Raw genomic sequence first — 54,919 nt, forward strand, 5'->3', positions numbered from 1 at the left:
GGATAATTCGAGGTTTATGTCGTCGAGCCAGGTCTCTCCGCGCTGCCGAACGGAGATGCCGTCGAGAATCACCGTCACTGTGCCCGGTCCTCTCTGCTTCCCTCCCTTTTAACATGATCTGTATGGACCTGAAAAGAGTGCTTGTGAGGCGATTGTGACCGGTGTTGTCAGTGTGGTTGACGCCTTTCTGTAGCCCCTGGTCAGGGCAGAATCGCGTCCACGTAGCCGCCGTCCACCCGCACCGCCGCGCCCGTCGTCGCGGAGGCGAACGGAGAGCTCAGGTAGACCACCAGGTTCGCGATCTCCCGCGGCTCGATCAGGCGCTGCAGCAGCGACTGCGGCCGGTGCAGCCGCATGAACTCGCGCTGCGCCTCCTCCCACGGCAGCTCCCTGTCCACGAGCTGGTAGACGAAGTCCTCCACACCCCCGGTGTGCGTCGGCCCCGCGATCACCGAGTTGACCGTGACCCCGCTGCCCGCCGCCTCCTTGGCGAACCCCCTGGAGACCGCCAGCAGCGCCGTCTTCGTCATGCCGTAGTGGATCATCTCCTTCGGCACCACCACCGCCGAGTCGCTGGCGATGTACTGGATCCGGCCCCAGCCGCGCTCCCGCATCCCCGGCAGGTACGCCCGCGTCAGCCGCACCGCCGCCAGCACGTTGACCTCGAAGTAGCGCCGCCACTCGGCGTCGTCGATCTCCAGCGCCGGCTTGGCGCCGAAGATGCCCAGGTTGTTCACCAGGATGTCCACATGCGGAAGCATCCGCAGGACCCGCTCGCAGCCCTCCTCCGTCGAGACGTCGCCGGGCGCCGCCACCAGGTCGTAGCGGAACTGCTCGCCGCTGACCCGCTCCGCCTCGATGCGCTCGTCGTCCATCCGCTCGACGGCCGCCGCCACCGACCCCTCGCCGCGGCCGTTGACGCCCACCCGAGCCCCCGCCCGCGCCAGCCCGGTGGCGATCGCCGCGCCGATTCCCTGAGTCGAGCCCGTGACCAGCGCGGTCTTGCCGCTGAGATCGATTCGCATGATGTCATTCTCCGCGATCAGATCGTGACAGCCTGCGGCGGGGTCGCCGCGTAGGCTGGAGGCCGGGCGTGGAAGGGGCGTGAGTGCACCGGATCCTGTGGCTGGTCGTGGCGGTCGCCTGCGTGGTGGGCATGGTCATCCCCGACGATCCCGGGCCCGAGCCAGAGGAGTGCCCGCCACGTGACACCAGGGTCGCGGCGCCCTACGCCGTCACCGGCTACTGGGTGATCCCGCGCGCCGACCGGTGCGTCACGCAGCGCATGGTCGAGGCCGTCCACGCCATCGGCGGCGACACGCTCATCACCTTCGGGCCCCGCTTCAACGCCCGGCAGGACCCCGACTTCCCCGACTGCCAGGTGGACGGCAGGCCCTGCGCCGAGGTGCCCGGGCAGCGCGTCCGGCAGGTGTACACGTACCTGACCGGCGAGGAGTTCGGGCCAGGCATGCTGCGCTGCCCCGGCATCGACCGGCGCATCGAGAGCGGCGGGCGCACCTTCTTCCGGCTCACCCTCGCCGAGTCCTGCACCGCCGCCGAGCACGACCTCGTGCTCGCCTCCACCGACGGCGACGGGCTGGGCAACCTGATGCGGGAGGCCAGCGCGTACGGGATGACCGTCTACCCCGGCCTGCCCGCCGCCTCGCAGCGTGAGGACAAGCCGTGGGAGCCCGACGCCGCCCACACCGCCGCGCTCAACGCGTTCACCGCCCGCGTGCTCGCCGACTACCGCACCCGCTTCGCGGGGCTCTCCGCGTTCGGCGGGGTGTACCAGTCGTTCGAGCTGGCCATGCGGGCGCGGGCCGACCGCGACCCGATCATCTCCCTGTACGCCGCCCAGCACGCCGTCGTCGCCGCCGCGCTGCCCGGCAAGAAGATCGTCGTCAGCCCTTACATCGACGCCCGCAGAGGCCGCGGCTTCCCGCCCTCGCAGGTCGCGGAGGGGTTCGCCGACATCGCCGGCACCCGGGCCGGCCTGCCCATGGCGGTCGCCGTCCAGGACGGGCGCGGCACGGGCAAGGTGCCGGTGCACGCGCCGGAGGAGGGCGCGGCCAAGGTGGCGCCGCGGCTGGTGCCCGTCGTGGGTGACGTCACCAACGCGCAGGCGTACTACGGGCCCACCAGCGCGTACGTGGAGGCCGCCGCCGCGAAGGTGCCCGGCGGGGTCGAGCTGTGGGTGAACGCCGAGGGCTTCGAACCAGCCCCCGTCGCGGGCGAGTGCGGGCGGGCCGACCCGCTGCCGCCGCGCGGGCGGACCACCAAGGCTCGGCTCGACCAGCAGGTCATGGCGTCGGGGCCGCACCCCGTCAAGATCATCTCGTACGGGTGGGACCCCTTCTTCACCTGCCAGGCCCGCTACGACACCCCGTCACTGGCCGACGACATCGCGGCCGGGTGGCAGCAGCCGATCATCGTCAACGCCGTCCCGCAGACCCAGGACGGGCGGCCCGGCGTGCTCGTCGAGGGATACCACCTCCAGGGCGGGACACTGCGCTTCGAGCCGGGCGGGGCGGTGGTGGCGTTGGAGCGGCACTCGGAGGGGCGGCTCGAATCCGCCTGGGTGCCCTACCCGTGGCCGTGGACCTCCGTCACCGCCACGAACGCGGCCGGATACAGCAGCACCAGCGGCTACGCGAACCGCGAGAAGCGCTGACGCTTTCTGTCGGTGGCCGTCGCTAGCTTTCGATCATCCCCCCGATCGATGGAGGTTGGTCGATGTACCGACAGGGCGACATCCTGATCGTGCCCGTCCCCGAGGAGTCCGTCCCCGGCGGGCTGCGGCCCGAGCCGCGCGACGCGCGCGGGCGGCTGGTGCTGGCGCACGGCGAGGCCACCGGGCACGTACACGCGATCCCCGGGCCCGGCACGCTGGCGCGCGGCTTCCTGCACCTGCCCGAGGGCGGCAGGCTCGTGCACGAGGAGCATGACGCGATCTCGCTGCCGAAGGGCTGGTATCGCGTGGTGCGGCAGCGCGAGTACGTGCCCGGCTCGTACCGGGTGGTGGCCGACTGATGGACACCATGACGTGGGAGCGGGTCGCCCTCGCCACAGGGCCTGGTGCGGGGGCCGAAGAGGCGGTGCGGCAGGCGTACCGGGAGGCGGGGCTGGCCGAGCCCGAGCGGGTGCTCGTGCTGGCGTCGCCGCTGGCCGGGGCGGTCGTGGCGGCTTACCTGACGGGGGACGACGCGATCCGGGCGAGGTTGAGACGGCCCCGGCTTGAGCAGGCGTCGGGGCAGGCTCCGGGTAAGGCTTCAGGGCAGGTCTCAGGGGAGGCTCTGGGCGAGGCTTCGGGGCAGGTTTCGAGGGAGGCTCTGGGCGAGACTTCGGGGCAGGTTCCGGGGGAGGCTCCGGGGCAGGCTTCGGGGCAGGGTGATCGGGTGGTGCGCACCCGGCTGGACTGGGCGGGGCCGGCGGCGCGGGACGTACTGGACGGCGGCGATCCCGGGCGGTCGGTGCGGGATGCGATCCGTACCGTGCCGTGGGAGCGGGCCAGGGCGGCCACGTACGCCGAACTGGGGGCCGCCGGCTGGGCGCAGCTCTGGGGTGAGACGGGCGGCCGGTTGTGGCCGCAGGTCGAACGGCTTGTCACCGACATCCGCCGCGCCATCGCCGACTGGGGCGCGGGGCGCGTCGCGGGCTCCGCCAGGGACGGCGCGGGCTCCCGCTGGGACCAGGCGGGTACGGGGCAGGGCGCGGCGGGGCGCGACCGGGGAGCCGACCAGGAAGGCGAGAGCCTGCGCCGGGTGACGATCGACGCCGTGCTCGGCCAGCACGACGCGCCCTGGCTGTCCGCGTTCGACGGGCTGGACGGGGTCGGCGGGTCGGCCAGGGGCGGCGGGCTGAGCGGCGTCGGCGGGCTCGACGGGGTCGGCAGGTCCGCCGGGGTCGGGGGGCCGGACGGGGGCGGTGGGCTGGGCGGGCTGAAGCGGGTCGCCGAGCAGGCCGGCTGGTGGTGGCCGTACGAGCGGCTCGCCATCATCACCGAACGTCCCGTAGAGCTGCACCTGGACGACCTGGGCCGCCTGCACCGCGCCGACGGCCCCGCCCTGTCCTACGCCGACGGCTTCGCCCTGCACGCCTGGCACGGCATGCCCGTCCCGCCCGACTTCGGCGCCACGATGACCGGCCTCACCCCGGAGCGCATCCGCGAGGAGGCCAACGCCGAGCTGCGCCGCGCCATGCTGGAGCACTTCGGCATGGAACGCTACCTGGCCGAGTCGGGCGCCAAGCCGATGCAGTCCGACGAGACGGGCGTGCTGTGGCGGATCGAGCTGCCCGGCGACGAGCCGCTGGCCATGGTGGAGGTGGTCAACTCCACCCCCGAGCCCGACGGCACCAGCCGCACCTACTTCCTGCGGGTGCCGCCGTGGGTGCAGCGGGCGCGGGAGGGGGTGGCGTGGACGTTCGGGCTCGCCGAGCAGGACTACCGGCCACAGCGCGAGACCTGACGTCACAGCTTCCCCGGCGCGCCGGGCAGGACGATCTGGCGGAAGTCCTGGGCGGTGTACGTGGTGAGCTTCCTGGCCTGGCCGGTCACGACGTTCACCGCGTAGGCGGTCATCGTCCGGTAAGGCGGGTCGTAATCCTCGTCGGGCTCCTGGTCCTCGGCCTTCGTGTTGCACGGGACGGACTCGGTCAGGACCGTCACCTCCTCCGGCCCGAGCCACGCGCGCAGGGAGACACTGGTGACGCCCGCGTCCATGCCCCGCACGCTGAGAGACCTGAGCTTCTCACCGGTGCGGCTGTCCAGCAGGGCCAGGTCGCCCGGCCGGGGGCAGGAGTGGTCGGAGGCGAAGACGTTCTCGATGACCGCGACGCTCCGCCCGTCGGGGGCCAGCGGGCTGAAGTGGTAGTCCTGCGGCAGCTTGACCGAGGTGCCGTCGCCCGGGGTCGTCCACAGGTCGGGGATCGTGCGCAGCATCGACCTGGGCGCGTACTGGGAGAGCGTGAGGGTGCCGCCGTCGGGTGACAGGCCGGCGGGGACCCAGCCGTTGGGCAGCTCGCGGACGGCCCGCGCACGCAGGTCGAAGATCAGCCCAGGGTCCTTGAAGATCGGGTTCTTCATGAAGACGAGGAAGCGGCCGTCGTCGGACAACATCAGGCGCGTCATGCTGTACAACCAGTCCTTGGGCACCTTGGCCGAAGCGGTCGTCCGCGTGCCCGAGGTCAGGTCACGCACCACGAACGTGCCCTCCTTCGCGCCGTAGTAGGCGATCTTGCCGCCGTCCCGGCTGATCGCCACCGGGCTGTCGCGCAGCCCCATCCGCCTGGGCAGGAGGCTGGGCAGCGCGTCCGGCAGGCGGTACGTCTTCCCGCCCCGCGTGACCAGCCGCCACTCCCCGTCCCGGCAGTCCTCGGGCGCGGGCCCGCTCTTGGGCGTGCAGTACGTCTTGACCGCGTGACTCAGCGGCCCCACCCCCTTCGCCGGCAGGTCGGTCACCGAGGCGGCGTCGTCGGGGCCGGGCGGCAGCAGCCGTGCCGCCAGCGTCGCGCCCAGCGCCGTGACCACCACCATGGCCGCCGCGACCAGCGAGATCGCCGTCCGCCGCCGGCGGTTCCTGATCATGATCGTCCGTTCGGCCAGGTCCACCTGCGGAGAGTCCTCGGCCAGGTCGACCAGCACGTCCCGCAACCAGGTCATCGCTGTCCCTCCCGGACGTCGGATTCCAGCTCGGTGAGCTTCGGCGCCAGGTCCGGCGCCAGCTCGCGCAACCGGGCCAGCGCGTAGTGGGCCTGGCTCTTGACCGTCCCGATCGAGCAGTTCAGCAGCTCGGCGGTCTCCCGTTCCGTGCGGTCCTCGTAGTAACGCAGCACGATCACCGCCCGCTGGCGGGGCGGCAGCTTCAGCAGCGCCTGACGCATCACGACCCGGACGAGCGTGGAGTCCTCACTGGAGTACGGCCGCTCCGGCGGTGCGGCGGAGGACAGCTCGGCCGTCGTCCGGCGCATCCGCCGCCACGAGATGTACTGGTTCACCAGCGCCTTGCGCGCGTACGCCTCGGGGTGCCGCACGCGCGACAGTCTCGACCAGCGTCGCAGCACCTTCAGCAGCACGCTCTGCAGCAGGTCCTCGGCCAGGTGCGCGTCGCCGGTGAGCAGGTACGCGGTGCGCATCAGCGCCTGCTGATGCCCCGCGACGAACTCGCGGAAGCTGTCATTGCCATCCAATACGACTCCTCTCGCCCGTTACCGACGCCGATGACGGGCCGAAAGGTTCGGTGCGACCTACGGAACGCGGGGAATACGTTCCAGGACGCCGCCGGCGAAGACGTCGTAGAGACCCAGCGGCTCCAGGTGCACGTAGCCGATGTGGCAGTCGCAGGCCGCCGCAGGGCAGGGCCGGGGCCGCAGGGCGGGCAGGTAGGAGCCGTCGTACAGGTTGCCCAGCACCTCGGGGACGAAGTGGCAGCGGCGGACGGTGCCGTCGCCGTTCACCGAGATGACGCTGTCGCCGGTGCGGCACGGCAGGCCGGCGCTGGCGTGCGGGAGGCGGCTGTGGGCGAAGAGCGGGTCGATGGCCGTCCACTCGGCGGCCTCCGCGTCGGTGTAGAGGCGGCCCTCCTCGGCGTTGACCCACACGTACGTCTCCGGTGGCAGGTCGGCGCGCAGCCGCCGGGCGTGCGGCAGGTGCGCGGGGTCGCCGACGATGCCGACGCTGTGCCGGACGGGCAGCGAGCGCACCTTGGCCAGGAACCGTTCGTAGGGGACCTGCGTCGGGTGGTAGGTCACCCACAGCGCGGCCCGGTCCGTCGCCTGCGCGAGCCAGTCCGTACGGCAGCTCAGGTTCGTCTGTATGGCGACCTTCGCCACGTGCGGCAGCCCGGACAGCTCCACGAGGGCCCGCCGGTACCACGATCTGACCAGCCCTTCGCCCCACGGCGTGAACAGGATGGACACCTCGAAGTCCCGCCCGGCCACCCAGCCGGTGAAGCGTTCCAGCGCGGCCCGGTCGGCGCGGAGCTGTCCGGGCGTGTCGCGGCGCTTGGCGAACGGGCAGTAGGCGCAGTCGTAGTCGCAGCTCGCGAGGGGGCCGCGGTACAGGATGGTCAGCATGCCTGGTATCCGTCCATGAGCGCCCGCACCCGCGGCGAGAACAGGGCCGGGCCGATCGCGTCGGAGTGGGCCAGGCCCTCGGGGGTGAGGGTGACGGTGGTGTCGGTGACCGTGAGCCAGTCGCCGAAGGAGTCCAGGAGGGGGAAGTCGTTCAGCACGTCGGTGCCGAACTGGGCGGCGTACAGGGGGCGTGACAGACCTTCGGCCTGCAGCAGCGACTGGATGAGGTGGCGGCGCCCGCGCTCGGCGGGGGAGAGCGCGAAGCCGACGTTCGCGGTGGTGAAGTCGGTCTGGGCGACGTAGTCGTCGATGATCGAGCGGACGTGGCGGGCGCCGACGGCGTAGTCGAAGGAGTAGTGCAGGCCGCTGGTGTACGACCGGGCGCCGCAGCCCAGGCCCACCATGCCGTCGGTCTGGCAGCAGTAGCCGGTGGAGCCGGACGAACCGGGCAGGCGGAACATGCGCATCGACACCTGCTCGTACCCGGCGGCCAGCAGGTGGTCGCGCCCGGTCCTGTACAGCTCCAGCCGCTGGTCGTCCCACGCCCTGCCTTGCTTGCCGAGCCCGGTCAGCGGCCGGACGTACAGCGGGTAGAGGTAGAGCTCCTCCGGCCGCCAGCCGAGCGCCGTGTCCAGCGAGTACAGCCACGACCTGGGCGTCTGGCCGTCGATGCCGTAGATCAGGTCGATGTTCAGCACGGGCACGCCGGACGCCCTGATCGCGTCGAGCGCCGCGTCCACCTCGGCGCGCTTCTGCGGGCGTACGGCCGAGCGGGCCTCCTCGGGCACGAAGCTCTGCACGCCGATGGAGATCCGCGACGTGCCCCGCCCGGCCAGCACGGACAGGCGGTCGGGGGTGGCGGTGGCGGGCGAGGTCTCCACGGACAGCGGGACGCGCGCCAGGTCCACGCCCATCGTCCGCTCGGTCAGGTCGAACAGGCGGGTCAGCTCGTGGGCGCTGAGGTACGTGGGCGTCCCGCCGCCGAACGCGGCCGTGGCGAAGCCGGTCTCCTGCAACGCCTCGCGGGCCTGCTCGGCCTGGCGTTCGAGGGCGTCGAGGTAGGCCGTGACCAGTTCCTCGGGAGCGCCGGTGCGGGTGAACAGGTTGCAGAAGCCGCAGCGCATCTCGCAGAACGGGATGTGCACGTACAGGGCGCCGGGCCGTTCGCCCGCCCAGACCTCCTTCAGCCGCGGGCGGGGGTCGAGCGGCCGGTACGCCGTCTTGTGCGGGTAGGCGTAGACATAACTCTCATACGGCCGCATGACTCTCCAGGACGAAGTGGGTGTAGGGGACCGTCCAGACCACCTCGTGGCCGATCCGGTGGCCGGCGTGCCCGTCCTCGCCGTACGCCGTGCCGTGGTCGGAGCAGACGATGGCCAGGCAGGGACGGCGGCGGCGCATGAGCGCGTAGAGCCGGCCGATGTGGCCGTCCACGTAGCGCAGGGCGGCGGCGTGGCTGTCCAGCGAGTCGCCGGTGGATCCCGGCAGGTAGAAGTGGTTCGGCTGGTGCAGGGCCGAGACGTTGACGAAGAGCAGGACCGGCCCCGGCACGCGCGCCAGCACCTCGGCGGCCCGGTCGATCTGGCGCTCCAGCGAGGCGGGGTTCGTGACGCCGAACTCCGGCTCCCAGTGGCTCTCGGCGAACAGGCCGGGCAGCGCCGACCCGAGTGGGGTCAGCTTGTTGAAGAAGCCGACGCCGCCGATGCACACCGTGTGGTAGCCCGCCCGCGCGAGCCCCGCGGGCAGGTCGGGCGCGTCGAACACCCATGTGCCCGCCGCCGTGGTCTCGCTGCCGGGGAACGTCGCCGCGAACAGCCGGGGGTGCGGCCCCGGGGTGACGGGGGTGGGCAGGAAACCGGCGAAGAGGGCGGCGTGGGCGGCGTAGGTGAAGCTGCCGGGGCTGTGCCGCCGCTCCCAGCGGACGCCGGGTGGCAGGAGGTTGGGCAGCAGCCCGGCCTCGGCCTGCTCGGCCGCCACGTCGTAGCGCAGGGTGTCGAGCGTGACGAGAAGAATGTCGTGGCTGCCCACGATCGCGTTCATGTCCATGCGCCTGTCAGCACCGCCTCGACCTGTTCGGCGTACGTGTCACGCCCATGTCCCGAAAAATCCCCCAACCCCGGCAGCAGGTCCCCGAACGCGTTGACCTCCGCCACCGCCACCGACCGCCAGTCCGCGCCCACCATCACGTCCACCCCCGTGCTCAGACTCCGCGGAAAGCACCCGGCCGCTCGCGAGGCCGCCTCCAGCACCCGCTCCCACAACCCGGCCCGCCCCCGCACCGTCTCCAGATCGCCGCGCGCCCCGCCCAGGTGCAGGTTCGTCATCGGGCTGCGGCTGGTCCGCACGACGGCGTGCGTGGGCCTGCCCGCCACGGTCACCACCCGCAGGTCGAACGCCCGCCCGCCGGTGGCCGCCTTCGGGAACCACCGCTCGACGTGCAGCCCGTCGGGAGCCAGGTGGTCCACCAGCCGCCGCACCTCCGCCTCGTCCGTCACGGCCCTGACGCGCAGCGCGTTGCACCACGCCCCGCCGACCCAGGTGGCCGACGTGGCGGCGTGGACCCGTCCCGCATGGGCCTGAAAGGCGATCACACCGGACGCGGACGAACCGTGGGCGGGTTTGACGAACACGCGGGCCCACCGGCGGGCGGTCATTTCGTCCCGCAGCTCCTCGTACGAACCGGCCGCGAACCCCTCGGGCACCGGCACCCCGGCCTGGGACAGCACCGCGTGGCAGCGCCGCTTGTCGAACATCACCCCGATCTCGGCCACGTCGCCCAGCAGCCGCACCCCGGGGACGGCCGCGACCCGCGCCAGCCCGGCGGTGAACGCCCGGTACCAGGCGGCGCCCCCGCCGACCCGCGACGGCTCACCAGGCCCGCGCAGCAGCGCGTCGGCCTGCGCGTCCTCACCGGGCGAGTCGACGCGCAGCAGCACACCCTGGGGCGCGGCGAGTTCCCACGCGGCCGACGCGTCCGAGGGCGCGCTCAGCTCCCGTCCGGCCAGCACGTCGCGCCAGGCGATGACGTGCGGCTCGGCGAGGCCGCGGGCGAGCACGGCGTCGCGGAACAGCGTGACCCGCCGATCCCCGGGCGTCCCCACCACGGCGAAACGCACCGTCACTCGCTCACCGCCACGTACATCCAGCCGTCGTCCTCGGGCCGCCACTGCTCGTCCAGATCGACGGCCACCCCGGACAGCGCGTCCCGCACGCGCCGCATCATGTCGTCGCCCAGGAAGTGGTGGCGCAGGTCGAGCACCCGCAGGTGGGTCAGCGGCTGCCCGCTGAGCAGCGCCTCCGCCCCCCGGTCCGTGAGGGTCCCCATGCCGAGGCTGAGCTCCTCCAGCCGCCCGGCCACGGGAGCGACGGCCACGGCCGCGGCCACGTCGTCCATGCGCTCGCCGTCGCGCAGCCCGAGCCGCTTCAGCGCGGGCAGCCCGGCGCCCGACAGGATGCCGTCGAGGTCGGCGGCCGTCGAGTCGCCGCCGTACTGCTCGACGCCGAGCCACAGCTCCAGGTGCTCCAGCGCGGGGAACGCGCAGCCGCCGACCGCCCTGACGACGGAGCCGGGCAGCCCGCCCGACTCGAAGCGCAGCACCCTGAGGTGCTCGTGGGTGACCGGCTCCAACCGCAGCCCCTGCGAGCCGCGCACCTCCAGCCGCTCCAGCCTCGGGTACGCCTCCAGCAGCGGCGTGAGGTCGCCGTGCCTGATCCAGGAGATCTCCCAGTGCTCGGGCTCGATGAACCCGAGGAACACCGAGCGCAGCCGGGTCAGCCGCCGGGCGTGCCGCGCCAGCAGCCGGGGCGCGTTGGCGGCCCCGTGCCCGGTGACGGCGAGGGCGGTCACCTGGGCGGGGTTCACCCGGCGCAGCAGGTGGTCCAGCTCGCCGGCCAGGGCGGTGTCGTCCTTGTCGTCGTCGAAGCCGAAGCCGGTCTCGTCGGTCACCAGCCAGGCGACCTGGTCGGGCCGCGCGGGGACGCCGTCGTCGAGGCTCATGACCGGCAGGCCCGCGAAGCGCTCCCGGTGGTCGCCGGCCATGTCGGAGCGGTAGACAGCCCTCTCGTGGAGGAACGTGTCGCCGGGGTCGCGTGGATCGGCCGGGGTGTCCTCGTACTCCTCGAAGTCGTCCATGTCACTCCGAGACCGCGAGGTAGGGACCGTCGCTGTGGCGCGGCCGGGTCAGGTCGAGGGTGACGCCGGCCAGCGCCGCCCGCAGGCGGGCCTCCATGACCTCGCTCACGTAGTGGTGGTTCAGGTCGAACACGCGCAGGTGGGTCAGCGGCTGGCCGCTGAGCAGCGCCTCGGCGCCTTCGTCCATGAGCACGCCCAGCCCCAGGCTGAGCTCTTCCAGCCCGGCCACCACGGGCGCGAAGGCCACGGCGGCGGCCACCTCGTTCTGCTGCTCGCTGTTGCGCAGGCCGAGCCGCTTCAGCGCGGGCAGGCCCCTGCCGGACAGGATGCCGTCGAGGTCCCCGATCGTGTTGTCGCCGTAGTAGGCCTCGGTGCCGAGCCACAGCTCCAGGTGCTCCAGCGCGGGGAACGTGCTCGCGCTCACCGCCCGCACCACGACGCCGGGCAGGCCGCCGCTCTCGAAGCGCAGCACCTTGAGGTGGTCGTGGGTGACGGGCCGCATGGTCAGCCCGTCGGACCCGCGCACCTCCAGGCGCTCCAGCTTCGGGTACGCCTCCAGCAGCGGCGTGAGGTCGCCGTGCCGGATCCAGGAGATCTCCCACTGCTCGGGGGTGACGAGGCCGAGGAAGACCGAGCGCAGCGCGGGCAGCCGGTCGGCGTACTCGGCGAGCACCCGCGGCGCGTCGGCCGCGCCGTAGCCGGTGACGGCCAGCGCCTGGATGCGGGACGGGTCCAGGTGGTCCAGCAGCTCGTCGAGGTAGCCGGGCAGCAACGTCCCGCCTTCGTCGCGGGGCTTGGCCGCGTCTTGCACCAGCCAGGCGGCGTGGTCGGCCGGCGACTCGACGGACGGCTGGAACGGCATGACCGTCCGGCCGGCCCATTGATCGTCGTTGTAGAGGTCGGGCTCGGCCAGGAAGGTGAGCCCGGGGTCGGTGGCGGTCATTCGCTCACCGTGACGTAACGCCAGTCCTCCTCGCGGCTGCGCCGGTCGTCGAGCCGCACGTCCACGCCGGGCAGCGCGGCGCGCAGGCGTTCGGCCATCGCCTCGCTCAGGTAGTGGTGGTGCAGGTCGAGCCGGCGCAGGTGGGTCAGCGGCTGGCCGCTGAGCAGCGCCTCGGCGCCCTCGTCGCCGATCGAGCCCATCGACAGGCTGAGCGCCTCCAGCCGGGCGACGACGGGCGCGGCGGCCACGGCGGCGGCGAGCTCGTCGGCGAACGGGCAGTTCTGCAGCCCCAGGTAGCGCAGGGCGGGCAGCCGGTCGCCGCTCAGGATGTCGGCGCAGTCGTTCACGGCCGCGTCGCCGCCGTAGTCCTCGACGCCGAACCACAGCTCCAGGTGCTCCAGCGCGGGCAGGTCACTGCGGCCGACGCCGCGGACGACCTCGCCGGGCAGGCCGCCGGTCTCGCACCTGAGCACGCGCAGCGCGTCGTGCCGCACCGGCGGGAACGCCAGGCCCGACCCGCCGCGCACCTCCAGCCGCTCCAGCTTCGGGTAGGCGCGCAGCAGCGGCGTGACGTCGCACTGCTGGATCCAGGAGATCTCCGACTGCTCCCAGGTCATCGCGCCGAGGAACAGCGAGCGCAGCTCGGGCAGCCGGTCGGCGTGCTCGGCCAGGCGGGCGACGATGGGGGCGCTGTCGGTGTCGTAGCAGTCCTCCCATTCGCCGATGACGATGGCCTTGACCTTCTCCGTGTCGACATTGTCGAAGAACCAGTCGAAACTTTCGGAGATCTCCTCGAACTCGTCCCCCTCGTTGGCGCTCAGGCGCCAGGCGACCGCTCCGGCGTCGGGCGGGGGCTCCTCCTCGTCGAGAGGCGTGGACGCCACGGGCAGCCCGGCGTAGGTCTGAAGGTAGTCCTCGCTGTTCACAGGCTGTATGTCGAAGATCACGGGTGGTCCTAGGGGTCGGGGGGTGGAGGCTCCTGTCCTACCAGATCCACCCGACATTTCTGGATCTATGCCGCGAAAAGTCGGCGCCCCCAGTAGTCGCCCGCGTCCCGCACCCCCGGCGGGCAGGCGAACAGGCCGCTGGAGACGTGCCTGATGTACTCGTTCAGCACGTCGGCGCGCGCCAGGCTGAGCTGGATCGGCACGAACTGCCTGCGCGGATCGCGCTGGTAGGCGATGAAGAACAGCCCCGCGTCCAGGCGGCCGAGCCCGTCGGAGCCGTCCACGAAGTTGTAGCCGCGCCGCAGCAGCCGCGCCTGGCCGTGGAAGCTCGGATGCGCCAGCCGCACGTGCGCCACCTCGCCGATGCGCGGCTGCCCGTCCGGCCCACTGGCCGCGAAGTCCAGCTCGTCGAACTCGGCCGCGCGGCCCAGCGGCGCGCCCTCGCCCTTGTTCCTGCCGATGATCTGCTCCTGCTCGGCGAGCGACGTGCGGTCCCAGGTCTCGATCGTCATGCGGATCTTCCTGGTGACCAGGTACGCGCCGCCCGCCATCCAGGGGCTGCCGTCCTGCTCCGCCGCCCAGAGCTGCTCGCGCAGCAGCGCCGAGTCCTCCAGCTTGAGGTTGTTGGTGCCGTCCTTGAAGCCCATGAGGTTGCGCGGGGTGACCTGCTCGCGCGAGGTGGAGGAGGTGCGGCCGAAGCCGAGCTGCGACCACCGTACGGCGACCCGCCCGAAGCCGATCCTGGCCAGGTTGCGGACGGCGTGCACGGCCACCTGGGGATCGTGCGCGCACGACTGCACGCACAGGTCGCCGCCGGAGATGGCCGGGTCGAGCTGCTCGCCGGGGAACTTCGGCAGCGCGGCGAGCTGGGCGGGGAGCCTGCCGGTCAGCCCGAAGCGCTCGTCGAACAGCGACGCCCCGAACCCGATCGTCAGCGTCAGCCCGGAGGCGGGCAGGCCGAGCGCCTCGCCCGTGTCGTCGGGCGCCGCCTCGGGGGCGCCGCCCACCGCGCCGTACGAGCCGGCCTCCTTGCCCTGCGTCAGCCGCGCCGCCGCGGCCGTCCACTCCTGCAGCAGCTCGACCAGCTCGGCCCGGTCGTCCGTGGTGACGTCGAAGGCCGTGAAGTGCAGCCGGTCCTGGGCGGGCGTGACGATGCCGGCTTGGTGCTCGCCGTAGAAGGGGACCGGGTCGGAGGCGGAGGCGGCCCGCGCCCGCGGCGGTTCGTCCAGCATCGACCGCGCGACCACCGCGCCGGTGCCCAGCGCGGCGGCCCCTGCCGCGCCGAGACCGAGCAGCTTCCTCCTGCTGACCATGACAGATCCCCTTACTTCGCCACGATCGGGGCGATCTGGCTGATCGGCTCGCCCAGCGCGTTGATCGCGTCGGAGAGCTTCTTCAGCTCGGCCTCGGACAGCTCGTCGTGCAGCCGCCAGCCGTCGCCCTTCTGATGCGCGGCCAGCGCCTGCTCGGCCGCCGCGAACTTCTCGTCCAGCGTCTTGACCAGGTCGGGCGCGCGCTCCTCCAGCACCGGCCGCAGCGCCTGCACGGCGGCCTTGGAGCCTTCGAGGTTGGCGTCGAAGTCCCACAGGTCCGTGTGCGACCAGATGTCCTCCTCGCCGGTGATCTTCCCGGTGGCCACCTCGTCGAGCAGCTCCTTGGCGCCGTTGGCCAGGTTCAGCGGGGTCAGCTCGGTGGCGTTGGCCTTGGCCACGATGGTCCTGACGTCCGCGATCAGCTTGTCGGCCATGGGGCCGCTGTCGCTGACGTCCTGGTGGATCCACAGGTCCTTCTCGATGCGGTGGAAGCCGGTCCACTCCTCGCCCTCCGCCAGGTCGGCCTCGCGGCCGTCGATGGCCGGGTCGAGGTCGCCGAAGATCTCGGCGACCGGCTCGATGCGCTCCCAGTACGTCCGCGAGATCGGGTACAGCTCCTTGGCCTTGGCGAGGTCGCCCGCCTTGACCGCGTCCACGAACTCCTGCGTCTTGACCAGCAGCGTGTCGGTCTGCGACTTGACGTAGCGCTGGTAGCTCCGCGTGGCCTGGGCGAGCTTGGCGTCGGCGTTGAGCGGCTGGTGCTCGCCGGTGACCTTGAGCGCGTTGCGGATGCCCTTGCCTGCCATGCCGGGCTTACAGGCGGTCTCGTACGTGCCGGCGGGCAGCTCGGCGATGAGCTCCCTGGTCAGGCCCGGCACGATGTTCTCGACCTCGGCCATCACCCGGTCGCCTGGCGCGTACACGTAGAACTCGGTGACCTTGGTGCCGCCGTTGGTGATCGCGAACGTGGTGGTGCCCGCCGCCACCTCGGACGCGGCCACCCTGCACTCGGTGTCGCTCGCGGCCACGGCCACCTTGCCGGGTGCGGCGGTGGGCGCGGGGGCGTTCGAGCTGCAGGCGGCCAGCACCGCGAGGGCCGGCAGGAGGACGATGATGGGACGCATGGCGGCTCCCGTTCAGGCCGCGGCGGGCGCGGAGACCCGCTGGGGGCGCAGGAAGAGGACGAGCGCGGGGACGAGGTAGGCGGCCCACACCACGACCTCGGCCACGCTGGGCTGCGGGGTGAGGTTGAACATCCCGGACAGCACGGTGCCGTACCAGGAGTCGGCGGACAGGACGGCGCCGAGGTCGAAGGCGTGCGCGTTCAGGCCGGGCAGCACGCCGGCCTCCTGGAAGTCGTGCACGGCGTACTTGAGGATGCCCGCCGCCACCAGGATCAGCAGCACCCCCGTCCAGGTGAAGAACTTCGTCAGGTTGATCCGCACGGCGCTGCGGTACAGGCCCCAGCCGATGAGCACGGCGGTGAGCAGGCCGAGGCAGATGCCGATCAGCGGCTGCGCGGTGGCGGTGGCGCCCTGCACGGAGGCGAAGAACAGCAGCGCCGTCTCCAGCCCCTCGCGGGCGACGGCCAGGAACGCCATCACGGCCACCGCGACCGAGCCGACCTCCAGGGCGCCGGCGAGCCTGCCGCGCAGCTCCGTGGAGAGCGCGCGGGCCGCCCGCCGCATCCAGAAGATCATCCAGGTGACGAAGACGACCGCGAGCAGCGAGGTGATCGCCTCGAACAGCTCCTGCCGCGTGTAGTCCAGCCGGGCGGCGGTGAAGGTCAGCAGCGCCCCGAACGCCACCGACAGCGCGACGGCCGCGCCGATCCCGGCCCAGACGTGGGGGAGCCGGTCCGTACGCTCGCTCTTGACGAGGAAGGCGACGAGGACGGAGACGACGAGTGTCGCCTCCAGCCCTTCGCGTAGCCCGATGAGATAACTGGCGAACACCGGCTGTTCACCGCCCTAACCTAGGGGAGGCTCACCTAAATTAGGGCAGGCAAAGCAACCCCGGGCAAGCTCCCGGGACGGGACTGTCACTCCTTGAGATTGCCGGCCAGCAGGTCGAGCAGCGGCTCACGGCGTACGCACCGCTCCAGCAGGAACGAGTCGGCCAGCGCGAGCAGCTCGTCGTCGCCGAGGCCCCTGAACAACCCGGCGTACTCGGGCAGCATCGCCTGCGCCAGCAGGATGTGCCTGATCAGATCGTCGGCCTGGTAACGCGCGCCCCACGGGTACGGCTCCCAGCCGGGGAACTCCGTCTCGACCAGCGCGTGCAGCGGGGCCAGCACGTCCGCCGACTCCTCCATCGTCGAGCCCCAGCGGTCCACGCCGAGCCGCCGCTTCTTGGCGATGAAGCCGCCGAAGCGGTCCAGGTACGGGCCGGCCGCGTGCACCAGGCCCTGCAACCCCACGTCCTTGTACGTCCACAGCGACCAGCCCGCGTCCTGCTCGTCGTAGATCGCGAGCTGGTCGCTCAGGATCTGGAGGCGCTGCCGGTCCACGGCCGGGTCGCCGGTGTAGACGGGCCCGAACTCGCCCACCCACAGCGGCGTGCCCGTCTCGCGCTGGAAGCGGGAGCGCCTGGCGAACGTGCGCTCCAGCTCGGCCCGGTCGCACCACTCGCCGCGGGTGTAGCCCGGGTAGGGGCCGCCGTGGGCGAACCCGGCCAACGCGTAGTCGTGCATGACGAAGACGGTGTTCTCATACACCTCACGAAAAATCGAGAAATCGGTGGAGTAGGTGTTGCCGTCCAGGAACAGGACGTGCCGCGGGTCGGCGGCCCTGATCGCCTTCACCAGCCGGTCGTAGAACGGGCCGATCGCCTTGCCCGTCACGTCGCCGGGCTCGTTGACCGGGTTGTAGCCCGCCACCCAGGGATGGTCGCGGTAGTGGTCGGCGATCACCTCCCACAGGCGGACCGCCCGGTCCTGGAAGTGCCGGTGCTGCCAGAACGCCGCCACGTGCGTGGGGTTGTCGGAGTGCCAGTGCTGGTTCTGCGCGCCCGGCAGCGCGTGCAGGTCGATCACGCTGTAGACGCCGTGCTCGCCCAGCAGGTCGATCACCCGGTCCAGGTGGCGGAAACCGCGCTGGTCGATGTCCATGGGCCGGTCGTCGGACTCCCAGTGGCGGTAGTTCACCGGGACGCGCACGCAGTTCATGCCCAGCCCGGCCAGCAGGGCGGCGTCGCGCTCGGTGAAGAACGAGGTCAGCAGCCGGTCGAAGAACAGCTCGGCCCGGTCGTCGCCGAGCACGGAACGCACCGCGTACCGCATGGAGCTCTCGTTGGCCGGGTAGCCGGTGATGAAGTTCTCCATGTTCATCCAGCCCCCGAGACCCACCCCCCGAAGCCGTACCGGCGTGTCGTCGTCCGTCACGAGATGGGTTCCGGACACGTGCAGCATGGAGTCACCCCTTCGTCGCACCCGCGGTGAGCCCACCGACCAGGTGACGTTCCGCTATGGCGTAGAACCCGAGCGCCGGGACCATGGCCAGGATGAGGTAGGCCAGGATGCGGGCGGTGTCGGAGGCGTACTGGCCCTGGAACTGCTGGATGCCGAGCGGCAGTGTCCAGCTCGTCTCCTCGCTGAACACCACCAGGGGCAGCATGAAGTTGTTCCAGCTCCCCACGATGGCCAGCACCGAGACGGTGGCGATGGCGGGCCTGGCCATCGGCAGCAGGATCCGCCAGAAGAACCCGAACGGCGAGCACCCGTCGATCGTGGCCGCCTCCTCGATCTCGCCAGGGATGCTGCGGAAGAAGCCGCGCAGGATGATGATCGTCAGCGGCAGGCCGAAGGCGGCCTGCGTGAGGATCACGCCGAGCGGGTTGTCCAGCAGGCCCAGCGTGCGCAGCATCACGAAGATGGGCAGGATCGCCACCGCGAACGGGAACATCAGCCCCGCGGTGAACAGCGTGAAGTACAGCTCCCTGCCGCGGAAGGCGAACCGCGCGAACACGAACGCCGCCAGCGCCGACAGCGCGATCGTCACCACCGTCGTGACGACGGCGATGAACGTGCTGTTCCACATCTGCAGCCAGAACGAGCCGGAGCCCAGCACGTCGGTGTAGTTGGCGGTGATCCACTCGCTGGGCAGCCCGAACGGGTTCTCCGACAGCTCGCTGTTGTCCTTGAACCCGCCGAGCAGCGCGTAGAAGACCGGGACGACCATGAACACGCCCACGATGACCGCGATCACGTGCAGGGGCAGCGTGTTGCGCCGCCGCTTGAGCGGCTTCTTGTGGTTCATGGCCGGGCCCCCTGGGAGGTCATCGCGCCCTCCAGGTCGCGGCGCATCACGAACCGCTGGTATACGAGGGCGAACACGAGGCTGAGCGCGAACATCACGACGCTGATCGCGCTGGCGTAGCCGACCTGGGAACGCTTGAAGCCCCAGTCCATCATGGTGACGGCCATCGTCTCCGAGGAGTGCGAGGGCCCGCCGCCCGTCAGGATCCAGACCAGGTCGAAGAGCTGGATGGTGTAGATGACGGATAGGAAGATGCTGATCCGGATCGTCGGGCCGAGCAGCGGCAGCGTGACGTGCCTGAACGTCTTCCAGGCCGTGGCGCCGTCGATCTGGGCCGCCTCGATGAGCTCGTTCGGGATGTTCTGCCGTCCCGCCAGATAGATCATCATGTGGAAGCCGAAGTACTTCCACGTCATGACCAGGAAGAGCGACATCATCACGGTGTCGGGGTCCGCCAGCCACTCCGACTCCCAGCCGATCACCGACAGGACCTGGTTCGCCATGCCCGAGCCGGGCGAGAGGATCAGCGAGAACAGCACGCCCGTGATGACCTCGGACAGCACGTACGGCGCGAAGAACAGCACCCGGTAGAGCGCCCGCCCGCGCATGCGCTGGTTCAGCAGCATCGCGATGGCCAGCGAGAACGGCAGTTGCACGCAGATCGACAGCAGCACCAGCACCGCCAGGTGCCACATGTCCTGGGCGAAGATCTCGCTGCGGAACAGCCGGGTGAAGTTGTCCACCCCGATGAAGTCGGTGGGCAGGCCGCCGAACCCGTTCCACCGGAACACGCTCGCGTACAGGGCCACCAGCATCGGGGCCACGACCAGCATGACGAAGAGCACCAGCGCGGGCAGCAGGAACAGGGCGATCGTCACCCAGCGGCCACGGCGACCGGTGGCAGGCGCGGGGGCCGGAAGCTGAACCGCCTCCGGCCCTTTCGTGAGCGTCGTCATCCGGCTTCGCTCTTGGCCACTTCGCTGATGTCCGCGCCGACCTCTTCAGGCGTCTTCGTCCCGGCGATCAGCTCGGCCACGCTGTCGTTGACCTGCTGGCCGACGGCCGGCGGGTACGCCTGGTCCAGGTAGAGCTGGTAGCCGCTGGCGCCGGCCAGCAGCGTCGCCACCTGCTTGAGGTTCGGGTCCTTGACGGCGCTCTCCTCGCCCTTGAGCACCGGCAGCACGCCGCCGGACTCCACGGCCTTGGAGTGGTTGCCCATCTCCGTCATGAACTTGACGAAGTCGACGGCCTCCTTCGGCGCGTCCGAGCCGACGGTCAGCCCGCCGCCACCGCCGAACGCGTCACCGGCCGAGCCCTTGCCGCCCTCGACCGCGGGGAACGGGAAGAAGCCCAGGTCCTCGCCGAGGCCCTTGCCCGAGTCCGCCTGCACGCTCGGCGCCCACTGGCCCATCAGCTCCATGGCCGCCTTGCCGTTGCTGACCGTGGCGGACTGGCCGTCGGGCGTGGAGTAGGCCGCGCCCAGGAAGCCCTTCTGGAACGGCTGCAGGTCGGCCAGCACCTTCACCTGCTGGCCGGCGGCCACGAAGTCGGGCTTGGTGAAGTCGTGGTCGACCGCCGCCTGCTTGAGCGCGTCCAGACCGGCGATGCGCATCGCGAGGTAGGCCCAGTAGTAGTGGCCGGGCCACTTCTCCTTGCCTGCCAGCGCGATCGGGGTGACGCCCGCGGTCTTCAGCTTCTTGACGTCCTCCAGGAACGCCGACCAGGTGGCCGGCGGCTCCGTGATGCCCGCCTTCTCGAAAAGTTTCTTGTTGTACCAGAAACCCACCAACCCGATGTCGGTCGGCAGGCCGTACGTCTTGCCATCTAGCTGGTACGCGCTGAGCGCCGCCGGGGTGAAGTTCGGCAGCACATCGGCGACGTCGCCGGAGATGTCCTTGACCACGCCGGCGTCGATCTGCTGCTTGAGCACGCCGCCGCCCCACGAGGCGAAGACGTCGGGCGCGTTGCCCGACTGCGTGATCGTGGTCAGCTTGGCCTTGTACGCCTCGTTCTCCAGCACCGTGGCCTTGATCGTGACGTGCGGGTTCTTGGCCTCGAACTCCTTGGCGCGCTGCGCCCAGAGGGACTTGAGCGGCTCGGCGGTCGAGAGGTGCCACCACTCCAGCGTGACCTTCGCGGGCGCGCCACCCGTGCTCTGCTGAGGCGCCGCGTCCCCACCGCCACCACCACCGCAGCCGGCCAGGAGCACCGCGGCCGCGACTAACACCAGACTGCGTTTCATGGGGTTCCTTCCTCAGCTTGGCGAAAGTTTCGTGAACCCCCCGATAGTTTCTTTGGCGCGATCGTAGGTAAACGTCATGTAAAGCGTCAACACCTCGACCGGGAGCGATCCCAAACCGAAACTTTCGGATACACTCCCGATTTGTGTCAGCGAAGAGGCGGGTGACGATCGCACTGATCGCGGAGGAGGCCGGGGTCTCCATACCGACGGTCTCGAAGGTCATCAACGGGCGTCCGGAGGTCGCTCCGGCGACCCGCCACAGGGTCGAACGGCTACTGCAGGAGCACGGCTACCAGCGCCGCATCAGCCAGGACGACACCCCGGCCGGCCTGGTGGACCTGGTCTTCGCGGAGATCGAGTCACCCTGGGCCATGGAAATCGTCCGAGGGGCGGAAAGCGCCGCCCACGAAGCCGGCGCCAGCGTCGTCATCTCGGTCCTTCACACGCACGCGGGGCCGGGCCGTGACTGGCTCGAACGCCTCGCGGCCCGGCGCACGGACGGCGTGGTGATAGTCGCCTCGCGACTCTCCACCGGCATCCAGGCCCAGCTCAGCGCCCGCTCCCTGCCGTTCGCCGTGGTCGACCCCGAAGGCGAGCCCGCACCCGGCGTCATCTCGGTCGGCGCCACCAACTGGAACGGCGGCCTCGCCGCCACCCGGCACCTCCTCGAGCTCGGGCACCGGCGGATCGGCATGATCAGCGGCCCCGCCGACATGCTGTGCAGTCAGGCGCGCATAGACGGATACCGGGCGGCCCTCGAGACCGCCGGCCTTCCCGTCGTGCCTGACCTGATCAGGCGCGGGACCTTCCTGGTCGAATCCGGCCACGATCAGGGGCACGCGCTTCTCTCCCTGCCTGAGCCGCCTACGGCGATCTTCGCTGGGAGCGATCTGATGGCGTTCGGGGTCTTCGAGGCTGCGCGGCAGCGGGGGCTGCGGGTGCCTGAGGACTTGAGCGTGGTCGGGTTCGACGACCTGCCGCTGGCCAAGTCGGCCTGGCCGCCGCTGACCACCGTACGGCAGCCGTTGCAGGAGATGGCGGCGTTGGCTACGCGGACTGTGCTGGCGATGGGGCACGGGGAAGTGCCGGAGACCAAGCGGGTGGAGCTGGCTACGGAGCTCATTGTCCGGGACAGTACGGCTCGGTACGAGTAACCCCGGCTTCGCCCACCCGTTGCCCGGTTACCGGGTGGGCCGTTGGGAGCCCGCCCCGAAAGGGCTTCGCCTGGAGGCGCTTCGCGCCGTGGGGCTCAGGCGTTTTGATTTTGGCGCCTGGCGGCGCACCCCCCGGCGCCTTCGGCGCTTTCGCCCGCTCCGTTGCCCATTTGCCGGATGGGCCGTTGGCTACTTGTCTCGCGCGGATTTCCCTGCACCCAAGAGGATGGAATCAGATAATCTGATTCCATGAAGGTGTTGACTGCTACAGAAGCATCACGGAGCTTCGCTGCGGTCCTCGACGAGGCCGAGCGAGGCGAGACCATCGTGGTCACGCGCGGCGGGAAACAAATTGCGGTGATCACCCCCGCGCCCGCCGCACCAGGCCGAATGGTCAAGGCGTTCCTGGCCAGAAGCGCACGCGACCTGGACAGTGACTTCGAAGCCGATGTCGCTGCGGCCAGGGAAGTCGTCGACGACGAGATGAGGGGCACATGGCCCGACGCCTGATCCTTGACACCGGGGTACTCCTCGCCGCGGAGCGGGCGAAGGCCGCTGCGGGTGATGTCATTGGAGACGCGGATGATGTCGCCATCGCTGCCATTACGGTGGCGGAGCTGCTCGTTGGCGTGGAGTTGGCGGATGGCGCGCGTCGCACGGGTCGGCAGATGTTCGTCGATGAGGTTCTCGCGTTGATCCCAGTCGAGGAGTACACAACGGATGTGGCGAGGGTCCATGCGCGGCTCCTCGCGCATACCCGCCTGGAAGGCAAGAAGAGGGGCGCGTACGACTTGTTGATCGCTGCGACTGCGGCCGCCACGGCAAGAACCGTCATAACGATGGACTCGTCCGCCTCTTTCGGTGACTTGCCTGGCGTGAAGGCCGAGGTTATCCCTCGCTGACCAGCACGTTCGAGATCACCTCCTGGACCGGTGCGTTCCCCGTCGTCGGCCAGCACTCGGTGCGGGCGCGCCCAAGCCCCCCGCACGATCTGCACCACCCTTAGATCCTGTGTGCGCCGTGGCGGCTCACTACCATTCCGCCATGCTCTCCGATCTTGTCTTCTCCGCCATCATGGAACTGCTCATAGCCGCTTTCGTGGGCCTCCCTCTGAGCTTCGCGGCGGCGGCCATCCCTGTCGCGCGGCTCTCCGCCCCGACTAACCGTCACGAGTTCATGAGCCGGGGCGTCGTCGTCCTGGGGCTGTTCGCCTCGTTCGCGGGTGTCTGGCTGATGGGGCTAGGCGCGTGGCTGGCGAGTGAGGATTCGCGTTACGGCACCCTCGAATCCCTCGGAGCGCTCCTGATCACCCTCATCGGCGCGGGCGTGCTCGCCGCCGGTCTCGGCCCGCTGCCCTCGTGGCTGCTGGAAACGCTCGGCCCGGTCGCCGAACGCCTGCCGTCCCCCATCCGCCTGGCAGTCCGTGACCTGACCCAGCGTCGCGCCCGCGCGGTAGTCGCGATCACCCTGGCGATGCTGGCGACGGGCGCCGGCCTCGCGCTGACGATCATCGCGGTCGGCCAGACGGCGCAGAGCAGGGCCGCGTACCTTCCCCAGGGAAGGCCGGGCAGCTTATTGGTCCAGTCGAACCATGCGTTCATGGGGCTTTTCTCGGCCACGGACGCGGCCACCATTCGAGCGGCGATGGAACGGGAACTGCCGGGCGTCCCGATCGCCCAAACCGAGTCCGTTCAAGACAGCTCCTGGTTCTTCGACGCCGAAGCGGAGAACGTCGAGACGCCGGAGGGGGACGTCTACTGGCATCGGGTCATCGGTGACGAGAAGCTGCTGCGGTATCTCACAGGCGACCAATCCACGCCGTACGACGAGAACACGGTCGTAGTGGTCACGTCGGCCGGGGTGAAGGTCGACTCGGTGAACCTTTTCTACGAGCTGCACAAGGACGACGAGACCATACAGACCAAGACCGTCCGGGCGGTCGCCGCCAGAACCTCCGACCCGCACATGGAGACGATCTTCGTACCCTCGAAAGTCGTCCGGGACCTCGGCTACCGGCTCCAGACCAGCGAGCTGATCGTCGACCCCACCCTCCACCGCGTCACACCCGAGGAGCAGCGGCGTCTCGACGACCGGCTGGACGCCGCGATCGCGCAGACCTACGTCGAGCGGGGCTTCCAGGCTTCGACCGGGTGGCTGCCCTTCGCCGCGGCTGCGTTCCTCGCCGCCCTCGGGTGCGCGCTGTCGTCCGGCTTCGGGGTGGCCGCGAACGGGCGCCAGGCCCGCGTCATGCAACGGGCGGGCCATGGGTCGGTCGCGGCCTTCCGGTGGTTCTGCGCCTCACGCGCGGGGCTGAGCGCCCTGTGCGGGACGGTGCTCGGCGCGGTCGCCGGATGTCCGGCCGGGATGTTGCTGCTGTGGCCGCTGACGATGCCTACCACGTGGGAGGCGCCGGTACGGGTGCCGTTCGAGACCCCGTGGACGGCGATCGTGGCGATCGTCGCCGGACTTCCCGTCCTCGCAGCCGCCCTCGGTGCGATCCTCGCCCGCGAGCACCCCCACGGCCCCACACGCGCGGCGTCGCGTCCTGACTCCGGCCCCGCGCCAAGCTCAGCCCTTGGGTGAGGCCGTCCGAAACCCTACCGGCCGATCTTGTCCAGCTCGGCCAGCTCCTCATCGGACAGCGACAGCCCGGCCCCGGCGGCGTTCTCGCGCAGATGCGCCACCGACGACGTCCCAGGAATGAGCAGGATGTTCGGCGACCGGCGCAGCAACCAAGCCAGAGCCACAGACATCGGCGTCGCACCCAACCGCCCGGCGACCGCGGACAGCGCCGACGACTGCAGCGGACTGAAGCCCCCGAGCGGGAAGAACGGCACGTAAGCGACGCCCTGCTCGGCAAGCTCGTCGATCAACTCGTCGTCCTGCCGGAAGGCGAGGTTGTACATGTTCTGCACGCACACGATCGGCGCGATGGCCCGCGCCTCCGCGACCTGCTCCGCCGTCGCGTTGCTCACCCCGAGATGCCGGACGAGCCCCTGCCGCTGAAGCTCGGCGAGCGCCTCGAACGGTTCGGCGAGCGAGCCGGGCTGGGGCCCCTGGGCGTCACCGAGCCGGAGGTTGACCACGTCGAGCACCTCAAGCCCCAGGGACTCGAGGTTCTCGTGCACGGCCCGGCGGATGTCCTCGGGCTCGCGGGCGGGTGGCCAGCCGCCCTGGTCGTCGCGGGTCGCGCCGACCTTGGTCACGATGCGCAGCGACTCGGGGTACGGGTGCAGCGCCTCGCGGATCAACCGGTTGGTGACGCGCGGGCCGTAGGCGTCGCTGGTGTCGATGTGGGTGATGCCGAGGTCTGCGACCTCGCGCAGGACGGCGATCGCGCTGTCGCGGTCGGCCGGGGGACCCATCACCCCGGGGCCGGCGAGCTGCATGGCGCCGTAGCCGAACCGGGTGACGGTCAGGTCGCCGAGGGCCCAGGTGCCGCCGGGAAGAGACGTGCTCATGTTCTGCCTTCTCATGTCGGACTCAAGGGTGGTGCCTGATGGCTCCTTGCTCCAGTATGGATAGGTAACTTCCTCCCAGGAAGTACGCACTTCAGAGTGCGTAAGACACCGGCGGGTCAGAGGAGCGGTCGATGGCGACGACGACGGCGGCGCAGAAGAGGGCGCAGGAGAAGGTGGCGTATGACGCTTTCGTGGCGGCATGCCCGAGCCGCAAGCTGCTCGACCGGATCTCCAACAAGTGGGTCACGCTGATCCTGGCCGCGCTCGGCTCGCAGGAGGTGCGTGAAGGCTGCGCGGGCGGGCCACGGTCGATGCGGTATTCGGAGCTGTCCCGGCTGCTGGCGGGCGTCAGTCAGAAGATGCTCACGCAGACGTTGCGCTCCTTGGAGCGTGACGGTCTTGTCACGCGCACCGTTACGCCGACCGTGCCTGTCACGGTCACGTACGAGCTGACCGAGCTCGGCCTGTCCCTGCACGACATGATGCGCGGGCTCAAGGCCTGGGCGGAGACGCACATGGATGACGTGCTCGCCAACCGCGAGACGTACGACGGGCGCGTCGCCTGAGCCGAGGGCGGAGCTGTTGTCCCACAGCAGGCGCTGGACTGGACACCGTGCCGATCGCGTACTCAACGCCGCCGAGCAGGGCCGCCACCTCCACCGGCTGCCGGTCCGTCGCACGGCGAGGCGTTCGATCAAGTGCTGCTGGCTGGAGGCCGTCAGGTCACCCGATGTGCGGTTCCCGCCGAGCGGAGTCGAGGGCGTGGGTGAGGCGCAGGCGCTGGGTGGGGTGCATGGCCAGTGTGCCGAACTCGTCAGGCGAGACCCACCGCACCTCGCGCGCCTCTTCGGTGGCGTGCGGTGCGCCGCCGGTGGGCCGGGCGCGGAAGCAGATGTTGAACTGCTGGCGCACCTCCCCGTCGCTGTAGGCGATCACGTGGCGCGGATCGCTGTAGATGCCGATCAACCCGGTGATCTTCACGCGGACGCCAGTCTCTTCGAGCACCTCGCGCGCCACCGCCGCGGCGATCGTCTCGCCGACGTCCATCACACCGCCGGGCAGGGCCCACAGACCGCTGTCGGCCCTGCGATGCAGCAGCACGCGACCGGCGTCGTCGATCACCACCGCGGAGCCACCAGGGACGATCGAGTTCGGGGCCGGCGCGTTCGGGTCATCGTAGAAGTCCTGGCGGGCCATGGGGCCGGGCCTACCCGCTCGTACCGTTCTCCAGTCGCGCGGCTGTCCGCCAGATCTGTTCGAACTGGTCGGCGTACCGGTTGAAGATGCCGTGCCCGGAGATCCGCCGGAGGTGCAGCGCGGGATGCTCGTAGCCGCGCGCCCGGTACAAGTAGGGCGTGACGATCATCTGCTGGTCGAACCGGTAGATCGCGCAGTACAGGTGCACCTGGTGCAACCCGATCTGGACGCCGGGGATGTCGCGCAGCTCGCGCAGATGGTTGAGCGCGTTGTGGATCCGGCCGGGCAGCGTGCCGCCGAGCTGCTCCAGGTCGTCACGCTCGCGTACGTGCGCGCAGCCGGGATCGGCCAGCGCGACGCGGACCCGGGCCCCGGCCGCGCACTTGTCGGCGATGACTCGCGGTAGGTGGACGTGCTGCTCCCACATGAAGAGAAAGCTGTAGCCGACGATGTCGATGGTGCTCGTGGCCCCCATCAGGAGGGCCTCCCACAGCTCGGCGGGCACGTCAACGCGATGACTGTAGGCGCTGACCACCTCACCGGTCGCCGGTCCGCCGGGTGCCTGGTCGGGGCGGGCCGCCGGCCACAACGCGGTCTCGCTCTCGCCGAGACGACGGGCCACGGCCAGCCTGTTGCTCCGGTGCGGCAGCCTGCCGTTGACCCACCGGCTCACCGTCTTCGCATCGACGCCCGTGGTCTCGGCGAGCTGAGCGCTGGTCACGCCGGCACGGAGCATCGCTGTGTGCAGGCGCTCGTTCCTGTAGGGCACGGGACGTTTATGGGGTGCGCGGACGTCCCCCAAACGTCCCAGCGGATGTTCAAGCGTCCCTCCGGGCACGGCAGCCTTTGAGCATGCGAGTCGAACCGGCATTCCCGGTCCCCACTGAACCGCGAGCGGGTACGCCGTCGCGTGACTGCCCGTCCCGGTGCGTCGAGCGGCATGACGGCGGCGAGCGGCGGCATCGCGCGCAGGTACGCGACGTACCCGTGACGGTGGACGCCACCGGCGGGGCGAATTCCGGTGCTGTTCCTCGGCCTGCGGCAGGCGCCCGGCGACGACCGGCCGCTGATTCACCTGAGCCGATGAGCAGTCCAGTGTGAGGGCGTGGCCTGAGGGAGGCCGATCGAGACTACCCGGCGTTACACAGTCCGCCGGGTACCGGCCCCATCCCGTGGAGGAGTAGGGATGGGGCCGCCAAAATCGCGGAGGCAGGGTTTGCACCCCGGCCGCCTGCTCAGTGGAAGTAGGACTTGCGTGAGTCCACGCCCGTCCGGCTGGCGATGCAGCGGTAGAACCGCACCCCGTCCTCGAACTGGGACTGCGACGGCGGCATCACGTCCGCCTCCCACCCCGCGGTGAGGGTGCGGGCCGTGCCGGTCCTGCTGGCCAGCAGGACCGTGCGGCTGCAGACCTTCTTCACGGTCGGGTGCCTGGCGAGGTCCTGCTGGACGTACGTCTCCGCGTCCTTCGGGATGGGCGCCACCGCGAACGTCTCCCACGAGTGGGACTCCTCGCAGCCCAGCCGCCTGGCCTTGGTGTCGCCGACGATGATGACCAGGCCGCCCCAGCACTCCGCCTCCCGCACGCACGCCGCGCCCGCGCCTCTGATCTTCGCGGCGGGGCAGTTGTCGGTGTAGGTGTCCAGGCCGGTGAAGACGCTGGGCTTCTTCTTCGGGGGCGTGGTGGTGGCGGTGGTCAGGGCGGCGGGGTCCTGCTCGCCCTCGGGAGGCTGCTGGATGACCTGGGTGTAGACGAACACGCCCGCGCCGGCCACGATCACCAGCGACAGGGCGGCGATGATCGCCACCAGGACCTTGTTGATGCCGTGGGGTGCGGCCGGGGGCCGGGTGGGCTGTTCTTGCGGGGGGTTGGTGGGCTGCTGGGGCGGGCCTGCGGGGGGCGGGCCCGCGAGGGGTGGGGTGAAGGGTGCCGAGTGGCGTCCGGAAGAGGCGGGCGGGATGGGGGCGTGGGGTCCGGAAGAGGCGGGTGGAATGGGGGCGTGGGGTCCGGAAGAGGCGGGTCCCGGGTAGGCGGAGGGGCGGCGGTCTGAGGGGGTGGGCGGGGGGAGCGGGACGGCGGCCAGTTCGTCGCGGAGGAGCGCCGCGTTCGGGGTGCGGAGCCGGGGGTCGGTGGCCAGGGCGCGGCGCAGGACGGCTGTCAGCTCCGGCGGGACGCCCGGGATGTCCGGGACGGGGAGGCGGTGGAGGGCGAGGATCATCGCCAGGTTGGGGACGCCGCTCTCCGGGAAGCGGGGCGGGCGGCCCGACAGCAGCGCGTAGACGGTGGCGGCGAGCGCGTACACGTCCCCGGCGGGCGACGGCTCGGCCAGCTCGAACGCCTCCGGCGGGGCGTAGGACGGGGTGAGCGACTCGCGGGTGACCGAGGCGTCGGGGCCGGAGGCGGGCATGGTGGCCAGGCCGAAGTCCGAGAGGGCCACCTGGCCGTACCGGTTGAGCAGGATGTTGGCCGGTTTCACGTCCCGGTGCAGCACGCCCTGCGCGTGGGCGGCGGCGAGCGCGTCGGCGATGCGCGCGCCGACGTCCCTGGCGTCGGCGGGGGAAAGCCGGCGCCCCGCCAGCGAGCCGCCCGGGCACAGCTCCAGCACCATGTACGGGCGCCCGTCCGGCAGCACGCCCGCGTCGTAGACGGGCACCACGTGCGGGTGGCCGGACAGCGCGCCGGCCGCCGTGACCTCGCGGAGGAAGCGGCGCTGGTCGCGTTCGGACAGCAGCACCCGGTTGTCGACCTTGAGCGCCACCTCACGGCCGACGGCCGACTGCAGGGCGAGGTAGACCACGCCGAAGCCGCCCTGGCCCAGCACGCCCTTGATCTCGTAACCCGGGACCGATAATTCCGACACGCGCGGAAGCGTACACGTGTGCGGTCAGGGGGCAGGCAGGAGTTCGGGGAGAAGATCGCGCAGGCGGGCGGCGTACGCGCGGGGGTGGGTGAGGTTGCCGTTGTGGCCGCCGGGGAGCATCGCGACCTCGGTGCCCAGGAGGGCGGCCAGTTCGTCGGCGCAGCGGCGGTCGAAGACGGCGGGCGGGGTGGTGAGGCCGGCGGCGGGCAGGATGCGGGTGCGGCAGCCGGTCAGGTCGAGGTCGTCGTCGATGACGGCGGTGAAGTCGTGGCGGATGAAGTGGTCGAAGTTGGCCTGGCGCTGGGCGGTCATGGGCTGCGGCGTCAAACCGGGCTCGGCACCGCTACCAGCACCGCCACCAGCCCCGCCACCAGCAGGGCCGCCGGTGATGCCGAGGACGCGGGCCACCTCCTTGATGGCGGGCTCCAGGCCGGCTTCGAGGTAGAGGTCGCGGATCTCGGCCAGCTCCGCCCGGTGCCGGTCGCGTTCGGCGGCGGGCAGGAGCCAGGGCGAGACGGGCTCGTGGGCGATGAGCAGGCTGAGCTGTTCGGGGTGGCGCATGGCCAGGTGCAGCCCGATCGAGGCGCCCAGGCTCAGCCCCAGCATGATCACGGGCTGGTCGGTGAGGTGGGCCAGCAGGCGGTGCGCGTCGTCGGCGTGCTGCCGGACGCTCGCCGCCGTCCCGGTGCTCCGGCTGAGGCCGCGCCGGTCGTAGGTGATCACGGTGTGCGCGTCGGCGAGGTGGTCCACCAGGTCGACGCTGCGGTCGGCGTCCCCCTCGCCGCTCTGGGAGATCAGCAGGTACGGCCCCGTGCCGCGGGTCTGGTAGTGGAGGTCGGCGTCGTGCACACGCAACATCGTCATGCCGACAACTCTAATTTATCATTTCTGATGTATCAAATTTGATGGATTATTGGCGGAGCTGCGGGATGAGCCGATCGGCCAGCTCCTCCAGGGCGGCCACCGTCTCCCGTACGCGCTGAGGATCGTCCGTGCCCAGTGCGGCGGCCAGCGCGGCGTCGATCGGGGTGTCCCGCACGCGCGTCACCCGCTCCGACACCTCGGGCGCCTCCCGGATGATCGTGCGGCGGCGGTCCCTGGGATCGGTCTCGGCGATCACCGCTCCCACGGTGCGCAGCCGTCCGATGGCGGCGGACACGGCGCTCTGCGGCAGCCCCGTCCGGCCGGCGATCTCGCCCACCGTCGTCTCCGGATGGGCGCGCAGGTCGCTCACGACGATCAGGACGGTCCGGGCACTCGTCGAATGCTCCCCGATCCCCTCGGACGGCATCGCCTCCTCGCCGATCTTCATCAACGCCCGGCCCAGCAGGAACAGCTCAACCCCATTCACGCTACGCAACATACCCGCGCGGCTCGATAGGGTCGGGTGGCGTGACGACGGAGCTGGAATGCCTTGCCGAACGGCTGCGCGAGTTCGCGCGGGTCAGGGAGTGGGAGCAGTTCCACACTCCGAAGAACCTGGCGATGGCGCTGGCGGGTGAGGTCGGGGAGCTGGTGGCGGAGTTCCAGTGGCTCACCGCCGAGGAGTCGCGCGCGCCCGATCCCGAGACGCTCGCCCGGATGCGGACCGAGCTGGGTGACGTGACCCTGTACCTCGTGCGGCTGGCGGACGTGCTGGGGGTGGACCTGCTGGAGGCGGCGCGGGTCAAGCTCGACGCCAACGACCGCCGCTACGACGCCGACGCCTACCGCGGCTCCGCGAGAAAGGCCCCACCGTCCTGACGCGCGCATGGGCGCGCCATCCGCAGGCCGCACGGTCGCGCCATCCGCAGGCCGCACGGGCGCGCCATCCGCAGGCCGCACGGGCGTGCCAGTCCGCCGGGCGCACCGTCGAGCTGGCCGCGTTGAGAGTGCCGTCCGCAGGGCGCGCGGCGTCGAGCCGGCCGCGCTGAATGCCCCGCGCAGGCCGCACGGCGGCGAGTCAGCCGCGCTGGAAGTGCCAGAACAGCATCGACGGCCGTCCGGCGACCGCCGCGTGTGCCGCCTCGGGCGCGAGGTCGCACAGGGCCCACGGCCACAAGTCCCACCGCTCCAGCACCTCGGCCCGCTCGCCCGGCTCGCCCTCCGGATGCAGCGGCTCCTCGCACCGCCGCACCAGCAACCCCGCCGCCAGCGCCGCCCGTACGTAATCGCCGACCAGATGCCGGTACGTGGCCACCCGGCCAGGACGCCCGTCCGGCAGCCGTACGGACGGCACCACACCCCGCGCGACCCCCTCCGGATGGATGTCGGCGGTCACCACGTGCCCACCCGGCCGCACCACCCGCGCGAACTCGGCCAGCACAGGCCCCAGCACCCGCACGTGCGTCAACGCCAGCGAGCAGACCACCAGATCCACGGACGCGTCCGCCAGCGGCAGCGCGGACAGCTCGCCCAGCCGGAACTCCGCCTGCGGCACCCGCGAACGCGCCCGCTCCAGCATGTCGGGCGAGCTGTCCACGCCGTGCACCCGGTGACCGCGACCGGCCAGGTAGGCGGCGAGCCGGCCGGTGCCGCACGCCGCGTCCAGCGCGTCACCGGCGGGCAGGGCGCCGACGATCTCCCTGATGAAAGGCTCGTCGAGGTCGAACGCCGTGTTCGGGCCGTCGTAGGTGCGCGACCAGATTCGGTAGCCCGCCACGGTGTCCACGCGGGCGACCTCGACGGCGGCGCCGGCCAGGGAGTCGTCGTCCAGGAACTTGCGGATCTCGGCCAGCCGCGCCTCGACGAACGCGCGGTCGTGCTCGCCGTTGTAGGACCGCATCAGGGCGATGCCCTCCAGGCCGAGCACGTACGCCAGCGGGTGCTCGTAGGTCACCCGGCCACGCTAACGACGCCCGGGGCGCGCGGGCCATCGAATATCGAAGAGCGCACCCTGACGTTTGTCGGAGGCTTCTCGTAGGGTGACGGGCATGCGATTCGGGGTGCTTGGCCCACTGGCCGTCTGGACGGACGCCGGGGAGACCGTCACGGTCCCCGGCCTCAAGGTCCGGGCGCTCCTCGTGGACCTGCTCGTCCACGAGGGCCATCCGGTGTCGGTCGACCGGCTGGTCGACGACCTGTGGGGCGAGGAGCCGCCGGCGAACCCGGCGGGCGCGCTGCAGGTGCGCGTCTCCCAGTTGCGCAAGGCGTTCGAGGACGCCGAGCCGGGCGGCAAGAACCTCGTCGTCTCCCGCGCCCCCGGCTACCTGCTGCGCGCCGACGACGGCGCCGTGGACGCCGTGCGCTTCGCCGGCCTGCTGGCCAGGGCCGAAGCCACGGACAGCCCCAGGACCAAGGCCGGGCTGCTGGCCGACGCGCTGGCGCTGTGGCGCGGCCCCGCGTACGCGGACTTCGCCGACGAGGAGTACACGAGGTCGGCCATCCACCGCCTGGAGGAGCAGCGGCTTTCGGCGCTGGAGCAGCACGCCGAGGCGCGGCTTGAGCTGGGCGAGCACGGGCTGCTCGTGGGCGAGCTGGGCGACCTGGTCAACCGCCACCCGCTCAGGGAGCGGCTGCGCGCCGTCCACATGCGGGCCCTCTACCGGGCCGGGCGCCAGAGCGAGGCGCTCGCCAGCTTCGGCGAGCTGCGGGAGCGGCTGGCCGACGAGCTGGGCCTCGACCCGGGGCCCGACCTGGTCGCGCTGCATCAGGCGATCCTCGGGCAGGACCCGGCGCTGAGCGTGCCCGCCGACCGGCCCGTCACCAACCTGCCCGCCGCCGTCAGCAAGCTGATCGGCCGGGACGAGGCGTTGGGCGAGGTGTGCGGGCTGGTCGAGGAGGAGCGGCTGGTCACGCTGACCGGTAGCGGGGGTGTCGGCAAGACCCGGCTGGCGCTGGAGGCGGCCAACCGGCTGCTCGACACGTTCGCGGACGGGGCTTGGCTGGTCGCGCTCGACCAAGGGCCCCGGTCACCGGCGGAGGCCGTGATGGCGGCGCTGGACATCAGGGAAGAGACCGGCGTCCCGACGGCCCCAGACGACACCGCCTCCGGAACGGCCGCCGGGGCCGGGGCTGGGGCTGGAGCTGGTGTGAACGGTGGCGGGGGTCAGGCTGGGGCCGCCGATTGGAGCGGCGGCGGCGGCCAGGCCAGGCCCGAACGCGCCGCGGGTACGGTCGCGCCCGGGAGCACTGGCGGGCCGAGCGTCATGCCCGGGAGCAGTGGTGGGTCGAGTGTCGCGCCCGGGAGCAGTGGTGGGCCGGGCGTCGCGCCCGGGCGCGCTGGCGGGCCGGGCGCGTCAGGCTGGGCCGATGGTGCTGATGCCGGGCTGGCGGCGAGGCTGGCGGCCGTGTTGCGCGCGCGACGCATGCTGCTCGTCCTGGACAACTGCGAGCACGTGGTGGAGCAGGTCGCCGAGCTGGCAGAGGTGCTCCTGCGGGCCTGTCCCGGCCTGCGGATCCTGGCGACGAGCCGCGAGCCGCTGGCCGTGGCGGGCGAGGTGCTGTGGAGCGTCCCGCCGCTGGACGTCCCCACCGGCGCCGACCTGGCCGTCATGGCCCGCTCCGACGCCGTGCGGCTCTTCGTGACCAGGGCCGCCGCCTCAGCTCGGGGCTTCCGGCTGGAGGCGGGCAACGCGCAGGCCGTCGCGCAGCTCTGCAGGCGGCTGGACGGCATCCCGCTGGCGCTGGAGCTGGCCGCGACCAGGGTGCGGGCGCTGGGCGTACAGGGCGTGGTGGCCAGGCTGGACGACAGGTTCCGGCTGCTGGCCTCGGGGCAGCGGGGCGCGCCGGCCCGCCAGCAGACGCTCACCGCCGTGATCGACTGGAGCTGGGACCTGCTGTCGGACGAGGAGCGCGTCGTCCTGCGCCGCCTGGCCGTGCACGTGGACGGCTGCACGCTGGAGGCCGCCGAGTCCGTCTGCGGCAACGCCGAGACCCTGGACGTGCTGGACTTGCTGGCCCGGCTGGTGGACCGTTCGCTGGTGGTGGTCGTGGACGCCCCGGCCGGGGTCAGGTACCGGCTGCTGGAGTCGGTGTCGGAGTACTGCCGCGCCAGGGTGTCCGACGCGGGCGAGCTGGACGCCGTACGTCACGCGCACCTGAACCACTACCTCGACCTGGCCTTACGAGCCGAGCCGGGCTTGTACGGCCCTGAGCAGCGTGACTGGCTGCTGCGCCTGGACGCGGAGGCCGCCAACATGCGGGCGGCCCTCGACACGGCGGCGGCCCGCGGCGACGCGCGCGGCGCGGCCCGGCTGGTGAACGCGCTCGCCTGGTACTGGTTCCTGCGCGGCAGGCTGGCCGAGGGCCGCCGGGCGATGGCCCAGGCACTGGCCGTCCCACCCCACGCCGACGACCCGACGCCCGCCGCCGGCAGCCGCGCCTACGATCCGGCGCCCGCCGTTGGCGGTCGTGCCTACGATCCGGCGGCTGTGGAGGGCCGTGCTGACGACCCCGAGCAGGCCAGGACGGGGCGTGGCGAGGACGCGGCGCGGGCCAGAGCAGGTCGCGGCGACGATCCGGCGCCCGCCGTTGGCGGCCGCGCCTACGGTCCGGCGGCCGTGGAGGGCCGTGCCGACGACCCCGCGCGGGCCAGAGCGGGGGGCGGTGAGGACGCGGTGCGGGCCAGGGCGGCGGCGTGGGAGGTGGGGTTCGCTCTGTGCCTGGGCGAGCAGCCCGACTGGCGGCCCGTCCTGGACGCGATCGAGGACGAGGGGGAGCGCGCCAGGGCCAGGCTCTTCGTCGGGCTGCAGGTGGACGACATGCCGGCCGGGCAGGAGCAGACGGAGCTGGCGCTGGCCACGTTCAGGGAGAATGGCGACCGATGGGGCATCGCCACCGCGCTCACCCGGCAGGCCATGGACGCGTTCACCCTGCGCGACCAGGAGGCCATCGAGCGGATCGCGGGGGAGAGCGCCCGCCTGTTCACCGAACTGGGCGACAAGTGGGGCCTGCTGCGCGCCACCGAGTGGCTGGCCTCGCTGGCGCAGATGCGGCGCGACGCCGACCAGGCGAACCGGCTGTTCGGCGAGGGGCTGCGGATGGCCGAGGACCTGGGGCTGTGGCCCGAGGTGGCCACGCACACCGCCTGGCTGGGCTGGGTGGCGCTGGAGAACGCGCAGTTCGACCGGGCCATCGAGCTGTGCGGGAGCGCGCTGAAGCAGTCCGAGGCGCAGGGCTACAGCAAGGGCTCGACCATGGCGGAGATGGGCGTGGCCTACGCCGCCCGCAGGTCGGGCCGGCTCGAACTGGCCGAGCGGCACCTGCTGCACCTGCTCGAACCGCTGTCCCGCGACCCTGACGGCGATCCCGCGCTGCACCTGCCCGACACCCTGATCGAGTTGGGCTGGCTCACGGAGCTGCGCGGCGACCTGGCCGGGGCGATGGCGCTGCACGCGGAGGCCATGGCGTTCGGCTGGCGGATCGGCGACCCCAGGACGACGGTCGGCGCGGTGGAGGGCGCCGCCGCGGCGGCAGGGCCCACCGAGAAGTCGGCCCTGCTGCTGGGGCTGGCGGCGGCCACCAGGGAGAGCTACCAGCTTCCGCCGAACGCGGCCGAGCTGGAGGACATCGAGCGGGCCACCGTGCGGACGCGCGAGGCGCTCGGCGAGCAGGCGTTCGCGGCGGCGTTCGCCCGGGGCGGCACCTACAAGCTGGACGACGCCCAGGGCCTGCTCTGATCGTGCTCCAGAACGGCATCGAAGCTGCTCTGATCGTGCCCCAGAACGGCATCGGAGCTGCTCTGATCGTTCAGATGGGCGGCCAGGCGGTCGAAGAACTCGATCCACCCCGCCCTGGCCCCCTCGGCGTGCTCCTCGTCGGTGTTCACCCCGTACTGGTGGAAAAGCATCTCGGTCCCGCCACCCACGTCGGCGAGGACGACCGTCACGATAGAGGCGGGCCCGTCGCCCGGCTGATCGGGGTCGCCGGTCGTGAACACCAGCCGCTCCGGCGCCACCACCTCCCGGTACGCCCCCTCCAGCGTCACCTCGAACCCCTCCTCACCCACCAAAGTGGCCCGCCACACCCCGCCGGGCCAGGCGTCCAGCGTGATCCGTCCCACCGGCGTGGCCAGCGTCGCCGGCCCGAACCAGCGGGAGAACCGCTCGGGCTCGGTCCACGCCGCCCACACGTGCTCGCGCGGCGCGTCGAAGAGGCGGGTGAGTTCGTACTCGGCGGTCTGGGTCATCGTGCTGCCCTCCTTGGTGTCGATGACTCCACGGTGACCGGACGGGCTTACGATCCCCTTCTCGCGACCTTTAGGCGGTGGCAGGCTGGGACCCATGAGGATCATCCGCGCCGCGCAGGTGCTCACCGGGCGTCCAGGAGAAGTGATCGCGGACGGCGAGGTCCTCATCGACGGAACGAAGATCGTCTCGGTGGGGCCGCGTGGCAGCGCGGGGGAGGCGGGCGAGGTTCTCGACCTGCCGGGCCACACGGTGCTGCCCGGCCTGGTGGACGCCCACGTGCACCTGGGGTTCGACGACAAGGTCGATCCGGTGACCGGGCGCAGCCCGGAGAGCGAGCACCACCTGCTGCTGCGGATGGCCGAGAACGCCCGCAAGCTCGTCTCCGCCGGCGTCACCACCGCCCGCGACCTGGGCGGGCGCGGCTTCCTCGACGTGGCGTTGCGCGACGCGATCGAGGAGGGCCTGGCCGTCGGCCCGCACCTCGTGGCAGCCACCCGGCCCATCACGATCACCGGCGGCCACTGCTGGTACATGGGCGGCGAGGCCGACGACGAGCCCGCCATCCGCCGCGTGGCCCGCGAGAACCTGCGGGCCGGCGCCGACTGCCTGAAGGTGATGGCCTCGGGCGGCCTGATGACGCCGGGCGCGCCGCCGAGCTGGGTGCCGCAGTACAGCACGGAGCAGCTCCGCGTGGTCGTCGAGGAGGCCGCCACGCGCGGCAAGCACGTGGCGGCGCACGCCCACGCGCACGCCTCCATCCGCGGCTGCGTCGAGGCGGGCGTCACCACCATCGAGCACTGCTCGTTCTTCACGCCGTCGGGCCACCAGTACGACGGCAAGCTGGCCGACCTGGTCGCGTCCAGCGGCACGTACGTGTGCCCCACCGCGCACGGCGTCGTCCAGCGGATCGCCGAGGTGCACGGGCAGGCGATGCTCGACGCCTGGCTGGCCGGCATCGCCGCGATGCGCGACGCGGGCATCCGGGTGATCGCGGGCACCGACGCCGGGTTCGCCGTGGGGGACATCGCCAACCGCACCGATGGGTACGTCGGGGGCCTGGAGACGTTCGCGTCGGTGGGCTACCGCAACGCGGAGATCATCGAGCTGGCCACGGTGCTGGCGGCCGACGCGTGCGGGGTGGGCGAGGTCGCGGGCAGCCTGGATCCGGGCAAGCGGGCCGACCTCATCGCGGTCGCAGGCGACCCGCTCGAACGCATCTCCGACCTGCGCAACCTCGCGCTCGTCCTGGTTTCGGGCCGATCGGTCGGGCAGGCGGGCGTGGACACCGTGACCGCGTCCGTCGGTTGAACGTTCCCGAGAGGAGACCTGATGCTGCCCTGGTCCGCCGAACTGGCCGGCCGCCTCGACCACCACGTCGTCGAGAGCGACCTGCTGCGCGACAACCCGCTGGGCGACCCGCACGAACGGCCGCTGGTCGTGTATGTGCCGCCGGGGTACGACGACGCGCCCGAGCGCCGCTACCCGGCCCTGTACGTGCTGCTCGGCTACACCGGGCACGTCGGCATGTGGTTCAACCGGGCGCCGTTCCGCCAGCCGTACCCGGAGCTGGCCGACGCGATGTTCGCGGCCGGCGACGCGCCGCCCGCCATCGTCGTGTACGTGGACGCGTGGACCTCCCTCGGCGGCAGCCAGTACCTCGACTCGCCCGCCACCGGCCGCTACCACTCGTACCTGCGTGACGAGATCGTCCCCTTCGTGGACGCCCGCTACCGCACTGTCGCCGACCGCGACCACCGCGCGGTCACCGGCAAGTCCAGCGGCGGCTACGGGGCGATGGTGACCGCGATGCTCGCGCCCGACGTGTTCGGCGCGCTGGCCACCCACGCGGGCGACGCCCTGTTCGAGGTGTGCAACCGGCCGCGCTTTCCTGTGCTCGCGCGCAGGCTGCGCGACATGTACGACGGCTCGTACGACAAGTTCCTCGCCGACTTCCGCGGCCGGCTGGCCGGCACCAAGGACGGCGACCTCGAACTGCTGGAGATGTACGCCTACGCGGCCGCCTACTCCGCGGACGGCGCCGTCCGCATGCCGTTCGACGACACCGGCGCGGTCGTGCCCGAGGTGTGGGAGCGGTGGCTCACCCTCGACCCGGTCGTCATGGCCCGCGAGCCGCGTCACGCCGAGGCGCTGCGCTCGATGCGGGCCGTCTGGGTGGACGCGGGGAGCAAGGACGAGTACTACCTCGACTTCGCGGCCGTCGCCTTCCAGCGGGCGCTGGAGGAGGCGGGGGTGCCGGGGGAGCGGGTGCACTTCGAGCTGTTCGAGGCGGGGCACGGAGGCATCGAGTATCGCTATCCGCTCGCCCTGGCGTGGCTGTCCCACCGTCTCACGCAGGACCCCGGTGACCTCCGGTGATCAGCTCCAGGACCTGCTCCAGCTCCCGGGCCGAGGCCCGCGCCGAGCTCCACGCCGCCCGCAGCCCGTCGTCGTGCCAGCGCGGCACCACGTGCACGTGGTAGTGGAAGACGTCCTGCCCCGCGACCGCGCCGCTGTTGTGCCGCACGTTCACGCCGTCGGGGGCGAGAGCCGTCCTGAGCAGCGCGGCGACCCGGTGCACCATGCCGGCGACCTCGCCGTGCGACGCCTCGGAGATCTCCCACACGTCACGCGCGTGGACCCGCGGCACCACCAGGGTGTGCCCGGGGGCGGCGGGCCTGCGGTCCAGGAACGCCACGGTGTGCTCGTCGGCCAGGACCCGGTAGGACGGCGATCGACCGGCCGCGATGTCGCAGAAGACGCAGTCGCTCATCCCACGATGGTCGCACCGCCCCGCCGGTCAGTCGCTGTCCAGGACGTGGCGCAGGTAGAAGTCCGGCTTGGCGAGGAAACGCCGCCAGTGGTCGACCACCTCAAGCTCGTCCCACTCGGTGCTCCTGATGCCGTCCTCGCCCAGCTCCACGATCTGGGCGCCGGGCAGGGCGGACAGGATCGGCGAGTGGGTGGCGCAGATGATCTGCCCGCCCTCGCGCGCGACCTGGTGCAGGAGGCCGACCAGGCGCAGGCACGACTGGAACGACAGGGCCGCTTCCGGCTCGTCCAGCAGGTAGAGGCCCGGCCCTGCCAGCATCCGGTCGAGCACCGTGAAGAACCCCTCGCCGTGGGACTGCTCCGCGAGGTTGCCCGCCCAGTACCCGGGCAGGCCGGACACCCGCTGCCCCAGGTTGAAGAGGGTCTCCGCGCGGAAGAAGAAGCCCCGCCTGCGGCGGCGGGGGCCGCGCAGCAGGCCGAGGCCCGTCACGGTCAGCTCGGCGTCGAGGGCCGCTCCGAGCGGCGACGGCTCTCCCGTGGACGCGTACCTGGTGCCCGCCTTGCCGCCTTCCGCGTTGATGCCGCACACGTCCGCGATGGCCTCCACCAGGGTGGACTTGCCCGACCCGTTCTGACCCACCAGAAACGTGACCTGGCGGTCGAAGCTCAGCCCGTGCGTGTGAAGGTGGCGGACGGCGGGGAGCCCGGCGGACCAGTCGGACGGCAGGCGGGGAACGCGGAGCCGCTGCAGCAGCACGTCGGGATCCTCACGCTTGCGGATAAGGTGTCCGGCTCAGCCTAATCAGGTACGCGCCGCGTGCGGCGGCCCTGCCACGCCCCGCCCGCCCAGGACGCTAGGCTGCCGCAATGGATCTGAAAGAGCAGGTACGCGAGCTGCGCCTGCAGGGCAAGTCCCCCAAGGAGATCGCCCGCGCGCTCAAGGTCTCCCCGTCGGTCGTGGCGCCGCTCGTCCGCGCCATCGCCGCGGAGACCGCCGAGACCGCGGCCCCGGCCGAGGCCGAGGTCGTCGGCTGCTGGACGAACGTGGGCTGGAGCGAGGGGCTCGGCCTCGACCCGGCGCGCGGGTGGGTGGACGAGGCCCCCGATTCCGGCGTGGGCGGCATGGTGTGCGTGCTCGTCGCCCGGCGGCACACCTGGGACCGGCTGTCGGTGTGCGGGTACCTGGCCGACGTCTACTGCATGGGCGTCAAGAGCGTCATCGGCCCTGACGTGCTCGACGACCGCGACCTGGCGCGCTTCCGCGAGTACTTCTTCGGCGAGTACCCCGGCTGGCAGGAGGCGCCGATCGAGCTGGCCAGGCACCTCGTGTTCGGCTCGATCGACCACGCGCGCACGCTCGGCTTCGAGCCGAACGACCTGTTCTCGCTCGGCTCCGACCTGCTCGGCAAGTGGGAGGAGGAGTCGGCCATCACGTTCGGCCGCGACGGCAAGCCGTTCTACGTGGAAGGCCCGGAGGACGACGCCGCCAAGGTGCTGCGCACGCTGCGCCGTACACTCTCCGACGACCAGTTCGGGTACGTCACCGCAGGCCGGTGACCCGCAGCGTCAAATTCAGGCGGCCGGAGGCCAGCCCGGTGGCGGGATCGCCGGTGCCCGGGTAGACCTTCGGCACGCCGTGGTAGGCGAAGCGGGACGGCCCGCCGAACACGAACAGGTCGCCCGAGTCGAGCCGCACGTCGGTGTACGGACGCCCGCGCGTCTCAGTGTTGCCGAAGCGGAACAGGCAGGCGTCGCCGACGCTCAGCGACACCACCGGGGCGTCGGACCGCTCGTCCTTGTCCTGGTGCATGCCCATCTTGGCCTGGCCGTCGTAGAAGTTGATCAGCGCGGTGTCGGGGTCGTACTCCAGCTCGCGCCCGTACGCGCGGGCCACGGCGCGGCGGCCCAGGTCGGCCAGCCACTCCGGGAGGTCCGCCACCTGGCGGCCGTTCACGTCGTGGGCGACGCGCGTGTACTTGTACGGCTGCCAGTGCCAGCCCAGGCACACGGTCTGCACCGACATGACGCCGCCGCTCGGCAGCACGGTGTGCCGGATCGGCACCGGGCCCCTCGCCCACCCGCGGCACGCCTCGACCAGGCGGCGTTGCTCGTCGAGCGTCAGCCAGCCGGGGACGTGGACCGCGCCGGGGGTGATCTCCCTCATCGGCAGGGGGATCATGAGGGCTCCTGGGTCGCGCGCACTCGTCTCCTCCTCCGCAAGGTCACGGCCGGTCGCCGCACACTCCTGCGAACCTACGCCCTGTCGCCTTTCAGGACATGTGCACCCCGAACGCGCCGGCGGCGGCGTTCTCCTGCACCGCGCGCTCCTGCGCCACCGTCCACCCGGACGCCACCCGCAGCGCGGCGAACTCCCGCTCCAGCGTCGTCGCGGACGTCGTACGCGCGTCGGTGCCGATCGTGACCGCCAGCCCGGACGCCAGCAGCCGGGTGGCGGGATGGGCGGCCAGACTCGGCGCCGCCCCGGTCTGCACGTTGCTGATCGGGCACATCTCCAGGGTGATCCGGTCGCGGCGGAGCCGTTCGAGCAGGGCGGGGTCCTCGGCGCTGCGCGCGCCGTGCCCGATGCGGCGGGCGCCGAGCACGTCGAGGGCCTCCCACACGCTGGAGGCCCCGGCGGCCTCGCCCGCGTGGACGGTGCACGGCAGCCCGGCCCGGTGCGCGAGGTCGAAGGCGGGGCGGTGGGGCGTGCCGGGGTAGGCCCGTTCGTCGCCGGCCAGGTCGAGCCCGCTGACCACGTCGCGGCGGCGGACCGCGGTCTCGGCGACGGCCAGGCTCTCCTCGGGGCTCTGGTGGCGCAGGCAGCACAGCAGCAGCGCGGTGCGCACGCCGGTCGCCGCCCGCCCGTCCGCGAGCCCGTCGGCGACCGCGGTGACCGCCTCGTCCAGCGTCATGCCCTGGCGGCCGTGGAGCTGCGGCGCGAACCGCGCCTCGCCGTGGACGACGCCGTCGGCGTGCCAGTCCTCGACCAGCTCGCGCGCGGCCCGGCGCAGTGCCTCGGGCGTCTGCAGCACCTGCAAGGGCAGGTCGAGGTAGGTGAGGTAGCGGGCCAGGCTGCCGCAGTGGGGCGGCGCGACGACGAGGTCGGCGACGGGACGGTCGAGGGTGACGCCCTGCTCGCGGGCCAGGTCGGCGATGGTGTCCGGACGGACGGAGCCGTCGAGGTGGCAGTGCAGGTCGTGGCGACCGGTGGTCATGATGGCCCTTCTCCGGACGGATCACCCGCCCGTCTAATCGATTAGAACGTGCGGTGCCTTATCTAATCGTTTAGATGCGAGAATGTAAACCCATGAGCACTTCCGCCAGCAGGCCGGTCACCCTCGCCGACGTGGCCCGCAGAGCCGGCACCTCCACCGCGGTGGTCAGCTACGTCATCAACGACGGCCCGCGTCCCGTGGCCGCCGCGACCCGCGAGCGCGTGCTGGCCGCCGCGGCCGAGCTCGGCTACCGTCCCAACCGCATCGCCCGCGCGCTGCGCTCGCGAGTCACCGGCGTCGTGGGGCTGGTCCTGGCGGACGCGCTCAACCCGTACTTCGGCGCGCTGGCCCGGTACGTCGAGCAGGGGCTCGCGGGCCACGGCCGGCTCATGCTCATGGGCAACGCCGGCTACTGCGCCGAACGGCAGCGGCAACTCGTCGAACGCTTCCTCGCCGCCCAGGTGGACGGCCTGCTCATCACCTCCGCCGACGCGGGCGACGACACGGCGGCCATGGCCCGCGCCGCCGGGGTGCCCGCCGTGTACCTGCACAACGGCCCGGCCTCGGGACAGACGCCCGTGGTCGCCGCCGACAACGAGCACGCCGTCGAGGAGGCCGTCGCCCACCTGCGCGCCCACGGACACCACGACGTCGCCTTCCTCGCCGGCCCCCACGACCTCGGCCCCGTCGGCCGCAGGCGCGAGAGCTGGCAGGCCGCCGCCGGCGCCGGCGGCACACTGCTGCGCTCCGGCTACTCCCGGGCCGAAGCGGACGCGCTGATCCGCCGCCTGGCCGCCACGGACGCCGTGCCGCGCGCGCTGATCGCCGCCACCGACGAACAGGCGATCGGCGTGCTGTCGGGGGCCAGCGCCGCCGGCCTGCCCGTTCCTGACGGGGTGGCGGTCGTCAGCCTGGACGGGACCCCGGACAGCGCCCACACCGCGCCGTCGCTGACCGTCACCGGGCAGCCGCTGGAGTCGATGGCACGGCAGGCTGTCGACCTGCTCTTCGACCCGACGGGTCCGGTGACCGCCCCGCACGCGCCGCTGATCGTCCGGCGTAGTTGCGGGTGTGAGACGTAGCGCGGGCCTTCTCCGGGGAAGGCGATGGCGGTCTGCGGACAACAACAGGTGACCGACGTCCGCCGACCCAGAGGCCCCGCATGAACGAGCCATACCTGACCGCTCCTCCCGGCACCACGGCGCCGTCGCCGGACGACGCCGCGGCGATCGAGCGGTCCTGGGACGAGCCCGAGTGTTTCGGCGCGGTCTTCGACGCGCACTACACCGAGATCCACGGCTACGCCTCCCGCCGGCTCGGCCCGCACGCCGCCGACGACGTCTGCGCCGAGACGTTCGCCCTGGCCTTCAGCCGGCGCCGCCGCTACGACCTGAGCCACAGCAGCGCCAGGCCCTGGCTCTACGGCATCGCGACCAACGTCATCAGCCGGCACCGCCGCGACGAGGTGCGCCTCTTACGCGCCGTGGACAAACTGCACCCGCGAGCGGAGCCGTCCCAAGGCCATGAGGAGGAGGTGGCGGCCAAGGTGAGCGCGCAGCGCGTCACCAGGACGCTCGCCGGAGCCATCGCCGCCCTCCCGGCCGCCCAGCGGGACGTCCTGCTGCTGGTGGCGCTCGCGGGGCTGAGCTACGACGAGGTGGCGCAGGCCTTGGACGTGCCGTTCGGGACGGTGTCCTCGCGGCTCAACCGGGCCCGCAAGAAGCTGCGCAAGGCGCTGGGCGGCACGAATCCCCTGCTCGATGAGGAAGAGGTCTGACGATGAACGAACTGGATCTCGTCCGTAGCGTGTACGACGACCCCGCCCCGCCGTCCGCGTCCGCCGCGGCGTCCGCCCGCCGCCGGATGCTGACCCAGGACGACCGCCTGAAGCGGGACCGGGAGCACGGTCGGATGCGGGACCGGGACAACCCCCTGCCGGTGTGGCGGCGGCGGCGTGCGTGGCGCATGCCGCTCGGCCTGATCGCCGCCGCCACGGCCGCGCTGATGGCGGTGGGCCTGACCCTCGCCCCCGACGGCGACCTCACCCGGCTGCTCCCCGGCCTGACACTCCCCGGCGGCGGCCCCCTCATCCAGACGCCTCCCGGCGGCGACCCCACACAGCCGCTCCCAGGCGTGACGACCGGCCAGGACACCTCGTCCCCCCGAGGCATGATGCTGGCCGCCGCCACCCAGGCGGAGCGCCAGCCGCAGGCCCGCTACTGGTACACCCACCAGCGCACGGCCTTCGCGGCCCGCGCACTCGGCGAGACGGGCGGCTACGTCGTGGAGGAACGCGCCGAGTACTTCAGATGGACCGGACGCAGCCGCGGCGACGGCACCTCCTTCTACGGCCGCGACTTCCCCGGCAAGCCCCAGACCCGCGCCGACGCCGACGCCTGGCGCGCGGCGGGCTCCCCGTCCCGTTGGCGGATCCGCTCGTCGGGCCTCACCCGGGCGGTCGAGTCCAAGCCCGGCCCCTGGCAGGAGGATGACCCGGACGCCCACGGCGGCGGCACGTTCAACGTCGCCGGAGTCGGCCAATTCACCTACCAGGAACTCCAGGACCTGCCCACCGACCCGGAAAACCTGCGCACGCTCCTGTGCGAGGGCCATGTGAAGCTCGCCGACGGCCGCGCCGGTGCCACGAAACGCTGCGTGGACGCCAAGAGCGTGCTCCTCCGGGTCTTCTCGGTCCTCTCGGACACGCCCGTGCCGCCCCGGGTCCGCGCCGGTCTCATGCGCCTGATCACCGACTATCCCGGCGTACAAAGCCTGGGCGCCGCCACCGACCCGCTCGGGCGGAGCGCCGTCGCCCTCGCGGCCCCGTTCGAGAGCGCGGACGGCCGCGGCAGCATCCAGTTCCAGGTGCTCTTCGACCAGCGGACCGGCGAGTTGCTGGGCAGCCGCGACGTCCAGCTCACACCGGGGCCGGACAGCGAGGAGTGGCAGGTTCCCGGCAGGGTGCTGGACTACTGGTCAATCGTGGACTCCGGCTGGACCGACCACCAGCCCGGCGTCCCGAACTAGCGGCCGGGAGGTTCGCTAGCCCGGCGTCCCGCCACAGCCGGTACTCCTCCGGCAAGCACACGGCACACGGCCGGTACCCCGCCGCGACCGCCGTCCGCGCGTCGGCGAAGAACACCCGCTCCCGGACATAACCCCCGCGCGCGATGGCCCGCAGCGCCGAGGGACAGTCGAGCCGCCCATACAGCCGGGCCTTCCGGTGCCCGCCCAGTGTGCCGGGCACCGGACTCGCATACGTCCGCCCATCAGCGCCGACCAGCGTGAACGCCACGACCACCCGCGTCGCGCCCCTCGCCGGGCTCACTTCGCGTCGTGCAGGACGAGCCCGAGCGTGTGCCGCAGCCCAGACCGTACGGTGCTCACCCCGTGCCGCACCGGCGACGCCGACCAGCCACGCGACGACCGCACGGGACGGTCGCGCGTGGTGAAGATCAGCCCGTGCCCCTGCGGCAACATCGTCACCGTGCCCCGCGACTGCGCCCGGGGCCGCTGCTCCACCAGCAGGAACTCGCCGCCGGTGTAGTCCTCACCCGGCCGGTCCAGCCCGATCACCACCTGCAGCGGGAACACCAGGTCTCCGTAAAGGTCGCGGTGGAGGGCGTTCCAGTCGTTCTGCCGGTAGCGCAGGAGGATGGGGGTCGGGCGGGTCTGTCCGGCGCGGTGGCACATGTCCAGCCATTCGGCGAAATCATCCGGCCAGGGCGCGGGCTGCCCCAGCCTCGCCGCCCAGTCCCTGGCGATCGGCAGGAGCCTCGGGTAGAACGCCGCCCGGAGCTCCTGCACCAGGGGTGGGATCGGGTGGGTGAAGTAGCGGTACTGACCGGCGCCGAAGCGGTGGCGTTCCATGTCGATGGTGGCTCGGAAGAAGCCGGCGTCGTCGTACAGAGCGGAGATCTCTGCACACTCCCCGGAGGTGAGGAGCTGCGGCGTCAGCGCACACCCGTGGGCGTCCATCTCGGCCGCCAACTCCTCCCACCGAGCCCCCGCCAACCGCGCCGAACCCTCGGTCAGCAGTTCGTTCCCACCAGTGTTCACAGCGTGCTCCAGAGTTGGGGCTGCAGCACGCCTTCCAACGTGAGCAGCGCGTGCTTGCGTTCGAGACCGCCCGCGTACCCAGTCAGGGCGCCGTCGGCGGCGATGACGCGGTGGCACGGCAGGAGCACAAGCAGTGGGTTCGCGCCGACGGCCGCCGCGACGGCGCGGATCCGGTCCGGGGGCGCGCCGACGCGTGCGGTCAGTGCGCCGTAGCTGGTCGTGGTCCCGTACGGAAGCCGCGCCAGCTCCGCCCACACCCGCTCCTGGAACGCGGTGCCACGCGGGGCGAGCGGCAGGTCGAACCGGGTGCGCTCACCCGCGAAGTACTCCCCGAACTGCCGCTCCGCCTCCACGAACACGCCCGACTCGTTCCGCCGACCCGCCTCCGAAACCAGCGCACGCTCCCGCTCCGCCTCCGCGATCAGGTCGGTCCGCCGACCCGCCTCCGCGACCAGCCCCCGCTCCCGCCCCGCCTCCGCGACCGCGCGCGGTTCGCGCACCTGCCCCGCCCGTCCCGAAGCCGCGCCGAACGTGGTCGCGTCGGACGAGGCCGCGTCGAACGACACGCGGGTCAGCGCCGTGCCGTCCCCCACGAGCAGGATCTCGCCCAGCGGGCTGTCGATCGTCGTGTAGATGTCCATACTCTCTTCAACACCACACCCACCCCCGAAGGTCGGCGGTTTTCGGACGTCGCGGCAGCCGCCTCCCCTGACGTACGCTCACCTTGATCTGCGAGCGAGGAGTGAGGCATGGCGGAGTCGCGCGAGCACACCTTCACCGGCACGAGGGGCGGCAACACGGTCCGCGAATGGCCCCATGAGCGCCCGCGGTACCTCGCGATCCTGGTCCACGGGTACGGCGAGCACATCGGCCGCTACGAGTACGTGGCCGACCGGCTCGTCCATCACGGCGCCGCCGTCTACGGCCTGGACCACATGGGGCACGGCAAGTCGGAAGGCGACAGGGTGCTCGTCGAGGACTTCGAGGACGTGGTCACCGACGTGCACGCCGTCGAGGAGCACGCCAGGAAGGAGCACCCCGGCGTGCCCGTCGTGCTGATCGGCCACTCGATGGGCGGCATGATCGGGGCCCGCTACGCCCAGCGGTACGGCTCCGGCCTGGCCGCGCTCGTCCTGTCGGGGCCGGTGATCGGGGAGTGGGAGGCGGTGCGCACGCTGCTGGCGTTCGAGGAGCCGCCGGACGTGCCGATCGACCCGGCCACGCTCTCCCGCGACCCGTCGGTGGGCGCCGCGTACGCCGCCGACCCGCTGGTGTGGCACGGGCCGTTCAAGCGGGCGACGCTGGAGGCGTTCGCGACGACCCTGGACACGATCGCCAAGGGCGGCACGTTCGGGCCGCTGCCCACCCTGTGGGTGCACGGCGACGACGACCAGCTCGTGCCGCTGCCCGCCAGCCGGGCGGGCATCGCGGCGGTCAGGGGCAGCGACCTGACGGAGCGGATCTACGCGGGGGCCAGGCATGAGGTGTTCAACGAGGTCAACAAGGACGAGGTGCTCGACGACGTGACGTCTTTCATCGATCGCGCCCTGCCGCGAGCCTGACCCGTCCACCGCGAGGTAGTGGTAGCCGTCCTGATTCGTCGTCTACCGCGAGGTGGCGGTAGCCGTCTTGTGTTCGCGGCGGGCGTGGTGTCCGATCCGTCCCCTGCGTGGTGCGCTGCGGCACGGAGGGCGGATGTCAGCGGACGGGCAGCCAGACCTGCCCCGACCCTCGATCACGCGACAGCTCGACCTTCCAGCAGCCCGCCTTCGGAAACACGAACCCGGTGCCCCACTCCTGCCCGGGACGTCGCCACGTGGATCCCGAGTGTTCCTCGGGGCCCCACTTCTGCTCGGCGGTCGTCCCGTCGGGAAGGGAGGCGCGGACGCGCAGTGGCCCTTCGCCGGTCATCCGCCACACGATCTTGACCTCCTTGCCCGCCTTGAGCGGCGTCGCGTCCACGAACAGCAGCCCCCACAACTCGGCGTACCGCGCCGTCCCCCGCACCTCGGGCAGCGGCCCGCCCTCCAACACCGGCGTGCCGTTGCACCCGACGCCGGTGACCGTCGGACCAGGACTCGCACTCGCACGGACGTCCCCAGACGTCGGCGCCCCGCTCGAAATGGACCTGCTGTCGGGGTACGGCGCCTCGCTCGGGGCAGACCCGCTGCCAGGGGACGGCGCCCCGCTTGGAACGGACCCGCTGCCGGGGGACGGCGCCCCGCTCGCGGCAGACTCACTGCCGGTGGACGGCGCTCCGCCGGCACACCCCTCGACCACCACAGCCACAGCCACAGCCACCGACGCCACTCCGCTAATCACCAACCGCATGAGACAACCTCCTCGCCCTCCATACCTCCACCACGGGCGAAAGGTTCCAACTACGCGTCACGTCCGTTGACACGTAGATCGAGTTAGCGCAAACATGACCGGCATGCTTCGGCGACCATCCCTCACCGCGCTGACCGCGGCGGTGGCCTTACAACCGTTAGCGTCACCCCAGGCCACCGCCGAAACCACAGCCGCCCTCGCCCCCGGGAGGTTAAGGCGCCAACTTCAATCAGAACCTGGACGCCCTCGACTACCGAGAGCTGACCGAGACCGGCGGCAAATGGATCCGCGGGTTCTTCCCGATGCCGACCGCCGACCAGGGCGCCCCCGCGAACCACACCACGATCCGCACCATCACCGCCGCGGGGCCATGCGATGTTTGCGCTAACGCCCGCAGCCAGGACCCAACGGCCGTCCCACCCACCTACAACCCCCCGAAAACGGGCAACGTGAGCGCCGACGGCCGCTCGGCGTCCTGGAAGATCTCGAACCGGGTCGGCCGAGTCCCCACCGCCTCCTCAACCGCCTCCCCGGTCCCGTGATTTCGCGCGAACCGCGGAAACGCCCCGCCCGCCACCTGCACCCGCAGCCGATGCCCGCGCAGGAACCGATACCCGGTCGGATGCAGCTCCACCTCGGCCTTGACCACGCCGTCGCTCCCGGCGGGCAGTCGCAGGATGCCGTCCGTGACGTTGCGCGACACGCCGGTCTCGTCCACGTCGCACAGCCGCACGAACAGGTCGGCGTGCCCGGTGTCCGTCCGCACGTACACGGTGGCCGAGACGGGGCCGATCAGGTCGAGGTCGCGGGGGAGCGGCGCGCCGGTGTGCACGAGCACGTCGGACCGGGCCTCGACGGCGCGGTTGTCGCGCTGCTTCGACTCGCGCATGTCCAGGAGCGGCCCGCCCACGGAGCGGGTGGGGTGCGCGGGATCGTAGGTGAACACGCCGGGCGCCCCCTCGCCGGGCGCGCTCCACCCCAGCCTCCCGTACGGGAGCAGATGCAACTCCGTCGGGACGGACTGCGGCGGCGGCCACCGGTCGAAGTCCAGCCAGCGGCCGGCCCGCTGCAGGTAGAGCCGCACGGGGGAGCGCTGGAGCTGGGCGGTGTCGCCGAGCAGGTGCGCCGACAGCCACGACACCTGCTCGGCCATCAGCGCCCGCATCACGCCGAGGTCGTGCCCCCAGGGGCCGATCAGGATCCGGCTGCGGTTCCCGGCCTCGCGCAGCGCGGCGTAGTCGCGTAGCTGCGCCGGCAGCAACAGATCCCACCAGCCGGTGACCATGCTGGTCGGCGTGGTCATCTTGACGGCGGCGGCGCTGTTGTCGGTGTCCGCCCAGAAGGTGTCGCCCACCCCGGAGTGCGCGGCGACCTCCCGCAGGAACGGCACCTGCTTCCCGATCGCGGCCACGTCCGACCTGCCGATCGGCACGTGCGCCATCGCCCGCCGCACCCGCCGGTCCTTGCGCGGATCCGGCAGCAGCCCGCCCAGCGGCGCCTCCTCCTGCGTGCCGATCAGCGACGCCCAGGTCAGCAGGTTGTGCAGGGCGAACACCCCGCCCGGATAGAACGTCGTGGCGAACTCACTGGCCGTCACCCCCAGACACATCGCCTCCAGCGGCGGATCCAGATACGGCCCGATCGCCCACTGCGTGAACCCGACATAACTCGCCCCAGCCGTCGCCAGCCGCCCGTCACACCACGGCTGCTCCCGCAACCACGCGGCCGTGGCCAGGCCGTCCTCCTTCTCCTGGTGGAACGCCGAGAACCGGCCGCCCGAGCCGAACGTCCCCCTGGCGTCCTGCACCACCACCTGCATGCCGCGCCGCGCCAGAATCCTGGCCGTCCCCTTCGAGTCCAGCTTGTGCTTTCCGTACGGCGTGCGCATCAGCACCACCGGCAGCGGCCCCTCCCCGCGCGGCCGGTAACGATCGGCACGCAGCACGACCCCGTCGGGCATCGGGACGGGGAGGTCGCGGGCGATCTCGATGTCGGGAGTGGTGGCCTCCGGCAGGCCGAGAAGCTGATCGAACAGTCTGCTGAGCATCCCCATGGCAGATCCTTCCGCTCCTGCCCCAGAGTACGACCCAGCTCGCTTCCTGAGAGGCGATGACTTTTCATCTCGCCTTCGGTCTCCATGCACGAGGAGGCGATATGAGCGACCAGAGACGGGCACTGATGGCGGGCGTGGCGCTGCTTGAGCGGGCCATCGACTACTCGCTCGGCAGCCTGCGCATCGTGACCCCGGCGGCTCTGTGCCGTCCCACGCCTTGTGCGGGGTGGAGCTTGCAGGAGCTGCTGCAGCACCTGGGCGACTCTCTGCACGCCTTGAACGAGGCCGCCACCGGCCACATCTCGACAGACCCCGCCGCCGACCGGCCCGGTGTGCATCGGCCCGTGACTGGCCGCCTCGCCGCCGACCGGCCCCCCGTCGTTGACCGGCCCATTGTCGTCGACCGGCCCGCTGCCGCTGACGGGCGTGCGGCCGTACATGGAGAGGCAGGCGTGCCGTCCGCGTGCGGCGATGTGGGCCTCCCGGCTACGCACGGCGACGCGGGCGTGCCACCCGTGCGCGGGGCGACCGTGCCCCCTGTGCGCGGGGCGACCGTGCCGCCCGTGCGCGAGGCGGTGGGCGTGCCGTCCGTGCGTGCGGAGGTTGGCATCTCGCCCCTGCATGGCGACGCGGGTGTGGCGTCCGTGCGCGGGGACGTCGGCGTCTCGCCCGTGCGGCTTCACCCCAATCCCGCCCTCATCCTGCGGGACACCGCAACGGAAGTTCTCGGCCGTTGGACCGCCATCACCAGGGCCGACCTCATCACCGTCCACGACCGCCCCCTTACCTCCCCGATGGTGGCCGCGGTGGGGGCCATTGAGGTGGCCGTGCATGCCTGGGACGTGGCGAGGGCGTGTGGCGAGCGCCACCCGATTCCGGCGCTTCTGGCGGAGGAGTTGCTGGATCTGGCTCATCTGTTCGTCACCCGCGCCGATCGGCCTGCGAGGTTCGGCCCGCCTGTGACCGTGCCCATGTGCGCTCCCGCTCAGGATCACCTCCTCGCGTACCTCGGACGCTACCCCGCCTGGCCCGTTCTCGGCTGAGCGCCCGTCCCGACGAAGCGCCCGAGCCGATAGGCGTCCGCCTGAGTCGAGCGGTCGCCGACGATCAAGCGATCGGGTCAAGCAGGTGCCCATTCCTCACATCCGCCGCCCCCACGCCGTACGATCACCATGTACGGCAAAGTCACACCACAGTTCGCGACACCACAGTTACCGGAACCCGCGACGCCCTGCCCGATACGGTGAGAAGATCGGGAATGGTCGTCCTGTCACGGGACGGCCACGCAAACCAACACCGTGCCACCAGGGGGCGGAAACCTTTCCGGCCGATCCGCGAGGCGGCGCACGTGAGATGCCGCGGACCCGGCCGATCGACGTGGTGGCGACGACCGTTCTTCGTGCGGCCGTCGCCACCACCACGCCGCCCGCCGCGCGACAAGAGACCGCACGCGACAAGAGACCGCACGTGGCAGGAAGCGGCGCGTGTTCAGAGGAGGGTCTGTTCGCCCTCCTCCGAAGGCGGCGGCGCGTCGTCGCCGTGCAGCGTCCGCAGCACCTGCTCGCCGTACTTGGCCAGCTTGTTCTCCCCGACCCCGTTCACGTTGCTCAGCTCCGCCAGCGACGCGGGCGCCTGGGTGGCGATCTCGCGCAGGGTGGCGTCGTGGAAGATGACGTACGCGGGCACGCCCTGCTCCTTGGCCGTGGCGCCGCGCCAGGAGCGGAGGCGTTCGAAGACGGCGGCGGCCTCGGCGGGCAGCTCGGCGGCGGGCTGGGCGGACTTGCCGCCGGCGGAGGAGGCGGTCTTGGCGCGGGCCGGGCGGTGGGCGTCGCGGCGCAGGCGTACCTCGCGCTGGCCGCGCAGCACCGCCGCGCTGTCGTCGGTCAGGACCAGCGCGCCGTAGTCGGACTCCACCGCGAGCAGGCCCTGGGCCAGGAGCTGGCGCACCACCCCGTGCCATTCGGCGTTGCCCAGGTCGGCGCCCACCCCGAACACCGACAGGGTCTCGTGCCCGTGCTGCAGCACCTTGGCGGTCTTCTTGCCGAGCAGGATGTCGACGACCTGGCCGACGCCGAACTTCTGGCGGCGCTCCCTGAGCAGCCGCAACACGGTGGACAGCACCTTCTGGGCGGGGACGGTGCCGTCCCAGGACTCGGGCGGGGTCTGGCAGGTGTCGCAGTTGCCGCACGGCTGCGAGCCCTTCTGCCCGAAGTAGTCGAGCAGCATCATCCGGCGGCAGCCCACGGTCTCGCAGAGGGCGAGCATCGCGTCGAGGTGCAGCACCTGGCGGCGGCGGTGGGCGTCGTCGCCCTCCATCGCCATGCGGCGGTGCTGGACGACGTCGTTCAGCCCGTACGCCATCCACGCGGTCGCGGGCATGCCGTCGCGCCCTGCCCGCCCGGTCTCCTGGTAGTAGCCCTCCAGGGACTTGGGCAGGTCGAGGTGGGCCACGAAGCGCACGTCGGGCTTGTCGATGCCCATGCCGAAGGCGATGGTGGCCACCACGATCAGCCCGTCCTCGCGCAGGAAGCGGGACTGGTGGTGGGCGCGGGTGCGGGCGTCGAGCCCCGCGTGGTACGGCACCGCCGCGATGCCGTTGTCGGTGAGGAACTCGGCGATCTTCTCCACGGAGGAGCGCGAGAGGCAGTAGACGATGCCGGACTCGTCGGGATGCTCGGTGCGCAGGAACTCCAGGAGCTGCCGCTTGGGCTCGCTCTTGGACGTGATGCGGTAGTGGATGTTGGGCCGGTCGAAGCTGGCCACGAAGTGGCGGGCCTGCTCCAGGCCGAGCCGGGAGGAGATCTCGGCGTGCGTGGACGGCGTGGCGGTGGCGGTCAGCGCGATGCGCGGCACGTCGGGCCACAGCTCACGCAGCCTGGACAGCTCCAGGTAGTCGGGACGGAAGTCGTGACCCCACTGGGCCACGCAGTGGGCCTCGTCGATGGCGAACACGGAGATGTCGCCCCTGCCCAGCAGCCGCAGGGTGGCGTCGACGCGCAGCCGTTCGGGGGCGAGGTAGAGCAGGTCGAGCTCGCCGGCCAGGAACTCCGACTCGACGAGCTGCCGCTCGTCGAGGCTCTGCGTCGAGTTGAGGAACCCCGCCCGCACGCCGAGCGCCCGCAGCGCGTCGACCTGGTCCTGCATCAGCGCGATCAGCGGGGAGATGACCACCCCCACGCCTTTGCGCACCAGGGCGGGGATCTGGTAGCAGAGCGACTTGCCGCCGCCGGTGGGCATCAGGACGAGGGCGTCGCCGCCTGTCACGACGTGGTCGATGATCTCTTGCTGACCCGCCCGGAACGAGTCGTAGCCGAACACGCGGTGCAGAACCTCGGTGGGGGTATCCATGCGGCTACCTTACGTGTTCGGGGGTGAGCGGATCGTCAGTTCCGCCCATGGCGGAGAGGTGGTTGGGGGCGGTGTTCCCAGAGCCTCCCGGCGATCGTAACCGCCATGACCGACAGTCCGGGAGCGATCATGGCTGCCAGGGCCGCAGCTCAAAAGTGATCATGACCGGCAGTCAGGCCGTCCGCCCTGGCTAAGCGGCTGCCGGGCGCGCTCTGGCGTACATCACGAGTGACAGTGAGCCGAGCAAGCAGGCCCCCGCCACCACCCCCATCACCGCCGGATACCCGGCGACCTGCGCGATCCCGGCCGCCACCAGCGGCGCCACGGCCTTCGCCACGGTGATCGGCAACGCGAGCGCCCCACTGAGCGACGCGTACGCGGCCGTCCCGTACCGATCGGCCAGCAACGCGGGACGGGCGATGGTCCCCACCCCGAACCCCAGCCCGAACAGCACC

Annotated in this window: 55 protein-coding genes (2 of these 55 only partly in view); 18 read left to right on the plus strand and 37 right to left on the minus strand. The window is 71.8% G+C overall.

Annotation, left to right across the window (positions count from 1 at the left end):
- Together ABD331_RS06780 and ABD331_RS06785 are read right to left on the minus strand one after the other, a co-directional pair.
- Window positions 1-78 carry the beginning of an ABC transporter ATP-binding protein gene (locus tag ABD331_RS06780; protein WP_344471642.1) on the minus strand. The gene continues 1,014 nt to the left of window position 1, outside the view, so 78 of the gene's 1,092 nt are visible here — the first part of the coding sequence; the start codon lies at window positions 76-78; the stop codon falls past the left edge of the window.
- A gap of 122 nt (window positions 79-200) precedes the next feature.
- Window positions 201-1,025, minus strand: coding sequence for an SDR family NAD(P)-dependent oxidoreductase (locus ABD331_RS06785; RefSeq protein WP_344471644.1), 825 nt, complete (start codon window positions 1,023-1,025; stop codon window positions 201-203).
- An 83-nt stretch (window positions 1,026-1,108) separates the two neighbouring features.
- Between ABD331_RS06785 and ABD331_RS06790 the strand changes: the two genes are divergently transcribed.
- The 3 genes from ABD331_RS06790 to ABD331_RS06800 all read left to right on the plus strand — a co-directional run bounded on the left by ABD331_RS06790 (window position 1,109) and on the right by ABD331_RS06800 (window position 4,469).
- On the plus strand, window positions 1,109-2,674 hold the full coding sequence (locus tag ABD331_RS06790) for a DUF4434 domain-containing protein (RefSeq protein ID WP_344471646.1): 1,566 nt from the start codon (window positions 1,109-1,111) through the stop codon (window positions 2,672-2,674).
- A 62-nt stretch (window positions 2,675-2,736) separates the two neighbouring features.
- Window positions 2,737-3,033 carry a dCTP deaminase/dUTPase family protein gene (locus ABD331_RS06795; RefSeq protein ID WP_148441144.1) on the plus strand — a complete coding sequence of 99 codons (297 nt, stop codon included), beginning with the start codon at window positions 2,737-2,739 and terminating at the stop codon, window positions 3,031-3,033.
- Entirely contained in the window at window positions 3,033-4,469 is a 1,437-nt protein-coding gene (locus tag ABD331_RS06800) for a DUF6745 domain-containing protein (RefSeq protein ID WP_344471650.1), read from the plus strand. Before ABD331_RS06795 ends, ABD331_RS06800 begins: the two co-directional genes overlap by 1 nt.
- A gap of 2 nt (window positions 4,470-4,471) precedes the next feature.
- On the opposite strand, the gene ABD331_RS06805 is transcribed toward ABD331_RS06800, so the two are convergent.
- The 16 genes from ABD331_RS06805 to ABD331_RS06880 all read right to left on the minus strand — a co-directional run bounded on the left by ABD331_RS06805 (window position 4,472) and on the right by ABD331_RS06880 (window position 20,907).
- Entirely contained in the window at window positions 4,472-5,662 is a 1,191-nt protein-coding gene (locus ABD331_RS06805) for a WD40 repeat domain-containing protein (RefSeq protein ID WP_344471652.1), read from the minus strand.
- Window positions 5,659-6,189 (minus strand): SigE family RNA polymerase sigma factor, encoded by a 531-nt coding sequence (locus tag ABD331_RS06810; RefSeq protein ID WP_344471654.1) that lies wholly within the window; start codon window positions 6,187-6,189, stop codon window positions 5,659-5,661. The genes ABD331_RS06805 and ABD331_RS06810 overlap by 4 nt, the downstream gene beginning before the upstream one ends.
- Before the next feature lie 57 nt (window positions 6,190-6,246).
- On the minus strand, window positions 6,247-7,074 hold the full coding sequence (locus tag ABD331_RS06815) for an STM4011 family radical SAM protein (protein WP_344471656.1): 828 nt from the start codon (window positions 7,072-7,074) through the stop codon (window positions 6,247-6,249).
- On the minus strand, window positions 7,068-8,336 hold the full coding sequence (locus ABD331_RS06820) for an STM4012 family radical SAM protein (RefSeq protein ID WP_344471658.1): 1,269 nt from the start codon (window positions 8,334-8,336) through the stop codon (window positions 7,068-7,070). Before ABD331_RS06820 ends, ABD331_RS06815 begins: the two co-directional genes overlap by 7 nt.
- Entirely contained in the window at window positions 8,323-9,114 is a 792-nt protein-coding gene (locus tag ABD331_RS06825) for an STM4013/SEN3800 family hydrolase (protein ID WP_344471660.1), read from the minus strand. Before ABD331_RS06825 ends, ABD331_RS06820 begins: the two co-directional genes overlap by 14 nt.
- The gene (locus ABD331_RS06830; protein WP_344471662.1) at window positions 9,111-10,196 is read right to left on the minus strand and encodes an STM4014 family protein; all 1,086 of its coding nucleotides are present in this window, start codon (window positions 10,194-10,196) and stop codon (window positions 9,111-9,113) included. The genes ABD331_RS06825 and ABD331_RS06830 overlap by 4 nt, the downstream gene beginning before the upstream one ends.
- Window positions 10,193-11,206 (minus strand): STM4015 family protein, encoded by a 1,014-nt coding sequence (locus ABD331_RS06835; RefSeq protein ID WP_344471664.1) that lies wholly within the window; start codon window positions 11,204-11,206, stop codon window positions 10,193-10,195. Before ABD331_RS06835 ends, ABD331_RS06830 begins: the two co-directional genes overlap by 4 nt.
- A gap of 1 nt (window position 11,207) precedes the next feature.
- Window positions 11,208-12,149 (minus strand): STM4015 family protein, encoded by a 942-nt coding sequence (locus ABD331_RS06840; protein ID WP_344471666.1) that lies wholly within the window; start codon window positions 12,147-12,149, stop codon window positions 11,208-11,210.
- Window positions 12,146-13,096 carry an STM4015 family protein gene (locus tag ABD331_RS06845; RefSeq protein WP_344471669.1) on the minus strand — a complete coding sequence of 317 codons (951 nt, stop codon included), beginning with the start codon at window positions 13,094-13,096 and terminating at the stop codon, window positions 12,146-12,148. The genes ABD331_RS06840 and ABD331_RS06845 overlap by 4 nt, the downstream gene beginning before the upstream one ends.
- Window positions 13,097-13,161: 65 nt before the next feature.
- Window positions 13,162-14,409: an iron uptake transporter deferrochelatase/peroxidase subunit gene (gene efeB, locus ABD331_RS06850; RefSeq protein ID WP_344471671.1), complete on the minus strand. Its 1,248-nt coding sequence runs from the start codon at window positions 14,407-14,409 to the stop codon at window positions 13,162-13,164.
- Between the two features lie 11 nt (window positions 14,410-14,420).
- Window positions 14,421-15,533 (minus strand): iron uptake system protein EfeO, encoded by a 1,113-nt coding sequence (gene efeO / locus ABD331_RS06855; RefSeq protein ID WP_344471673.1) that lies wholly within the window; start codon window positions 15,531-15,533, stop codon window positions 14,421-14,423.
- Between the two features lie 12 nt (window positions 15,534-15,545).
- Window positions 15,546-16,364, minus strand: a complete 819-nt coding sequence (efeU, locus tag ABD331_RS06860) for an iron uptake transporter permease EfeU (RefSeq protein WP_344471675.1) — start codon at window positions 16,362-16,364, stop codon at window positions 15,546-15,548.
- Window positions 16,365-16,450: 86 nt separating this feature from the next.
- Window positions 16,451-17,818: a glycoside hydrolase family 5 protein gene (locus ABD331_RS06865; protein ID WP_344471677.1), complete on the minus strand. Its 1,368-nt coding sequence runs from the start codon at window positions 17,816-17,818 to the stop codon at window positions 16,451-16,453.
- A gap of 4 nt (window positions 17,819-17,822) precedes the next feature.
- A complete protein-coding gene (locus ABD331_RS06870) occupies window positions 17,823-18,665 on the minus strand; it encodes a carbohydrate ABC transporter permease (RefSeq protein ID WP_344471679.1) in 843 nt (280 codons plus the stop codon).
- Window positions 18,662-19,621, minus strand: coding sequence for a carbohydrate ABC transporter permease (locus tag ABD331_RS06875; RefSeq protein WP_344471682.1), 960 nt, complete (start codon window positions 19,619-19,621; stop codon window positions 18,662-18,664). Before ABD331_RS06875 ends, ABD331_RS06870 begins: the two co-directional genes overlap by 4 nt.
- Window positions 19,618-20,907, minus strand: a complete 1,290-nt coding sequence (locus ABD331_RS06880) for an extracellular solute-binding protein (RefSeq protein ID WP_344471685.1) — start codon at window positions 20,905-20,907, stop codon at window positions 19,618-19,620. The genes ABD331_RS06875 and ABD331_RS06880 overlap by 4 nt, the downstream gene beginning before the upstream one ends.
- Before the next feature lie 143 nt (window positions 20,908-21,050).
- Here ABD331_RS06880 and ABD331_RS06885 point away from each other — a divergent pair, with 143 nt between their 5' ends.
- From ABD331_RS06885 to ABD331_RS06900, 4 genes are all read left to right on the plus strand, one after another.
- Window positions 21,051-22,061 (plus strand): LacI family DNA-binding transcriptional regulator, encoded by a 1,011-nt coding sequence (locus ABD331_RS06885; RefSeq protein WP_148441129.1) that lies wholly within the window; start codon window positions 21,051-21,053, stop codon window positions 22,059-22,061.
- A gap of 249 nt (window positions 22,062-22,310) precedes the next feature.
- Window positions 22,311-22,571 (plus strand): type II toxin-antitoxin system Phd/YefM family antitoxin, encoded by a 261-nt coding sequence (locus tag ABD331_RS06890; RefSeq protein ID WP_344471690.1) that lies wholly within the window; start codon window positions 22,311-22,313, stop codon window positions 22,569-22,571.
- The gene (locus tag ABD331_RS06895) at window positions 22,556-22,963 is read left to right on the plus strand and encodes a PIN domain-containing protein (protein WP_344471693.1); all 408 of its coding nucleotides are present in this window, start codon (window positions 22,556-22,558) and stop codon (window positions 22,961-22,963) included. The genes ABD331_RS06890 and ABD331_RS06895 overlap by 16 nt, the downstream gene beginning before the upstream one ends.
- A 142-nt stretch (window positions 22,964-23,105) precedes the next feature.
- Window positions 23,106-24,644, plus strand: coding sequence for a hypothetical protein (locus ABD331_RS06900; RefSeq protein ID WP_344471696.1), 1,539 nt, complete (start codon window positions 23,106-23,108; stop codon window positions 24,642-24,644).
- A gap of 14 nt (window positions 24,645-24,658) precedes the next feature.
- Here ABD331_RS06900 and ABD331_RS06905 read toward each other — a convergent pair whose 3' ends face one another.
- Window positions 24,659-25,522 (minus strand): aldo/keto reductase family oxidoreductase, encoded by an 864-nt coding sequence (locus ABD331_RS06905; RefSeq protein ID WP_344471699.1) that lies wholly within the window; start codon window positions 25,520-25,522, stop codon window positions 24,659-24,661.
- Between the two features lie 131 nt (window positions 25,523-25,653).
- Between ABD331_RS06905 and ABD331_RS06910 the strand changes: the two genes are divergently transcribed.
- On the plus strand, window positions 25,654-26,088 hold the full coding sequence (locus ABD331_RS06910; RefSeq protein WP_344471702.1) for a winged helix-turn-helix transcriptional regulator: 435 nt from the start codon (window positions 25,654-25,656) through the stop codon (window positions 26,086-26,088).
- A gap of 157 nt (window positions 26,089-26,245) precedes the next feature.
- On the opposite strand, the gene ABD331_RS06915 is transcribed toward ABD331_RS06910, so the two are convergent.
- From ABD331_RS06915 to ABD331_RS06935, 5 genes are all read right to left on the minus strand, one after another.
- Window positions 26,246-26,719, minus strand: a complete 474-nt coding sequence (locus ABD331_RS06915) for an NUDIX domain-containing protein (RefSeq protein WP_344471705.1) — start codon at window positions 26,717-26,719, stop codon at window positions 26,246-26,248.
- A gap of 10 nt (window positions 26,720-26,729) precedes the next feature.
- Window positions 26,730-27,488, minus strand: a complete 759-nt coding sequence (locus ABD331_RS06920) for a DUF5919 domain-containing protein (RefSeq protein WP_344471708.1) — start codon at window positions 27,486-27,488, stop codon at window positions 26,730-26,732.
- 466 nt (window positions 27,489-27,954) lie between these two features.
- Window positions 27,955-29,580 (minus strand): serine/threonine-protein kinase, encoded by a 1,626-nt coding sequence (locus ABD331_RS06925; RefSeq protein ID WP_344471711.1) that lies wholly within the window; start codon window positions 29,578-29,580, stop codon window positions 27,955-27,957.
- Between the two features lie 24 nt (window positions 29,581-29,604).
- Window positions 29,605-30,444, minus strand: a complete 840-nt coding sequence (locus tag ABD331_RS06930) for an alpha/beta fold hydrolase (protein WP_344471712.1) — start codon at window positions 30,442-30,444, stop codon at window positions 29,605-29,607.
- A 46-nt stretch (window positions 30,445-30,490) separates the two neighbouring features.
- Window positions 30,491-30,931, minus strand: a complete 441-nt coding sequence (locus ABD331_RS06935) for a MarR family transcriptional regulator (protein ID WP_344471715.1) — start codon at window positions 30,929-30,931, stop codon at window positions 30,491-30,493.
- Between the two features lie 41 nt (window positions 30,932-30,972).
- On the opposite strand from ABD331_RS06935, the gene ABD331_RS06940 reads away from it, so the two are divergent.
- Window positions 30,973-31,323: a nucleotide pyrophosphohydrolase gene (locus ABD331_RS06940; protein ID WP_344471718.1), complete on the plus strand. Its 351-nt coding sequence runs from the start codon at window positions 30,973-30,975 to the stop codon at window positions 31,321-31,323.
- A gap of 199 nt (window positions 31,324-31,522) precedes the next feature.
- Here the strand turns inward: ABD331_RS06940 and ABD331_RS06945 are convergent, their stop codons facing one another.
- Complete coding sequence (locus ABD331_RS06945) at window positions 31,523-32,398, minus strand: class I SAM-dependent methyltransferase (RefSeq protein ID WP_344471721.1); 876 nt, start codon at window positions 32,396-32,398, stop codon at window positions 31,523-31,525.
- 94 nt (window positions 32,399-32,492) lie between these two features.
- Here ABD331_RS06945 and ABD331_RS06950 point away from each other — a divergent pair, with 94 nt between their 5' ends.
- Window positions 32,493-36,179 carry an AfsR/SARP family transcriptional regulator gene (locus ABD331_RS06950; protein WP_344471725.1) on the plus strand — a complete coding sequence of 1,229 codons (3,687 nt, stop codon included), beginning with the start codon at window positions 32,493-32,495 and terminating at the stop codon, window positions 36,177-36,179.
- Here the strand turns inward: ABD331_RS06950 and ABD331_RS06955 are convergent.
- The gene (locus ABD331_RS06955; protein ID WP_344471727.1) at window positions 36,146-36,688 is read right to left on the minus strand and encodes an SRPBCC family protein; all 543 of its coding nucleotides are present in this window, start codon (window positions 36,686-36,688) and stop codon (window positions 36,146-36,148) included. The two genes, ABD331_RS06950 and ABD331_RS06955, sit on opposite strands and share 34 nt — an antisense overlap.
- Window positions 36,689-36,782: 94 nt before the next feature.
- Here ABD331_RS06955 and ABD331_RS06960 point away from each other — a divergent pair, with 94 nt between their 5' ends.
- Together ABD331_RS06960 and ABD331_RS06965 are read left to right on the plus strand one after the other, a co-directional pair.
- Window positions 36,783-37,997 (plus strand): amidohydrolase family protein, encoded by a 1,215-nt coding sequence (locus ABD331_RS06960; protein ID WP_344471729.1) that lies wholly within the window; start codon window positions 36,783-36,785, stop codon window positions 37,995-37,997.
- 21 nt (window positions 37,998-38,018) lie between these two features.
- A complete protein-coding gene (locus ABD331_RS06965; protein WP_344471731.1) occupies window positions 38,019-39,065 on the plus strand; it encodes an alpha/beta hydrolase in 1,047 nt (348 codons plus the stop codon).
- Here the strand turns inward: ABD331_RS06965 and ABD331_RS06970 are convergent.
- Together ABD331_RS06970 and ABD331_RS06975 are read right to left on the minus strand one after the other, a co-directional pair.
- A complete protein-coding gene (locus ABD331_RS06970) occupies window positions 39,037-39,459 on the minus strand; it encodes an HIT family protein (RefSeq protein ID WP_344471733.1) in 423 nt (140 codons plus the stop codon). The two genes, ABD331_RS06965 and ABD331_RS06970, sit on opposite strands and share 29 nt — an antisense overlap.
- 27 nt (window positions 39,460-39,486) lie before the next feature.
- Entirely contained in the window at window positions 39,487-40,215 is a 729-nt protein-coding gene (locus tag ABD331_RS06975; protein ID WP_344471735.1) for an AAA family ATPase, read from the minus strand.
- 110 nt (window positions 40,216-40,325) lie between these two features.
- Between ABD331_RS06975 and ABD331_RS06980 the strand changes: the two genes are divergently transcribed.
- Entirely contained in the window at window positions 40,326-41,015 is a 690-nt protein-coding gene (locus ABD331_RS06980; protein ID WP_344471737.1) for a helix-turn-helix domain-containing protein, read from the plus strand.
- Here ABD331_RS06980 and ABD331_RS06985 read toward each other — a convergent pair.
- Window positions 40,999-41,637: an alpha-ketoglutarate-dependent dioxygenase AlkB family protein gene (locus tag ABD331_RS06985; protein WP_344471740.1), complete on the minus strand. Its 639-nt coding sequence runs from the start codon at window positions 41,635-41,637 to the stop codon at window positions 40,999-41,001. The two genes, ABD331_RS06980 and ABD331_RS06985, sit on opposite strands and share 17 nt — an antisense overlap.
- 91 nt (window positions 41,638-41,728) lie before the next feature.
- Window positions 41,729-42,673: an adenosine deaminase gene (gene add / locus ABD331_RS06990; RefSeq protein WP_344471742.1), complete on the minus strand. Its 945-nt coding sequence runs from the start codon at window positions 42,671-42,673 to the stop codon at window positions 41,729-41,731.
- A 92-nt stretch (window positions 42,674-42,765) separates the two neighbouring features.
- Here add and ABD331_RS06995 point away from each other — a divergent pair, with 92 nt between their 5' ends.
- From ABD331_RS06995 to ABD331_RS07005, 3 genes are all read left to right on the plus strand, one after another.
- Window positions 42,766-43,755 carry a LacI family DNA-binding transcriptional regulator gene (locus tag ABD331_RS06995; RefSeq protein WP_344471744.1) on the plus strand — a complete coding sequence of 330 codons (990 nt, stop codon included), beginning with the start codon at window positions 42,766-42,768 and terminating at the stop codon, window positions 43,753-43,755.
- Between the two features lie 80 nt (window positions 43,756-43,835).
- On the plus strand, window positions 43,836-44,450 hold the full coding sequence (locus ABD331_RS07000; protein WP_344471746.1) for an RNA polymerase sigma factor: 615 nt from the start codon (window positions 43,836-43,838) through the stop codon (window positions 44,448-44,450).
- Window positions 44,451-44,452: 2 nt separating this feature from the next.
- Window positions 44,453-45,700, plus strand: a complete 1,248-nt coding sequence (locus ABD331_RS07005; RefSeq protein WP_344471748.1) for a CU044_5270 family protein — start codon at window positions 44,453-44,455, stop codon at window positions 45,698-45,700.
- On the opposite strand, the gene ABD331_RS60895 is transcribed toward ABD331_RS07005, so the two are convergent.
- The 3 genes from ABD331_RS60895 to ABD331_RS07015 are packed head-to-tail and all read right to left on the minus strand — an operon-like array spanning window position 45,591 to window position 47,373.
- A complete protein-coding gene (locus tag ABD331_RS60895; protein ID WP_425565957.1) occupies window positions 45,591-46,001 on the minus strand; it encodes an Ada metal-binding domain-containing protein in 411 nt (136 codons plus the stop codon). The genes ABD331_RS07005 and ABD331_RS60895 overlap by 110 nt on opposite strands.
- Window positions 45,998-46,732 (minus strand): 2OG-Fe(II) oxygenase, encoded by a 735-nt coding sequence (locus ABD331_RS07010; RefSeq protein ID WP_344471750.1) that lies wholly within the window; start codon window positions 46,730-46,732, stop codon window positions 45,998-46,000. The genes ABD331_RS60895 and ABD331_RS07010 overlap by 4 nt, the downstream gene beginning before the upstream one ends.
- Window positions 46,729-47,373, minus strand: coding sequence for a methylated-DNA--[protein]-cysteine S-methyltransferase (locus ABD331_RS07015; RefSeq protein ID WP_344471752.1), 645 nt, complete (start codon window positions 47,371-47,373; stop codon window positions 46,729-46,731). Before ABD331_RS07015 ends, ABD331_RS07010 begins: the two co-directional genes overlap by 4 nt.
- A 108-nt stretch (window positions 47,374-47,481) precedes the next feature.
- Here ABD331_RS07015 and ABD331_RS07020 point away from each other — a divergent pair, with 108 nt between their 5' ends.
- Window positions 47,482-48,294 carry an alpha/beta hydrolase gene (locus tag ABD331_RS07020; protein WP_344471754.1) on the plus strand — a complete coding sequence of 271 codons (813 nt, stop codon included), beginning with the start codon at window positions 47,482-47,484 and terminating at the stop codon, window positions 48,292-48,294.
- Between the two features lie 136 nt (window positions 48,295-48,430).
- Here the strand turns inward: ABD331_RS07020 and ABD331_RS07025 are convergent, their stop codons facing one another.
- Both ABD331_RS07025 and ABD331_RS07030 read right to left on the minus strand, forming a co-directional pair.
- Window positions 48,431-48,766: a hypothetical protein gene (locus ABD331_RS07025; protein WP_344471756.1), complete on the minus strand. Its 336-nt coding sequence runs from the start codon at window positions 48,764-48,766 to the stop codon at window positions 48,431-48,433.
- Between the two features lie 721 nt (window positions 48,767-49,487).
- Window positions 49,488-51,110, minus strand: a complete 1,623-nt coding sequence (locus tag ABD331_RS07030; RefSeq protein WP_344471758.1) for a CocE/NonD family hydrolase — start codon at window positions 51,108-51,110, stop codon at window positions 49,488-49,490.
- A gap of 107 nt (window positions 51,111-51,217) precedes the next feature.
- Here ABD331_RS07030 and ABD331_RS07035 point away from each other — a divergent pair, with 107 nt between their 5' ends.
- On the plus strand, window positions 51,218-52,159 hold the full coding sequence (locus ABD331_RS07035; RefSeq protein ID WP_344471760.1) for a maleylpyruvate isomerase N-terminal domain-containing protein: 942 nt from the start codon (window positions 51,218-51,220) through the stop codon (window positions 52,157-52,159).
- A gap of 445 nt (window positions 52,160-52,604) precedes the next feature.
- Here the strand turns inward: ABD331_RS07035 and recQ are convergent, their stop codons facing one another.
- Together recQ and ABD331_RS07045 are read right to left on the minus strand one after the other, a co-directional pair.
- The gene (gene recQ, locus ABD331_RS07040) at window positions 52,605-54,464 is read right to left on the minus strand and encodes a DNA helicase RecQ (protein WP_344471762.1); all 1,860 of its coding nucleotides are present in this window, start codon (window positions 54,462-54,464) and stop codon (window positions 52,605-52,607) included.
- A gap of 190 nt (window positions 54,465-54,654) precedes the next feature.
- Window positions 54,655-54,919 carry the 3' portion of an MFS transporter gene (locus tag ABD331_RS07045; protein ID WP_344471764.1) on the minus strand. It continues 887 nt past the right edge of the window, so only the last 265 of its 1,152 coding nucleotides appear in the window; the start codon falls outside the window, past its right edge — the gene reads right to left on this strand; it ends in the stop codon at window positions 54,655-54,657.

The sequence above is a fragment of the Nonomuraea monospora genome, from assembly GCF_039531895.1.
GTDB classification, from domain to species: domain Bacteria; phylum Actinomycetota; class Actinomycetes; order Streptosporangiales; family Streptosporangiaceae; genus Nonomuraea; species Nonomuraea monospora.

What these genes read in the sequence shown, in the direction of transcription:
- ABD331_RS06980 (WP_344471737.1), top strand. Translation starts at nt 40,326, where the DNA reads ATGGATCTGAAAGAGCAGGTACGCGAGCTGCGCCTGCAGGGCAAGTCC.
- ABD331_RS06930 (WP_344471712.1), bottom strand. Translation starts at nt 30,444, where the DNA reads ATGACGATGTTGCGTGTGCACGACGCCGACCTCCACTACCAGACCCGC.
- efeO (WP_344471673.1), bottom strand. Translation starts at nt 15,533, where the DNA reads ATGCGTCCCATCATCGTCCTCCTGCCGGCCCTCGCGGTGCTGGCCGCC.
- ABD331_RS06840 (WP_344471666.1), bottom strand. Translation starts at nt 12,149, where the DNA reads ATGACCGCCACCGACCCCGGGCTCACCTTCCTGGCCGAGCCCGACCTC.
- ABD331_RS06905 (WP_344471699.1), bottom strand. Translation starts at nt 25,522, where the DNA reads ATGAGCACGTCTCTTCCCGGCGGCACCTGGGCCCTCGGCGACCTGACC.
- ABD331_RS06890 (WP_344471690.1), top strand. Translation starts at nt 22,311, where the DNA reads ATGAAGGTGTTGACTGCTACAGAAGCATCACGGAGCTTCGCTGCGGTC.
- ABD331_RS06870 (WP_344471679.1), bottom strand. Translation starts at nt 18,665, where the DNA reads ATGAACCACAAGAAGCCGCTCAAGCGGCGGCGCAACACGCTGCCCCTG.
- ABD331_RS06815 (WP_344471656.1), bottom strand. Translation starts at nt 7,074, where the DNA reads ATGCTGACCATCCTGTACCGCGGCCCCCTCGCGAGCTGCGACTACGAC.
- ABD331_RS06900 (WP_344471696.1), top strand. Translation starts at nt 23,106, where the DNA reads ATGCTCTCCGATCTTGTCTTCTCCGCCATCATGGAACTGCTCATAGCC.
- ABD331_RS07015 (WP_344471752.1), bottom strand. Translation starts at nt 47,373, where the DNA reads ATGGACATCTACACGACGATCGACAGCCCGCTGGGCGAGATCCTGCTC.
- ABD331_RS07005 (WP_344471748.1), top strand. Translation starts at nt 44,453, where the DNA reads ATGAACGAACTGGATCTCGTCCGTAGCGTGTACGACGACCCCGCCCCG.
- ABD331_RS06985 (WP_344471740.1), bottom strand. Translation starts at nt 41,637, where the DNA reads ATGATCCCCCTGCCGATGAGGGAGATCACCCCCGGCGCGGTCCACGTC.
- ABD331_RS06965 (WP_344471731.1), top strand. Translation starts at nt 38,019, where the DNA reads ATGCTGCCCTGGTCCGCCGAACTGGCCGGCCGCCTCGACCACCACGTC.
- ABD331_RS06785 (WP_344471644.1), bottom strand. Translation starts at nt 1,025, where the DNA reads ATGCGAATCGATCTCAGCGGCAAGACCGCGCTGGTCACGGGCTCGACT.
- add (WP_344471742.1), bottom strand. Translation starts at nt 42,673, where the DNA reads ATGACCACCGGTCGCCACGACCTGCACTGCCACCTCGACGGCTCCGTC.
- ABD331_RS06955 (WP_344471727.1), bottom strand. Translation starts at nt 36,688, where the DNA reads ATGACCCAGACCGCCGAGTACGAACTCACCCGCCTCTTCGACGCGCCG.
- ABD331_RS07035 (WP_344471760.1), top strand. Translation starts at nt 51,218, where the DNA reads ATGAGCGACCAGAGACGGGCACTGATGGCGGGCGTGGCGCTGCTTGAG.
- ABD331_RS07000 (WP_344471746.1), top strand. Translation starts at nt 43,836, where the DNA reads ATGAACGAGCCATACCTGACCGCTCCTCCCGGCACCACGGCGCCGTCG.
- ABD331_RS06970 (WP_344471733.1), bottom strand. Translation starts at nt 39,459, where the DNA reads ATGAGCGACTGCGTCTTCTGCGACATCGCGGCCGGTCGATCGCCGTCC.
- ABD331_RS07030 (WP_344471758.1), bottom strand. Translation starts at nt 51,110, where the DNA reads ATGCTCAGCAGACTGTTCGATCAGCTTCTCGGCCTGCCGGAGGCCACC.
- ABD331_RS06895 (WP_344471693.1), top strand. Translation starts at nt 22,556, where the DNA reads ATGGCCCGACGCCTGATCCTTGACACCGGGGTACTCCTCGCCGCGGAG.
- ABD331_RS06825 (WP_344471660.1), bottom strand. Translation starts at nt 9,114, where the DNA reads ATGAACGCGATCGTGGGCAGCCACGACATTCTTCTCGTCACGCTCGAC.
- ABD331_RS06995 (WP_344471744.1), top strand. Translation starts at nt 42,766, where the DNA reads ATGAGCACTTCCGCCAGCAGGCCGGTCACCCTCGCCGACGTGGCCCGC.
- ABD331_RS06800 (WP_344471650.1), top strand. Translation starts at nt 3,033, where the DNA reads ATGGACACCATGACGTGGGAGCGGGTCGCCCTCGCCACAGGGCCTGGT.
- ABD331_RS06960 (WP_344471729.1), top strand. Translation starts at nt 36,783, where the DNA reads ATGAGGATCATCCGCGCCGCGCAGGTGCTCACCGGGCGTCCAGGAGAA.
- ABD331_RS06910 (WP_344471702.1), top strand. Translation starts at nt 25,654, where the DNA reads ATGGCGACGACGACGGCGGCGCAGAAGAGGGCGCAGGAGAAGGTGGCG.
- ABD331_RS06835 (WP_344471664.1), bottom strand. Translation starts at nt 11,206, where the DNA reads ATGGACGACTTCGAGGAGTACGAGGACACCCCGGCCGATCCACGCGAC.
- ABD331_RS06820 (WP_344471658.1), bottom strand. Translation starts at nt 8,336, where the DNA reads ATGCGGCCGTATGAGAGTTATGTCTACGCCTACCCGCACAAGACGGCG.
- ABD331_RS06915 (WP_344471705.1), bottom strand. Translation starts at nt 26,719, where the DNA reads ATGGCCCGCCAGGACTTCTACGATGACCCGAACGCGCCGGCCCCGAAC.
- recQ (WP_344471762.1), bottom strand. Translation starts at nt 54,464, where the DNA reads ATGGATACCCCCACCGAGGTTCTGCACCGCGTGTTCGGCTACGACTCG.
- ABD331_RS06805 (WP_344471652.1), bottom strand. Translation starts at nt 5,662, where the DNA reads ATGACCTGGTTGCGGGACGTGCTGGTCGACCTGGCCGAGGACTCTCCG.
- ABD331_RS06795 (WP_148441144.1), top strand. Translation starts at nt 2,737, where the DNA reads ATGTACCGACAGGGCGACATCCTGATCGTGCCCGTCCCCGAGGAGTCC.
- ABD331_RS06865 (WP_344471677.1), bottom strand. Translation starts at nt 17,818, where the DNA reads ATGCTGCACGTGTCCGGAACCCATCTCGTGACGGACGACGACACGCCG.
- ABD331_RS07020 (WP_344471754.1), top strand. Translation starts at nt 47,482, where the DNA reads ATGGCGGAGTCGCGCGAGCACACCTTCACCGGCACGAGGGGCGGCAAC.
- ABD331_RS06875 (WP_344471682.1), bottom strand. Translation starts at nt 19,621, where the DNA reads ATGACGACGCTCACGAAAGGGCCGGAGGCGGTTCAGCTTCCGGCCCCC.
- ABD331_RS06880 (WP_344471685.1), bottom strand. Translation starts at nt 20,907, where the DNA reads ATGAAACGCAGTCTGGTGTTAGTCGCGGCCGCGGTGCTCCTGGCCGGC.
- ABD331_RS06950 (WP_344471725.1), top strand. Translation starts at nt 32,493, where the DNA reads ATGCGATTCGGGGTGCTTGGCCCACTGGCCGTCTGGACGGACGCCGGG.
- efeB (WP_344471671.1), bottom strand. Translation starts at nt 14,409, where the DNA reads ATGGTCAGCAGGAGGAAGCTGCTCGGTCTCGGCGCGGCAGGGGCCGCC.